The organism is Streptomyces sp. NPDC048111, assembly GCF_043202815.1.
In the GTDB taxonomy this organism is placed as follows: domain Bacteria; phylum Actinomycetota; class Actinomycetes; order Streptomycetales; family Streptomycetaceae; genus Streptomyces.
In genome coordinates this window covers 511,497-567,932 of record NZ_JBIDBD010000002.1, presented here as the reverse complement: position 1 = coordinate 567,932, position 56,436 = coordinate 511,497, and the positions used below count along the sequence as shown (strand labels likewise).

The window sequence follows — 56,436 nt, the reverse complement described above, 5'->3', positions numbered from 1 at the left end:
GCCCCGGTGAAAGACCGTCACCTCGTGGCCGCGCTCCTGCGCCGCCACGGTCACGGCCCTGCCGACGAACTCCGTCCCGCCCAGCATCAGCACTCTCATGTCCGCAACCCTGCCCCAGGGATCCGCCGCCGGGAACCTGTGCTTGCTGTGGGCGTAATCCGTGGGCCGGCGGTCAGTTCCCGTGCGGCCAGGGATCGCCCGCGATGCGGGCGTGGAGGTGTTCGTCGTGCCAGCCGTCGGCGTGCAGCAGCGCACTGCGCATAGTGCCTTCGAGGGCGAATCCGGCGCGCTCGGCCACCCGGCAGGACGCCGGGTTGTCGACCGAGTGCGTGATCCGCAGCCGGTGCAGACCGAGTTCGTCGAGCGCCCAGCGGCTGACCCGCACGGTGGCGTCGAGTGCGGCGCCGTCACCACGGCCGGACGGCAGCAGCCAGTACAGGAGCTCCGCGCTGCCGCCCGCCAGGTCGAAGTCGGCGAGACCCATCAGGCCCACGGCCCGGTCGTCCTCGCGCCGCGCGATCGCCCAGATCGCCGCGGCCTCCTCGGTCCAGCGCTGCCCCCAGCGGGCGATCTTCTCGCGGGCCGTCTCCCGGGTCAGCCGCTCGACGCGGTTCCAGTGCACGATCGCCGGGTCCCGGCCCGCCGCCAGCAGTATGTCCGCGTCGCTCTCCCGCCAGGGGCGCAGTTCACGCCCCCCGGGCAGGACGAAGGACGGCTGCTGCCGCCGGGCCATGCGGCCGGCCGGCACCACGGGAGGTATCGGAGTGATCATCCCCGCATCATGGCAGGCGCCGCCCGGCGGCTGCCGGGAATCCGGGCGTCCGGATCGGTGTTGCCCCGGTACGGCACCCGGGGCGTCGCACGAGGACCCGCACGATCCGGTCGCCGAGCGGACCTCCCCGCTCCGGTACGGCCGCGACAGCCGCTCATAATGGAAAGACCCCGAGCCCCTGGAGGTGCCGTGACCGGCGCTGGTTCTCTGCTTCCCCTTCGCTCCAGACTCCGCGCGCTGCGCTCCGAGGCCTTCGGCGCCGATCCGGCGGGGGAGCGGATGGCCCGCATCCGCCGCTCGCCGAACTTCGCGGACGGCGTGTTCCAGAACCCGGAGGGCGCGCGGACCAGGCCCTCCGGCTCGACCCTGGAGTTCGCGAAGCAGTTCTTCACCAAGGAGCAGCGCGTACGGCGCGCCCCGACCGGCACCATCCCGGTCCACCCCACCACCCTCGCGGACATCGCCCGGCCGCCGGCCACCGGCCTGCGGCTCACCTGGATGGGGCACTCCAGCGTGCTGGCCGAGATCGACGGGCACCGGGTGCTGTTCGACCCGGTCTGGGGCGAGCGCTGCTCCCCCTTCGCCTTCGCCGGGCCCAAGCGGCTGCACCCCGTCCCGCTGCCGCTCGCGGCCCTCGGCCCGGTCGACGTCGTCGTCATCTCGCACGACCACTACGACCACCTGGACCTGCCCACCATCCGCGCGCTCGCGGGCACGGACACGGTGTTCGCGGTGCCGCTCGGCGTGGGCGCCCACCTGGAGCACTGGGGCGTGCCCCTGGACCGCATCCACGAGCTGGACTGGAACGAGTCGGCGAAGGTCGGGGGCCTCGGCCTCACCGCGACCCCGGCCCGCCACTTCTGCGGCCGCGGGCTGCGCAACCAGCAGCACACGCTCTGGGCGTCCTGGGTGGTGACCGGGCCCGAGCACCGGATCTACCACAGCGGCGACACGGGCTACTTCGGCGGCTTCCGCGACATCGGGGCGGAGCACGGGCCGTTCGACGCGACGATGATCCAGATCGGTGCGTACAGCGCATTCTGGCCGGACATCCACATGACGCCGGCCGAGGGCCTGCGCGCCCACCTCGACCTCCAGGGCGGCGCCCCGCACGGCGTGCTCGTCCCGATCCACTGGGGCACCTTCAACCTCGCCCCGCACGCCTGGGCCGAGCCCGGCGAGTGGACGCTGGACGCTGCCGGGGCGGCGGCGCAGACCGCTGCCTTCCCGCGTCCCGGCGAGCCCTTCGAACCCGCGGGCGCCGTTCCCGCGGAGCCGTGGTGGCGACCGCTGTCCGCGCCCCTCGACCATCCCTGGCGCACCCCCGCGAGCGCGCAGGCGGAGCCCGTGCCCGTGGCCGAACTCGACCTGGCGGGGGAGCGGTGAGCCGCTCCCGTGCCGCGTAGGAGGGACATGCGCAGCCGGCCCGTCCTCGTCTACGACGGGGACTGCGCGTTCTGCAGCTCGTGCGTGGCCTTCGTCGAGCGCCGTATCCGGCCCCGCTGCGACACCACGCCGTGGCAGTTCGCGGACCTCGCCGCGCTCGGGGTGGTCCAACAGCGCGCCGCGTACGAGGTGTTGTGGGTCACTCCGGACGGGAGGGTCCGCGGCGGGGCGCAGGCCGTCGCCAGGCTGCTCCTGAACGCGGGCGGCGTCTGGGCGGTCCCCGGCGCGCTGCTCACCCTGCCCCCGCTGCGCTGGATCGCGCACGGGCTCTACCGGCTGGTCGCCGACCACCGCGACCGGATGCCGGGCGGCACCCCGGCCTGCGCGCTCCCGGCGGCCCGCCCCCCGGGCCCGCCCGGCGGGAGCTGACCGCCGGGCGCCGGGGCCGGAACCCGAACGCCGAGTGCCGGAAGCGACCCGGGGGTCGGGCGACGGCCGGCCGGTTGCCGCCGCGCCCGCCCCAGGGGCATCAGTTGGGGGCGGTCACCGTGACCTGGTCCTCCTCCGGGTGCGGCAGGGCCGCGCCGCCCGAGGCCACCACCAAGGACGAACGGCGGCGCGGGCGCAGATACAGATGGCGCTGCACGTGCTGCTCCTCGTGGATGTCGACGCGACGTGCGTGCAGGAGCTGACGCAGACTCACCAGGCCCTCCACGCGCGGCTGTTGGTCCCGGCTGACGACCAGGATGCGGGTGATGTCGTGCTCGGCCATGCGGTTGGCCAGGGTGCGCAGCGTCTCGTCGTCGTGGGCGGTCACCGCGGGCCGGGCGAGGTCGCCGAGGGTGGTGGTGTCGTCATCGTCGCCGTGGACCAGCTGGTGCCGGGTGACGACACCGGACAGGGTGTCCCCGTCGAGCACCGGGTAGAGCCGCTGGGCCAGCACCTTGTCCGGGTCGCCCGCCGCGTAGGCGCTGTGCAGCAGGGCGGCGGCCTCGCCCAGCGTCTGGCCGGCCCGGAAGGTGAGGCGGATCGGCGTCTCCAGCTGCCGTACGAGATGGACCTCCAGCGGGTCCACCGAGTACTCGCGGGTCAGGTGCATGCCGCGCCGGGCGAGCTTCTCGGTCAGCACCGAGCGCTTGAGCGCGATGACCGACAGCAGGTACGCGGCCGACGCGGTGATGACCATCGGGATCAGCGCGTTCATCTCATGGGTGAGTTCCAGGCAGAAGACGATGCCGGTGAGCGGCGACCGCATCACCCCGCCGAGGACGCCCGCCAGCGAGACCAGCGCCCAGAACCCGGGGCTGACCTGGGGAAAGACGAGCCCTTCCGCGGCGCCCAGGGCTCCGCCGATCATGAACATCGGGGCGAGCACACCGCCCGAGGTGCCCGAGCCGAGCGACAGGCCCCAGATGAGGGTCTTGACCACCAGGATGCCGATGATCAGGCCGGTGGTGGCGCGCCCGGTGAGCAGCTGGTCGATGACGTCGTAGCCGACGCCGAGGGCACGCGGCTCGAAGAGGCCGCCGACGCCGATGATCGCACCGCCGATCGCGGGCCACCACATCCAGTGGAAGGGCAGCTTGGCGAAGAGGTCCTCGGAGAGGTAGACCAGCGACGTCGCGCCCAGCGCGAGGAGTCCGGCGGCCAGGCCCGCGACGACGCACAGTCCGTACGCGGACGTCGGCAGATGTGCGGGGACGTGGGCGCCGCCGAAGAGCGGGGCGGTGCCGAGCAGCGGACCGCGTACCAGGGTCGCGGTCGCGGCGGCCACGGCGACCGGCAGGTAGGAGCGCGGACGCCATTCGAAGAGCAGCAGCTCGACGGCGAGCAGGATGGCGGCCAGCGGCGCGTTGAACGTCGCCGCCATGCCGGCCGCGGAGCCGGCGACGAGCAGGGCCTTGCGCTCGTCGGTGGTCACGCGCAGGTGCTGGGAGATGAGCGAGCCGACCGCGCCGCCGGTCATGATGATGGGGCCCTCGGCGCCGAACGGGCCGCCGGTGCCGATGGATATCGCGGCCGACAGCGGCTTGAGCGCCGCCACCCGGGGCTGGACGCGGCTGCCGCCGATCAGGATCGACTCGATCGCCTCGGGCATGCCGTGCCCGCGGATCTTCTCCGATCCGTAGCGCGCCATCACACCGATGACCAGGCCGCCGACGATGGGCATGACCACCAGGAGCCAGCGGTGCGGGGTGCCGTGCGGGGCCGTCGTGGAAAAGGCGAACCGGCCGTAGAAGCAGAGGTTGGTGAACAGCGCGATCAGCTTGAGGAGCGCGACCGCGACCAGCGCCGCCGCCGCTCCGATCGGGATGGCGAGCACGGTGATCGCGGCAACGCGCGGCGGCACGTGGAAGTCGCCGAGGTGCGGGATCTTCACCCCGTGCCGGGGTGCGGGGGGATGGGGGTGGGCGGCGCTTGGGAACGGCATGGCAGGTCTCCGTACGGCGAGGGTGGGCAGGCGTCACCGGCCCGGGCACGACGACGTGCGGGCAGGGCGGCGACGCTCGACGGGCTGCACTGCCCGTCGGAGCGGAAGGGGCGAGCGGGGGACGGCGGGCCGGCACGGGAAGCCGCGCCGCGCGCGGTCCCCGCGCGTGCCCGGGGGCGCGGCGTGCTCCTTCGGACGCCGTGCCCCCGGGTCCCGCCGGGTCAGTCGAAGAGCGGGCGGGCCGCGGCGACGCGGCCGGAGCGCAGGACGCGGATCGTGGTGCGGTGGCAGATCCGGCAGGTGTTCTGGGTCAGCGGAGAGGGCTGCCGCATGCCGCGGACGTAGTAGTCCGAGCGCGTCGTGCCGTTCGCGTCGATCGAGTGCTGTATCTCGTACGAGCCTTCCCAGGCGTGCCCGCAGTGCAGACACACGAACGAATAGGCTTCGCGTATCGGCTCCACCGTCATCGTCAATCACTCCTTGCTGACCGATCCTGTCGCGCCCGCGCAGGTCCGGTCGATCCGAACACAGGCTAACATTGCAGACTGCAATGATTACAAGGGCCGCCTGCCCGTCTTGAGTCAGCCTTGAACAAATGGGGTGAATCGATCTCCATGGCGCACGACGAAGCCGCACCGCGGCAGGTGCGGAAACCTTCCGGCAGTGCCGCCGGCCACGCGCCGCCCGACCGGTCGGCGCTGGACCTGGAGGCCGAGGAGGTGGCCGTCGCCGTGATGGCGGCCTCGCGGCTCCTGGTCGCCGTCTCGGCCCGGGCGCTGTCCTCGATCGACGACACCATGACGCTGCCGCAGTTGCGTGCCCTGGTGGTCCTGGAGAGCTGCGAGCCGCTGAAGCTCGCCGCGATGGCGGCCACCCTCGGCGTCAACCCGTCCACCGCCATGCGCATGGTCGACCGTCTGGAGGCGGCCGGACTCGTGGACCGCAGGACCAACCCGGCGAGCCGGCGCGAGGTCGTCCTGAACCTCACGGACGCGGGCCGCGATCTGGTGGGCCGCGTCATGGCGCACCGGCAGACCGAGGTCAGCGCGCTCGTCGCCCGGGTGCCCGCGGAGGAGCGGGCCGGGCTCGTGCCCGCGCTGCGCGCCCTGACCCGCGCGGCCGGCGAACTCGGCGTCGACCCCTTCGACGAGGTGCGCCGCATCGGCGGCCTGGTGGACGACCCGCTCGCGCGGGGACGCTGAGAGCCCGGAGGGGGCGTACGCCATGGTGGTGCTGGTGGCCGGGGCGACCGGATACGTGGGCAGCCGGATAGTGCGCGAACTCGCGGCGCGCGGACACCGGGTGCGGGCGCTCGTACGCGATCCCGCCAAACTGGCGCCGGTCCGCCATCTGGTGGCCGAGGTGCACCGGGCCGACGCCACCGACGCCCGCGCGCTCGCCGGGTGCTGCGACGGCGTCGACGTGGTGGTCAGCTCGGTCGGCCTGGTCGGCCGCGGGGCCGGCAGGCTTACTTGCTGGGACGTCGACCACGGCGCGAACCACAACCTGCTCGCCGAGGCCCGCCGGGCCGGGGTGGGCCGGTTCGTGTATGTGTCGGTGGTCCGGGCGCCCGGCCTGGAACGGGTCCAACTCGTGCGCGCCAAGCGGGCGTTCGAGGCCGAACTCAGGACCTCCGGGACGGCGTACACCATCGTGTACCCGAACGGGTTCTTCTCCGACATGGACGAGTACCTGACGATGGCCCGCAGGGGCCGTGCCGTCGTCTTCGGCCGGGGCGCCTTTCGCATCAATCCCGTCGACGGCGCGGACGTGGCGGGCGCGGTGGCCGGCGCCGTCGAGGGCGGCCCCGAGGACATCGAGATCGGCGGCCCCGAGGTGCTCACCCACGAGGCCGTCGCACGCGAGGCCTTCCGCGCCCTGGGGCGGCCCCCGCGCATCACGCGGGTCCCCGCCGGGGTGCTCAGGGCCGCCCTCGCCGTACTGCGCCGGACCACGCCGCTGCGGGTGTACGGCGCCGTCGAATTCCCGCTGACCGTGCTCACCCAGGACGTCATCGCCCCCACCACCGGCCACCGCCGCCTCGCCGACCACTTCCGGCGGGCGGCGGAAGAGGGCGGGGCGGCGGGCTGAGTCCCCGCCCCGCCGCTCAGCGGGGCAGGGCCCGCTTCCGGCCTCCGCCGCGCCCGCCGGTCCCGCCGCCGACCCCGGCCGCGGGATGGCGGTACGGGGTCGCCCGGGCCCGCGAGCGGTAGACGACGTACGGCCGGACCAGATAGCCCACCGGCGCGGTGAAGGCGTGCACGAGACGGCTGAACGGCCAGGCCGCGAACAGCGTCATGGCGAGCAGCGCGTGCAGCCGGTACACCAGCGGGGCGTGCGCCATGGCGTCCACGTCCGGGTCGAGGGCGAACAGGCTGCGGAACCACACGGACACGCCGAGCCGGTAGTCGTAGGGGTTGGTGACGCTGCTGGCGGTGGCCGTCAGGCCCGCGAGCAGCACCAGGACGAGCAGGGGGTAGACGGCGCGGTCGCTGCGGCTGGTCGCGCCGCGCACCGCGGGGACGCGCAGCCGGCGCACCAGCAGGATCCCGAGACCGGCCACCGCGGCGACGCCCGCGAGGCCGCCCATCGCCAGCGCGGACGCGTGGTACATCTCCTCGCTCACCCGCAGCCGCTGGGTCACCGCCTCGGGCACGAGCAGGCCCATCACATGGCCGCCGATGACCAGGAACAGCGCGTAGTGGAACAGCGGCCCGCCCACCTTCAGGAGCCGGGACTCGTGGAGCTGGCTCGAACGGGTGGTGAAGCCGAAGCGGTCGTAGCGGTAGCGCCACGCGGTCCCGGCGACCAGGACGGTGAGGGCGAGGTAGGGCAGGACGCCCCACAGGGCGATGTGGAGATGCTTCACCTGCGGACTCCTTCGGTGGGCCGGGAACCCCGGGGCGGGAAGGGGGCGAGCCCGACCGTCTCGGTGGGCGGGCCGTTGCGGGCCAGGCGCACGGCCGCCGCGTGATCGGCGGGCCCGGGCCCGGGCAGGGTGCGGCAGACCGCGCGTACGACATCGGCGTACGGGCTGCGGAACTTCTCCAGCGCGTGGCCCAGCAGTTCCAGGGCCGCCCGGTGTTCCACGAGCAGGGCGAGGCCCGGCGCGGGGCAGCGGGCCGCGAACTCCAGGACGGCGGGCAGGAAGTCGGGCAGCTCCCGGTCGCCCTGCTCCCAGCCGTGCTCCCGGAACAGCCCCTTGAGGCGGGCGAGCGAAGCGCCCCTGCGGCGGGTGTCGCCGTCGGTGTAGTACGTCAGATGCAGGGCGCGGCGGCGGCTGCGGTCGAAGGTGGCGACATAGCGCGCGGCGAGCTCCAGCTGCGCCACGCCGTCGACCGCGGAACAGAAGCGGAGCAGCAACGCGGTCTCCCCGGGCGGGAGTTGCTCCAGCGCGGCGCGGACGGTGCGCAGCCGGACGGGCCAGTCGGTGTCCGGGTAGCCGAGCAGCAGCGAGGCCGCCTGGTGGACGGCGGGGCGGGTCATCGCTCCCCCTCCTCGCGGCGGCGCGGGAAGAGCCCGCGGGCGGCGCTGCGGCCGTCCCAGTTCAGCAGGTTCACCCGGCCGCGCAGGCCCGGCTCCGCCTCTCCGTCCGGCCCCCCGCCCGTGGCGGCCGGCACGGGCGGGGCGTGGAAGGCGTCCATGCCGGGCAGCCCCGCCTCGTACATCCCGGGCCCTCCGTCGCCGTCCAGGCTGCAGCCGCCGTCAGCCGGATCGCTCGGCACCGATCCGGTGTAGCTGGTCGGCACGACGTAGCGGTCCTCGTACTTGGCGACCGCGAGCAGCCGGTACATCTCCTCGATGCGCCGCTCGTCCAGACCGACGCCGCGCGCGATTGCCGGGTCGCGCTCATCGCCGAGGTTGATGCGGCGCATGTGGGCGCGCATCGCCGCCAGCCGGCACAGGGCCGCCTCCACCGGACCGGTGTCCCCGGCGGTGAACAGGCCCGCCAGGTACTCCAGGGGAATGCGCAACGAGTCGATGGCGCCGAAGAGTTGGGCGGGGTCCTCGCCGTCGTGCCCGGAGCGGGTCAGCGAGTCCACGATGGGGGACAGCGGCGGCACGTACCAGACCATCGGCATCGTGCGGTACTCCGGATGCAGCGGCAGCGCGACGCGGTAGTCGGTGATCAGGGCGCGGACCGGGGAGCGGCGTGCCGCGGTGATCCAGTCGTGCGGGATCCCCGACTCCTCGGCGGCGCGGGCGACTTCGGGGTCGTCGGGGTCGAGGAAGCAATCCAACTGCGCCTCGTACAGGTCCTTCTCGTCGGCTACCGAGGCCGCCTCGCCGACCCGGTCGGCGTCGTACAGCATCACGCCGAGATAGCGCAGCCGGCCCACGCAGGTCTCCGAGCACACGGTGGGCTCGCCCGCCTCGATGCGCGGGTAGCAGAACGTGCACTTCTCGGCCTTGCCGCTCTGGTGGTTGAAGTAGATCTTCTTGTACGGGCAGCCGGACACGCACATCCGCCAGCCCCGGCACCGGTCCTGGTCGACCAGCACGATGCCGTCCTCGATGCGCTTGTACAGCGCGCCCGAGGGGCACACGGCCACGCACGACGGGTTCAGGCAGTGCTCGCAGATCCGTGGCAGATAGAACATGAACGCCTGCTCGTACTCCAGGCGCACCGCCTCGTTCATCCCGCGCAGGACCGGGTCGGCGGCGAGCTGGGCGGGGCCGCCGCCGAGGTCGTCGTCCCAGTTGGGGCCCCAGGTCACCTCGGCCGGCCTGCCGTCGATCAGCGAGCGGGGCCGCGCGGTGGGCACGTCGTCGCCGAGCGGGGCGGTGGTGAGCGTCTCGTAGTCGTAGGTCCAGGGCTCGTAGTAATCCGCGAGCGAGGGCAGGTCGGGGTTGGCGAACAGGGTCGCGAGGCGGCGTGCACGGCCTCCGGCGCGCGGCACCAGGCGGCCGTTCTTGAGCCGCCAGCCGCCCTTCCACCTGTCCTGGTCCTCGTGGCCGCGGGGATAGCCCTGGCCGGGCCGGGTCTCGACGTTGTTGAACCAGGCGTACTCCGTGCCGCTCCGGTTGGTCCACGTCTGCTTGCAGGTGACCGAACAGGTGTGGCAGCCGATGCACTTGTCGAGGTTCATGACCATGGCGACCTGCGCCATGACCCGTCCGATGGTCGCTGAGCGAGGGGGCATGCTCTCAGTACTCCACGTTCTGCGCACGGCGGCGGATCACGGTGACGGCGTCGCGCTGGTTTCCGGTGGGCCCGTAGTAGTTGGGCGCGAACGACAACTGGCCGTATCCGCCGATGAGATGGGTCGGTTTGATGAGGACCTTGGTGAGCGCGTTGTGGACGCCGCCGCGCCGCCCGGTGGTCTCGGACCTGGGGACGTTCACCAGGCGTTCCTGGACGTGGTACATGAAGACGGTCCCGGCCGGCATCCGGTGCGAGACCACGGCCCGCGCCACGACCACGCCGTTGGGGTTGACCGCCTCGATCCAGTCGTTGTCCGCCACCTCGATGGCCTCGGCGTCCTCGACGCTCATCCAGATGACGGGCCCGCCGCGCGCCAGGGTCTGCATCAGGAGGTTCTCCTGGTACTCGGAGTGGATCGACCACTTCGAGTGGGGGGTGACGTAGCGGACCGCCACCGAGCGCGCCCCGCTGTCGTCGGTACGGGTCTGCTCGCCGAGCGCGGCCAGGTCCAACGGCGGGCGGTAGAGCGGAAGTTGCTCGCCCAACTCGGCCATCCAGTCGTGGTCGAGGTAGAAGTGCTGGCGGCCGGTGAGGGTGTGCCAGGGCTTGCGGTGCTCGGTGTTGATGGTGAACGGCGAGTACCGGCGGTCGGGTGCCTCCTTGCCCGACCACTCGAAGCTCGCGCCGACCTGGACGGGGCCGCGCTGGGTGTCGGAGAACACCACGCGCCGCTCGGCGACCGTCTCGGCGAGTGTGGCGAGCCCGCTCTCCGGGCCGCAGCGCAGTGCGAGCTGCTCGAACCCCTCGGCCGCCAGACGTCCGTTGGTGGTGCCCGAGAGCGCGAGGATCGCCTCGCACAGCTTCACATCGGTGTCCAGGAGCGGCCGGCCGCCCGCCGGTCCGCTCGCCGCCGTCCCGCAGCGGGCGGCGAGCCGGCGCACCTCGGGGCCGGGGTGCACGGTCACGCCCTTGACCGTCATGCCGTGCTGCTCGGCCAGCGGACCGAGCGCCGCGAGCCGGTCGGCGACGGCGGTGTAGTCCCGCTCCACCAGGGTCAGTTGGGGCATGTTGTATCCGGGTACGGGGCCCGGGCCCGTCTGCCAGTCGGGAGTGATGCCGCCGGGCTGGGCGAGTTCACCGGGGGTGTCGTGCTGGAGCGCGGTCGCCACGAGGTCGTGCCGGGTGCCCAGGTGTCCGGCGGCGAGCTCGCTGAGCCGGGCGGCCAGGCCGTGGAAGATCTCGAAGTCGGTACGGGCCTGCCACGGCGGGTCGATGGCCGGCGAGAACGCGTGCACATAGGGGTGCATGTCCGTGCTGGACAGGTCGTGCTTCTCGTACCAGGTGGCGGCCGGCAGCACCAGGTCGGCCATCAGCGTCGTGGACGTCATGCGGAAGTCGAGGGCCAGCAGCAGGTCGAGCTTGCCGCGCGGGGCCTCCTCGTGCCAGCGCACGTCACGGGGCCGCTCGCCCGGCCCGGCCTCCTCGGCGCTCGCGTTGTCGCCGGTGCCCAGCAGATGACGCAGGAAGAACTCGTTGCCCTTGGCGGACGAGCCGATGAGGTTCGCCCGCCAGACGGTCAGCACCCGGGGCCAGTTGGCGGAAGCGTCCGGGTCCTCGCCCGCGAACTTCAGCCTGCCCGCGGCCAGTTCGGCCGCCGTCCACTCCCCGGGCTCGTGACCGCTGGCCCGGACGCGGGCGCCGAGGTCCAGGGGGTTGTCCGTGAAGGTGGGGTAGGACGGCATCCAGCCGAGCCGGGCGGACTGGGCCACCAGATCGGCGGTGTGCCGGCCGGCGAACAGGCCCTGCCCCACCGGGGAGGACAGCGCGTCGGCCCCGTACCGCTCGTAGCGCCACTGGTCGGTGTGCAGGTACCAGAACGGCGTCCCGGCCATCTGGCGCGAGGGCCGCACCCAGTCCGCGGCGGACTGCACCTGCTGCCAGCCCGCGTACGGCCTGACCTTCTCCTGTCCGACGTAGTGCGCCCAGCCGCCGCCGTTCACTCCCTGACAGCCCGTCAGGAGCAGGAGGGAGAGGAACGAGCGGTAGATGGTGTCCGAGTGGAACCAGTGGTTGGTGCCGGCCCCCATGACGATCATGCAGCGGCCGCGGGTCTTCTCCGCGGTGTGCGCGAACTCCCGGGCCGCGCGCACCACCGCGCCTGCGGGCACCGAGGTGATGGTCTCCTGCCAGGCGGGGGTGCACGGCTGCGTGGCGTCCTCGTAGTCGACGGGCCACTGACCCGTGAGCCCCTCGCGCCACACTCCGTACTGGGCGAGCAGCAGGTCGAAGACCGTGGTCACCCGGCGCCCGCCGATCTCCCGCACCGGCACCGCGCGCCGCATCGTGCCGCTGCGGTCGAAGCGCGGCAGGAGCACTTCGGCGCTCGCGGTGCCGGCGGCGCGGTGGAAGGTCAGCCGGGGCACGACATCGCCGAGGTCCAGGTTCCAGCGCCCTTCGCCCTGCTTGGACCAGCGGTCGCCGATGGTGCCGTTCGGCGCGACCGGCAACTCCGACACCTCGTCGACCAGGACCGGCCGGAACCGGTTCGCCTCCGTGTCCGACGGGTCGCCGAGCCCGAGGTCGGCGGCGGTCACGAACTTCCCGGCCACCGCACTGCCGTCCGCCCGCCGCGTGACCTCGACCAGGAAGGGCAGGTCGGTGAACTTCCTTACGTAGTCGAGGAAATAGGGCACCTGGCGTTTGACGAAGAACTCGCTCAGGATCACGTGCCCCATGGCCATCGCGAGCGCGCCGTCGGTGCCCGGATGCGGGTGCAGCCACTCGTCGGCGAACTTCGTGGCGTCCGCGTAGTCGGGGGAGACCACCACCACCTTCTGGCCCCGGTAGCGGGCCTCGGCCATCCAGTGCGCGTCGGGGGTGCGGGTGACCGGCACGTTCGAGCCCCACAGCATCAGATACGCCGCGTCCCACCAGTCACCCGACTCGGGCACGTCGGTCTGGTCGCCGAAGACCTGCGGGGAGGCGATCGGCAGGTCCGCGTACCAGTCGTAGAACGACAGCATCGGGGCCCCGATGAGCGAGTGGTAGCGGGCCCCCACCGCGTGCGAGGCCATCGACATCGCGGGGATCGGCGAGAACCCGGCCACCCGGTCGGGCCCGTACTCCTTGATGGTGTGCACCTGGGCGGCGGCCGCGATCTCCAGCGCCTCCTCCCAGCCCACCCGCACCAGACCGCCCTTGCCGCGCGCCTTCTGGTAGCGCCCGCGCCGCTCGGGGTCGCCCTGGATGTCGGCCCAGGCGGCCACCGGATCCCCCAGGCGCGCCTTCGCCTCCCGGTACATCTCCACCAGGACGCCGCGGGCCAGCGGGTGGCGCACCCGCGTCGGCGAGTAGGTGTACCAGGAGAACGAGGCTCCGCGCGGGCAGCCCCGCGGCTCGTACTCCGGCCGGTCGGGGCCCACCGAGGGGTAGTCCGTCTCCTGGGTCTCCCAGGTGATCAGGCCGTCCTTGACGTACACCTTCCAGGAGCAGGACCCCGTGCAGTTCACCCCGTGCGTGGAGCGGACCACCTTGTCGTGGGCCCAACGCTCGCGGTAGGGCTCGTCGTTGACCTTCTGGTCCGCGCGGTAGACCGCCCGCAGATCCGGGGTGGTCGTGGTCCGCCGCAGTATGCGGCCGGCTCGCAGAAGCTGTTCCGTGGCGTTCGCCGCCACTCGCTCCGCTTCCTCGCGCGCACCACGCCGTACCGACACCGTCGCTCCTTTCGGGCTGCCCCGGAGCACCGGACTCCCGTGCGCTGGCTTACGGTTGCCGGTGTTCCGCTTCACCTCAGACTGCATCGGTGATGCGGTGCGTGACGGGGCGACTCCGCAGAGTTGATGCGAGCTATACGCTTTTTGTCTTGCTCTTTGCAATACTTGCAATGGGCACGCGTATGGGGGATCGACGGGGCGGGCGCCGAGATGACCTTTGCGGACAGTGGGACGGTGAGCCGGAGATGGAACAGCAGGGCGCGCGGGTGGTGGCCGACCTCGGCAGGGAGCTCGCGGCGGCGGCCGCCGACCGGGGCGGTGCGCTGTGGCGGCTCGCCGAGGGCGGACGCGGTCTGGACGCCAACCTGTTGCGACTGCCGCCCGGCCGCGTCATCGAGGAGCACACGGACCTGCGGCTCGACGTGCTGCTCGTCGTGCTCGAAGGCGGCGGTGAACTCCGTACGGAGTCGGGCGCCCAGGCGCTGCGGCCCGTCACCGCGCTCTGGCTGCCCAAGGGTTCGCGCCGCTCGCTCGCCGCCGGCCCGGACGGCATGGGATACCTCTCCGTCCACACCCGCAGGCCGGGTCTCGCCATCGGCGCGCCCCCGGGCGCGGAGGGCGGCGAGGGCGCCTGTCTGCTCGGCCAGGTCTGTCCCGCGTGCGGACGGCTGGCCTCCGAGCGGACCGCGCGGTTCTGCTGGAGTTGCGGCTCGGCGCTCGACGCCTGAGGCGCCTGAGGCGGTGGAGGCGGTGGTGGCCGAGGGCGCGGTGGCACAGCCCGGGGCCGCAGTGCCGGCAACTCGCGGGACCTTTCACGCCAACGGGTGAATCAGGGAATGGGCGTCCGGGCCGCCCGGCTCCGATGCGCTGTCCTGGTACGTGCCGTGCCGTGACGGACCGTGGGGGAGTGCATGGGTGTCTTCGTGCTGTGCGCCTGGCTGGTGACCGCCGCTCTCGGCGGCTACCTCGCCGCCGTGTGGATCCGCCACGGCGGCCTGCGCCAGCGCGCCCCCGGGGTGACGCGGCTGCCGCTGTGGCTGATCGGCGGCCATGTCGTGGTCGCGCTCGCCGGGCTCGTGGCCTGGGGCGGCTACCTCATGGGGGACCTCGCGGGCCTGGCCTGGGCGGCGTGCGCCGGCGTCCTCGTCGTGGCGGCGTTCGGAGCCGCGATGCTGCTGCGCTGGCTGCCCAGCTCCGGCCGCCACTCCCAGCACGGCACCACGGCCGAACGGCACTTTCCCGTCACGGCCGTCGTCGCCCACGGGATGAGCGCGGGGGCGACCGTACTGCTCGTGGTACTCGTCGTGGTCCGCCGGCTCTGAGCCCGGCCGGTCGGCGCAACTATGGTTCACGGTAAGGAAGTTGCGGCGCAGCGCTGCGGTCCAGGACGCGCCGCAGCCAGCGCGTTCGGGCCTGTCGGGCCTCCCGGCTGATCGCCGCCCGGGGCGCGAGGGTGTCGAAGCCGTGGCAGGCGCCGGGCCACACGTGCAGTTCGGCTTCGCCGCCGTCCCGCCAGATCGCCCGGGCGTAGGCCACGTCCTCGTCCCGGAGCGTCTCGGCCGAGCCGACCTCGATGTACGCTGCGGGCAGCCCCGACAGATCCTCCGCGCGGGCCGGGGCGGCGTACGGCGAAACGCGCGGGGTGCCGCACAGATCGCCCAACAGGGCCTGCCAGCCGGTGGAGTTGGAGATCCGGTCCCAGGGGTCGAGGTCCGCCATCTGCCGGCCGGAAAAGGACTCGCCCCGGTCGTCGAGCATCGGGGACAGCAGCAGCTGACCGATCGGTGCGGGCCCGCCCCGGTCGCGGGCGAGCAGTGCGAGGGCCGCCGCCAGGCCCCCGCCCGCGCTCTTGCCGCCGATGACCACGCGCTCGGCGTCGAGGCCCAACTCGGCCGCGTGGCCCGTCACATGGACGAGCCCCGCGTAGGCGGCCTCGACCGGGACCGGGTGGCGAGCCCGCGGCGCCAGCGGATAGTCGACCGAGACGATCGCGAGTCCGAGGTCGAGCGCCCACTCCCGCAGCAGCCGGGGCAGCACCGACCAGGCGTTGCCCATCACCATCCCACCGCCGTGCAGGTAGTACAGGACGGGCAGCGGCCCCGCCCGGCGGGCCGGTCCGGCCAACACCAGGGTCACGTCCGGACCCCGGGCGGGACGCGGCACGGACAGCTCGGTCACCTCGAAGCGGCCGTCGGCCCGAAGGTCCTCCAGCGTCGGCCTCGGCCGGTCCGAGACGTCGCGCCGCCGGCGCTCCGCGAGGTTCTCCGGGGTGAGCGGGACCCTCGCCCGTGGCCCCAACGCGGCCAGCACGCGGGCCAGTTCGGGGTCCAGGGGCAGCGCCGTACGCGTCCGGGGCCGGGCGCCGGGAGCCTGTGCGTGATCCATACGGACCAGTCAACCAGGCCTACGTCCCGGCCCGGAGCGGCCCGACAGGCCCTAGCCGTCGTGCACGGGGTCGCCGGGCTTCCACCGCGCGTCCGACCAGGTCGGCTTGGGCGCCGGGCGCGGGGGAGCGGGCACGGGGTGGGAGCCCCGGTTCGGGTTCTGAGGGATGCTCCCGCTGCTCCCGTCGTCCGAGCCCGTCGTGGTGGAACGCCCGCCGCCGGACGCACGGCCCGTCCGCTCCGGCTTCGCCGCGGGGGCCCGGGAAGTCCGGGACTTCGCCCCGGGGTCGGCGGAGCGGGGTGCCGTCGCCGGGGTGTGTCCGGACGGTGCCGAGGGGCCGGCCGGTGAGGCGGACGGGGATGCGATGGCGCTCGGGGACGCGGCGGCCGACGGCGGGGCAGCCGGGCCGCTCGCCGCCGGGCCCGGTGACGACGCGGACGGCCGCGCGGTGGCGCCGCCCGAGCAGGCGGTGACGCCGAGTGCCAGGGCGAGCAGTGGCACGGCGCCGAGCAGGGCGCGCGAGGGGTGGTTCACGGTCTTCTCTCCTTGGATGCCGGAGAAGTAGATCACGCCTGGTCAGGGGGTTTACCGGCGGGCGTCGCGGCCATGACCGGGCGCGGGCGCGACGGGAGGCCGGCGGGCCCGGAGCGGGCGGCCGGAATCGTCCGGGGCGGACAGGCGCCCGGCATGATTCATAGGTCCGCTGCGTATGTTTCCGCGTATGTCCTCCACGCGCCCCCGCCCGCCCGGCTCCCTGTTCATCCGCCTGCTCCGGTTCCTCGGAGTCAGCGTTCTGGCGGGCGCCCTCGCCGCGGGGATCGCCCTGCCGGTCGCGGGGGCGCTGGGGGCCGGGGCCAAGTCGGCGGCGGAGAGCTTCAACAGCCTGCCCGACGTCTTCAAGACGCCCCCGCTCTCGCAGGCGTCCCAGATCTACGACGCCGACGGCGGCCTCATCGCCACCGTCTACGACCGGGACCGCACCGTCATACCCGGAGACCGGATGGCGCCCGTCATGCGCCAGGCGCTGGTCGACATCGAGGACAACCGCTTCTACCAGCACGGGGCGGTCGACCTCCAGGGCGTGCTGCGCGCCCTCAACAAGAACGCGGCCACCGGCGCCGTCGCCCAGGGCGCCTCCACGCTCACCCAGCAGTACGTCAAGAACGTCTTCGTCGAGCAGGCGGGCAGCGACCAGAAGGCCGTGCTCGAAGCCCAGCGCCAGACCATAGGGCGCAAGATCCAGGAGCTGCGCTACGCGATCGAGCTGGAGCAGACCCTGCCCAAGGACCAGATCCTCACCAACTATCTGAACATCACCTTCTTCGGTGAGCAGGCCTACGGCGTCGAGGCCGCCGCCGAGCGCTACTTCAGCGTCCACGCCAAGGACCTCTCCCTCCCGCAGGCCGCCCTGCTCGCCGGCCTCGTGCAGTCGCCGTCCATGTACGACCCGGTCACCAACCCCTCCCTGGCCAAGCAGCGCCGCGACACCGTGCTCACCAAGATGGCCCAGTACGGCGCGGTCACCGAGGCCCAGGCGCGGCAGGCCATCGGCACACCCATCAGGCTCAGGATCAGCGCGCCCCGCCAGGGCTGCATCACCGCCCACCAGGGCGAGGGCTTCTTCTGCGACTACGTGCACCGCATCGTCCTGACCGACCCCGCGTTCGGCCGGACCGCGACCGAGCGGCGGGCCCTGTGGAGCAGGGGCGGGCTGCGGATCCGCACGACCCTGTCGCCCAAGGCGCAGAAGGCGCTCCAGGATTCGGTCACCTCGCACGCCTACACCACGGACGACGCGGCGGCCGTGATGAGCCTCGTCCAGCCCGGCACCGGCAAGATCCTCGCCATGGGGCAGAGCCGCGACTACGGCTTGGGCGCCCACCAGACGGAGATCAACCTCAACGTCGGCACGAAGATGGGCGGCGGGCTCGGGTTCCCCACCGGCTCCACGTTCAAGCCCGTCGTGGCGGCCGCCGCCCTGGAGCAGGGGACGAGCCCCGGTCAGCAGTATCCGGCGCCGTACTCGATGCCCTGGCCCGCCATGTCCGACTGCGCCGGCAACACCTACCCGGAGAACGGCGAGGTCCACAACGACAGCCACTCCCTGGTCGGCCCGTTCGACATGCCCGACGCCATGGCCCAGTCCGTCAACACCTACTTCGCCCAACTGGAGGCCGACACCGGCCTGTGCGAGGTGTCGAGGATGGCCAACGCGCTCGGCATCACCGCCCAGGCGGGCGGCACCAAACTCCAGGTGGTCCCCTCGCTCACGCTGGGCAGCAACGACCTGACCCCGCTGGAGATGGCCAATGTGTACGCCACGTTCGCCGCGCACGGCACCTACTGCACCCCGGTGGCGATCACTTCGGTGACCAAGCCGGACGGCGGCGACGTCGCGGTGCCGGGCGCCGACTGCCACCCGGTGATGTCCGCGCAGACCGCCGACACGGTCACCACCATGCTGCTCGGCGTCGTCCAGGACGGCACCGGCAAACCCGCCGGACTCACCGACCGCGACAGCGCGGGCAAGACGGGGACCACCGACGAGAGCAAGCAGGTCTGGTTCGCCGGCTACACCCCCGAACTGGCCGGCGCGGCCGTCGTCAGCGACACCCGCAGGCCGCGCGACCTCGACGGCCAGAGCATCGGCGGCACCACCGTCGGGGAGGCCTTCGGCGGCACCCTCGCCGGGCCCGTCTGGCGCGATTCCATCGAGGGGGCCCTGGCGGGGCAGCCCGCCGGGACGCTCACCACGACCACCCTGCCCGGGGGCGAGCAGTGAGCGAACGGAGCGCGGCTCAGGCGTTGTTGAGGTAGGTGAGCACGGCGAGGACCCGGCGGTTGCCGCTCTGGTCGTCGCCGATGCCGAGCTTGCCGAACAAGGACGTCGTGTACTTGCTGATCGCACTCTCACTGAGGAAGAGCCGCCCGCCGATGGCCTGGTTGGACAGGCCCTCGGCCATCAGTGCGAGCACGGCGTGCTCGCGCTCGGTGAGCGCCGCGAGCAGACGGTTGGACGGGCCGGCGGCGAACAGCTTGGCGATGACGGCCGGATCCATCGCGGTGCCGCCCGCGGCGACCCGCTCCAGGGCGTCCATGAACTGGTCGCCGTCGAACACGCTCTCCTTGAGGAAGTAGCCGATGCCGCCGGCCCCGTCGGCCAACAGCTCGCGCGCATAGAGCTGTTCGACGTGCTGGGACAGGATCAGGACGGGCAGGCCCGGCACCTCGCGCCGGGCGGCGAGGGACGCGCGCAGCCCCTCGTCGGACTGGGCGGGCGGCATGCGGACGTCGACCACGGCCACATCGGGCCGCCATGTCACCAGCGCCTCCAGGGTCTCGGGCCCGGTGGTCGCGGTGGCCACCACCTCGTGTCCGTACGCCTCGATGAGGCGCACCAGGCCGTCCCGCAGGAGATAGAGGTCTTCGGCTACAACGATGCGCATGCCACCATCATCCTCACCAGGGTCGGGCCGCCCTCGGGGCTGCTGATCTCCACGCCGCCGTCGAAGACGGCGAGGCGGCGGCCGAGCCCCGCCAGGCCACCGCCCTCCCGGGCCTTCGCGCCGCCCCGCCCGTCGTCCTCGACCTCGACGACGACACCGGTGGCGTCCTGCGCGAGGGAGATCCGCGCGCGCGAGGCGTGCGCGTGCTTGACCGCGTTGGTGACCAGTTCGGCGATGCCGAAGTACAGGGCGGACTCGATCGGCGGGTCGAGGCGGAACTCGCCGTCGGCGGTGACCCGCACCTCCAGCGGACTGTCCAGGGCGAAGGCCCGTACCGCGTCCACCAGGCCCCGCTCGCCCAGGACCGGCGGATGGATGCCGTGCACCAGCTCGCGCAGTTCGGACAGGGAGGTGGTGGCACCGGCCCGCGCCTCCCGCATCAGCGCCCTGGCCCGCTCGGGGTCCTTGTCCATCAGCTTCTCCGCCGTGGCGAGCGAGAGCCCGAGCGCGACCAGGCGCGCCTGGGCCCCGTCGTGCAGGTCCCGTTCGATCCGGCGGATCTCGGCGGCCTGCGCCACCGTGGTGTCGGCGCGCTGCGCGGTCAATTCGTCCACCCGCTCGGCGAGCGCCATCGCCGCCGACGGACGCAGGAACCGTACGGCCACCGGCCGCAGGAGCCGCCAGGCGTACGGGCCCGATCCCACGGCCACCGCCAGGGCCCCGGCCCCGAGGAGAACCGCGGACGGCCCCGGCCGGACGCCACAGACGGCCATCGTGACCAGGGCGGCGGGCGGCACGGCCGCGACCGGGGCCGCGGTGAGCGCCAGGACCGCGGTGAACCGCAGGTCCCGCGCGTTGGCCCGGTCCCCGAGGCGCAGCCGCATCCGCTGGTCGAGCACCGCGTCACGGCTGCTGCGCTCGTAGCCGAAGCCGTTCCACCAGTACCCGGTGGACAGCCGGGTCACCGGCCCCGGCCGGCGGTATCCCGAGGGGATGACGGTGCCGCTCCACCGGGCGACGAGGAAACGGACCGCGCGGCACACCGGGCGCGCCAGTGCGAAGGTGCCCACGCCCACCAGCACCAGCGGCGCGAGCCACGACCACGGGTTCGACGCACCCCACGCCACGCCCAGCGCGACGGCCGCTGCCCAGACGGCCGGGATCAGCAGGCCGACCGCCGCCACCGCGCAGGCCCGCACCCACCCCACACCCACGTCCGCCACCCACGACCACATCCGTCGCATCGTCCCCGCCTCCCGTTCGCGCACCCGGCCGTCACACCGGTGACCCCTGCGCCGCGCCCCTGGTCGGCGCGGCCCGACGATCACCACTGTGCACCGTCGTCCGCCCCCCGGAGCCCCTCCGGACCCAGAAGTGGGCCTGGCCCCACCCGCCCGTGCGTCCAGACCCCGGCCGTGGCCACCTGGCGAACACATGTCGGAGCGGACGCGCACGGGGTCGGTCTGCCGTACGAGGCGTCATACCAGAGCGGGACGCCGTACGGGGAAGTTTCCCAACTGAGCACCGAGGGTGATGGATTGAACACTACGGTGAGTGGCCGACGATCAAAGTGGGCCCTACAGCAGCCGAGTCGGGCCTGCCAGAGTGATCCATGGGACCCCACGCACCGAGGACGCCGATGTCTCATCTCCGCGCACCCGCAGCGCGGCCGGACCGCCGCGAAGGCGGGCGGCACGGCCGCAACGCCACCCGGCCGCAGCCGCCCGCCCCCGGCGCCGAACGCCCCGCTCCCGCGGGCCGGACGCCGACGCCTCCCGGGCCGCGCCCGTCGCCCGAGTCCCGCATACGCCCGCAGCTGCTGCGCGCCGCCGTGCTGCCCGCCACCGTGGCGGTGCTGTGCGGTGCGGCCGCCGTCGCCTTCACCCTGCACTCCACCGGCCGGCACCCCTCCATCGGTCTTTGGGCCGCGCTCGCGGGCTTCGCCGTGCTCGCGCTGGCCGCCCTCGTCGCCGCGGGCATTGGCGCCGACCGGGTGGCCAAGACGGTGCTCGGCCGTGCCAACGGGCTGCGCAGGGGCAGCGCCCGCTCCGCCGCCGACCTCCGTACGGTGGTCGAGGCGCTCCGGCGCGGCGAAGGCCCGCCCGCGCGGCAGACGCCGGCCCAACTGCCCCCCGGGGCCGATGAGTTCGAGCTGCTGGCGCACGAGCTGAACCGGTCCCACGACGCGGCCGTGGTCGCCGTGGTGCAGGCCTCCCAGCTCTCCAGCAGCGTCGGCAACGAGCAGAAGGTCGAGGTCTTCGTCAACCTCGCCCGCAGGCTGCAGTCCCTGGTCCACCGGGAGATCCAGCTCCTGGACGAGCTGGAGAACGAGGTCGAGGACCCCGAGCTGCTCAAGGGCCTCTTCCACGTCGACCACCTCGCCACCCGCATCCGCCGGCACGCCGAGAACCTCGCCGTCCTCGGCGGCGCCATCTCGCGACGCCAGTGGTCGCACCCGGTCACCATGACCGAGGTCCTGCGCTCGTCCATCGCCGAGGTGGAGCAGTACCCCCGGGTGAAACTGGTCCCGCCGATCGACGGGACGCTGCGTGGCCACGCGGTGGCCGACGTCATCCACCTGCTCGCCGAACTCGTCGAGAACGCCACGGTGTTCTCGGCCCCGCACACCCAAGTCCTGCTGCGCGCGCAGTTCGTGACGGCCGGCCTGGCCGTCGAGGTCGAGGACCGCGGGCTCGGCATGCCGGTCACCGAGCAGAACAAGATGAACGCACTGCTCTCCGACCCCGACCAGGTGAACGTCGCCCATCTCCTCCAGGACGGCCGCATCGGCCTGTTCGTGGTCTCCGCGCTCGCGCGCCGGCACGGTATCGCCGTGCGGTTGCAGACCAACATCTACGGCGGTGTGCAGGCCGTACTGGTGCTGCCCCAGGGCCTGTTGGGCGCCGACAGCGAGGGCCTCAGCCAACAGGGCGACGCCCAGCAGGAGTCCGCGCAGAGCGCCGGGCGGGACGGCTCGGGCCCCGGCCCGGGCGCCGATGTGCTCGCCCGGCCGGCCGAGACACCCCGCGTCGCCGCCGCGGCCCCCGCGCCGGCCCTGGCCCCCGCCGAGCCCGCCGCCCGTCCCGAGCCCGTGCACACGGAACCCCGACACGCGGAACCCCGGCACGCGGAGCCTCTGCACGCGGAGCCTCTGCACGCGGAACCCCTGCACCGGGACCCGCTGCTCGCTGGGCCCGTAGGCACGCAGTCCGTACGCCCGGAGCCCGCGCCCCGCACCCCTCCGCATCAGGAGCCCCTGCTCCAGGAACCCCTGCGGCCGGAGCCCGCGTTCCAGGCCGGGCCCGCCGTCGACCTGCTGCCCCCGCCCCGGACGCAGCTGACCGAGCCGACCACCAACGGACGCGGCAACGGCCCGTTGCCGGTGCGCGGGGCCGACGAGGAGCGGCCCAACCCGGCCGCCGCCGTGCCGGGCAGCCGGCACGGCAGCGCGCCCGAATACGCCGAGCCCCGGCTGGTCGCCGCGCCCAGGACCCAGAACGGAGCCGTGCGCGGCACCATGGGCCGCCCCGACCTGCCCCGGCGCCGCAGCCAGGAGCACCTCGTGCCCCAGCTGCGCGACGCTCCCGCACCGCGCCGGAGCGACGAACAGGCGCTGCACGACCCGGGGTTGATGGCCGCCTTCCAGCGCGGCATCGGCCTTGCGGAGGCTCAGCAGAACCACCCGGCACAGTCGACCCATCAGTCACCCCAGGCGCTCCAGTCGGAAACTGACGCCGAACACTCCAAGGAGTAGATGCACCATGGCGAGCGATGCGCCGACCGGACACGTCTCGGACCTCGACTGGCTGCTGAGCGGACTGGTCCAGCGGGTGCCCTACACCCGCAATGCGGTTCTGCTCTCCTCCGACGGTCTGGTGAAATCCGTCCACGGCCTCGACACCGACAGCGCCGACCACATGGCGGCCCTCGCCTCCGGGCTCTACTCGCTCGGCCGCAGCGCGGGCGCGCGTTTCGGGGACGGTGGCGAGGTCCGCCAGGTCGTGGTGGAGCTCGACTCCACGCTGCTCTTCGTCTCCACGGCCGGCTCCGGCACCTGTCTCGCCGTCCTGGCCGGCCGGGAGGCCGACGCGGCGGTGCTCGGCTACGAGATGGCGATGCTCGTCAAGAGCGTACGGCCCTACCTCGTGACCCCGGCCCGGCAGGGCGCGGGGGCACCCAGCGGTCTGAGGGGCTGACCATGGCGGCCCCGCAGGACGGGCCGTGGCTCGACGACGCGGCCGGGCGGCTGATCCGCCCCTACACGGTGAGCAACGGCCGCACCCGGCCCACCGCGACCCTGGACCTGCTCTCCCAGGTCATGGCCACCGGCACCGCGCCCCAGACACATCTGGGCCCCGAACACTCCCAGGCGCTCGGCATGTGCAAGGGGCCCACCTCGGTGGCGGAGATCTCGGCGCACCTACGGCTGCCGGCCGTCGTCACCAAGGTGCTCGTCTCCGACCTGGTGGACTGCGGGGCGGTGACCGCACGGGCCCCCCACTACGCCCACACGCCCACTGACCGATCTCTGCTGGAGGCAGTGCTCGATGGCCTACGACGACGGCTTTGACACCCTGCCCGGCAGGGACGCCGGAGACCCGTTCCCGACCGCGCTGAAGATCCTCGTCGCGGGCGGGTTCGGGGTCGGCAAGACGACCTTTGTCGGAGCGGTCAGCGAGATCGAACCGCTCTCCACCGAAGAACTCCTCACCACGGTCAGCGCCGCCCACGACAGCCTCGAAGGGATCGAGTCCAAGACGACCACCACGGTCGCCATGGACTTCGGCCGCATCACCCTGGACGACCGCCACGTGCTCTATCTGTTCGGCACCCCCGGGCAGGAACGCTTCTGGTTCATGTGGGACGAGCTGTCCGAGGGGGCGCTCGGCGCGGTGATCCTGGCCGACACCCGGCGGCTCGACGAATGCTTCTCCGCCGTCGACTTCTTCGAGCGCCGGGGCATCGGATTCCTCGTCGCCGTCAACGAGTTCGACGGCTCCTACCGCTACGACCCGGAGGAGGTGCGGGCCGCCATAGACCTCAAGCCCGAGGTCCCCGTCGTGCTCTGCGACGCCCGCATCGGCAGCTCCGGCATCCGCACGCTGGTCACCCTGGTCCAGCACCTGCTCGCCACCATCCCGGCAGCCACCAGCCATGGAGCCTGACTATGACGTACGACCCGACCGGACATCTGCTGCTCACCCCCGTCGACCGGGAGGCGCCGGTGCGCGTCCAGCGACTGCGTCAACTCGGCATGGGGGAACGGCCCGACGCCGCCTTCGACGACTTCGCCCGCAAGCTCGCCGAGGTGACCGGCGCGCCCTTCTCGATGGTCAACTTCATCGATGAGAACCGGCAGTTCTTCGCCGGCCTGCACACCCCGAACGGCACGCACAACGGCTCGGACCTCAACGCGGCGGCCGCGGCCGGCGGGGTGAGCCGGATCATGGCCCGCGACCACGGGTACTGCCCGCACGTCGTGGTCCGGCGCAAGGCGCTGGTCCTGGAGGACGTGTGCGACTACCCGCGCTTCGCGGGCAACCCGGTGGTGGACGAGATCGGCATCCGCTCCTATCTCGGGGCGCCGCTCATCGACCGTACCGGCATCGCGCTCGGCACGATCTGTGTGGTGGACACCGAGCCCCGGCCCTGGGGCAGGGCCGGGCTCGAAACGATCAAAACGATGGCCGCCGAGCTGATCGAGCAGATCCACCGGCGCGAGGACGGCCATTTCTGAGCCGTCCCCGCGGCGCGCCCGCGCTCAGTGGGCCGAGGCCGGCTCCGGCATCCGCACGACGTCGGACAGCCGCTGAGACCACTGCCCCTTCGCCTTGCCGAGCGCCACCTCGGCCAGCCGGAGCAGCTGGACGTCCGAGGTGCCGGCGGGCGCGAAGATGTGATGGGCGTCGCGCAGATACCGCTCGATGGGGCGGTCGGTGAACAGACCGGCCGCCGCATGGATCTCCATGGCGGTACGGGCCGAGTCCAGGGCCGACTCCACGTTGACCACCTTGGCGTTCATGAGCTCCGCGTCGCACGGCAGCCCCCGGTCGAGCAGCCCCACCGCGTGATAGGCGACCAGGCGCGCCGTCATGACCCGGGACTGGAGCTGCCCCAACTTGATTTTGATGTTGGGCAGTTCGTACAGCGGTTTGCCGTAGCGGATGCGCTCGGCGCAGAACCGGGTGGTCTCCTCCAGGATCGCCTGGTGGATGCCGAGCGAGACCGCGGTGAGGTTGGCCCGCCCGTACAGCACGCTCGACGAGTACGCCACGGCCAGCCCGTCCCCCTCCTCACCGAGCCGGTTCGAGGCGGGGACACGGCAGTTGTCGAAGCGGACCTCGCCGAAGCTGAAGCCGTGCAGCCCCATCGCCTCGCGGTGCTCGCCCAGCGAGAAGCCGGGGCGGTCGGACTCCACGAGGAAGGCCGAGAGCCCCGAGGAGCCGGGTCCGGTCCGCAGGATCACCCCGTGCAGATCGCCCACGTGGCTGTTGCCCACGTACACCTTGCGGCCGTTGAGCACGTAGTCGTCGCCGTCGCGCACCGCGCTCGCCGCCATGCCGAGCACATGCCCGCCCGACTCGGGCTCGGTGACCGCGATCGTCGGCAGGCACTCGCCCGCGGCGACGGCCGGCAGCCAGGTCTTCTTCTGCTCCTCGTCCCCGAAGTGCACGATCTTGGCCACACCGAGCTGCGAGGCCTGCACCATCGCCCCCATGGCGCCGCTGACCCGCGACAGCTCCTCGATGATGATGGTCTTGCCGAGGTGCCCCACGCCCATCCCGCCGTACGCGGGACTGACGGTGGCGCCTATCCAGCCCTGCCGCGCGATGAGCCGCGACAGCTCGTGCTGCACGGTGCGCGCGGCCTCCATCTCGGCTATCCGCGGCCGTACCTCGCGTTCCGCGAAGTGCCGTACGTCCTCCCTCAGTTGCTGGTGAAGCCGGCTGGTGAAGTATCCGTCCATCCCGCGAGCCCTCCTCCGCGAAACGCCTGCCACGGGAGGCCCCGGCAGGTGGTGCATCGGCAGTGGTCCCGTCCCGAAGAGGCCGACCTCCTCATGCTGTGAACCGCCTTCGTCTCCCACACCATCCTTCGTCAACTTTGGCCAGAACAAGGCCTGTTGACCGATGGATGACGATCCGTTGTGTGCGCCCCGGCCTGTTCGGTCCCAGTCGATTGCATCCCCTTCACACAACTTCCTGCCACATGACGACGGCAAAGGTTTCGTGGGCAAGTGGCACTGAGGGTCAGAAAACGGAAGGGGACGGGCACGGACGTGACATCCCGAGGCATTTGCAGAACCGATTCGGCTTCGACATCGCCGAATTCGGGCGCCCGTTCACGCGTGCGGGTGAACGATCGGAGCCCGCGCCACCCCGCCGACCAGCGCTTTGTGCCGTCTGGGGTGGCGTCGGGTGGCGGATCGTAGGGTGGCGCGGCGGCAAGCGGTGCGGAACCCGCCGGCCACCGCGCGGCCGGGCTCCCGCGCCCCGCGCCTGCGGAACCCGTCCCGACCTGCGGTTTGTCGCTCCCGCGCCGGGTCGGCGGACCTCGGCCGCGCCGCGTACCGGGGTGCCCTCGGGGGGTGGCGCGCCGGACGCGGGACCGCCTCGGTCGCCCGGCCCGGGCCGCGACGGGCCGGGCGACCCACGGGCGGTGATCCCCAACGACCCCTGTCCGTAAGGGAGTCAAGCCCTCCGGTAAGGGGCGCCGGGCTCCTTTCGGCGGCGCGCCGGTGGCACCGGAGGAGAGCGCGTTGGCGTGCGGACCGGCGCGAACGGTGCGTCGGGGTGGCGGAGAGCGCCTGGCGGAGCGCGCGATACGGAACCGCGCGCCGGTCCCGCCCGGGCCCCGCGGCGGCACTCCGGCCCGGCCCGGCATCGACGTCATCCGGACACGGGGACGGGGGTGGGGCCTCGGGGGGCGGTGTGCCGCACGGACCGGGTGTGCCGTGGTGGGGCCCGGGGTGTGGGGAAGTGGTGAGGAATCCGGCCACGGGGGCCGGGCCCGGGGCGGCCCTTCCCGTGACCGGCCCCGGCAGGTCCGCGGCCGGGGCCGATCGGCCCGGGCCGGGCGGGCCTCGTGGGGGCCGCGGTGGCCGGCGGCGCGCCCCGGCCGCGGCGGACCGGTCCGCTCGCCGTGCGGTGGTGTGTGCTGGAGTGGCCGTGGTGGGCCCGTCCCGGCCCGGGGTGTGCCGGGCGGGCTGCCGGGAGTGCGGGGGGAGTGCCGGCCTCCGCGGTGTCGTGCGCCGCGGGAACCGGCCGGCCCGCCGCCACCCCGCCCGCCCCAACACCCCCCGACGTGAAGGAAGTTGACATGAACGACCTCCGTATCGGCGTGATCGGATACGGCATGCGCGGCACCCTCGCGCGCACCGCGCACCGGCCCGGTCGCGGCTGCGTCGTCGCCGCCGTCGCGGACCCCGACCCCCGGGCCCGCGCGGCGGCGCTCGCCGCCTTCCCGGACGCCCTCGTGACCGCCGACCACCACAAGATGGTCGAGGCGCCCGACCTGGACGCCGTCCTGGTCCTCACCCCCGACCACACCCACGCCGACGTGAGCGTCGCCGCGCTGCGCGCCGGCAAGCCGGTCTTCGTCGAGAAGCCCCTGGACATCACGGTCGAGCGCTGCGACGAGATCCTGCGCACGGCGCACGAAACGGGCACCCGGCTGTACGTCGGCCACAACATGCGGCACATGCCCGTGATCCGGATGATGCGCGACCTGATCGCCCGCGGCGCCATCGGCACGGTTAAGACGGTCTGGGTGCGCCACTTCGTGGGCTATGGCGGCGACTGGTACTTCAAGGACTGGCACGCCGAGCGCGGCAACACCACCGGCCTCCTGCTCCAGAAGGCCGCGCACGACATCGACGTCGTCCACTGGCTGTCGGGCGCCTACACCCGGGACGTCCAGGCGATGGGCGACCTCATGGTGTACGGGGACAACCCGCACCGCCGGGCACCCGGGGAGCCCAAGACCGACGACTGGTACACCGAGGACGGCCACTGGCCGCCGCACACCCAGCGCGCGCTCAATCCGGTGATCGACATCGAGGACGTCTCGCTCGTGAACATGCGCCTGGACAACGGTGTCCTCGCCTCGTACCAGCAGTGCCACTTCACCCCCGACTACTGGCGCAACTACACGGTCATCGGGGACGCGGGCCGCCTGGAGAACTTCGGCGACGGCCCGGGCGGCCAGGTGAAGGTCTGGAACTCCCACCGCTCCGGGTACCGCGCGGTGCCGGACGAGACGTACGACATCCCGGACGCCCCGGACGACGACGCCGGGCACGCGGGGGCCGATCCGCTGATCATGGACGAGTTCCTGCGCTTCGTGCGCGACGGCGGCGTCACCGACACCTCGCCCGTGGCCGCCCGCATGGCGGTCGCCGCCGGCTACGAGGCCACGGCCTCCCTCAGGTCCGGCGGCACCGCACGCCGGGTGCCGGACCTCGACGCGGAACTGGTGGCGTACTTCGAGCAGGGACAGCGATAGGGGTCAGGGACAGGAGGGGGGCGCCGGGCGGCCGAGCCGGCGCGGGGCGGCACGGGAAAGGGGTTCGTGACCACCCCGGGAAGTGCGGTATTGTTCTCATGCACGAACGGCCGGGGGAAACCCCAGGTCAGACGGGCATCGGGACGTGGCGCAGCTTGGTAGCGCACTTGACTGGGGGTCAAGGGGTCGCAGGTTCAAATCCTGTCGTCCCGACTCGAAAGAGTCGCAGATCAGGGCCGGTGTCGGAGAAATCCGACACCGGCCCTGATCGCTTTTCGGCGGCCTCCGCGGGGGCCGCCCCCGCCCCTGGGCCGGCCCGGTTCAGCCGGTGCGCCCAGGCGACAAAAGGGGCTAATGGGTAGAATTCACCGCATGGGAGAGTGGCGGCCCAGTGCGGTGAGCCCGCCCGAGCTCGTCCTGGAGACGGACACCGGATCCACGGTGATGAGCCCGAGCCGGGACTACCACGTGGGGCGCGACCCCTTGAGCGACATCGTCTTCGACGACGCCCGCGTCTCCTGGCACCACGCCGTCCTCCACGCCGAGCTGGACCACTGGACGATCGAGGACGAGCACAGCACCAACGGCACCTACGCCGACGGGCGGCGCGTGCAGGCGGGGGACATCGGGCCGGGCAGTGTCATCCGCTTCGGCAACGTCACGGACGGGCCCCGCGCAGTGCTCGTCGGCCGCGCTCCTCCCGAGCCGGTCCGCGCCGAGCGCCCCTCCGCCGTGAGCATGCCCTCGGCCACGGGCACCTTCCGCCGCCCGACGACCGTGCGTCCCCTGCCCGCCCGTACGGTCCGCATCGGCCGCGCCGACGACAACGACGTGGTCATCGACGACCTGGTCGTCTCCCGCAGGCACGCCGAACTGCGGCACCTGGCGGACGGAACGTACGAGATCGTCGACGTCGGCAGCCACAACGGCACCTATCTCAACGGCCAGCCGGTCGCCCGCGCCCCGGTCGCGCCGGGGGACATCGTGGGCATCGGCCACCGCGCGTACTGCCTCGTGGGCGACGAGCTCCAGGAGTACGTGGACACGGGCGAGGTGTCGCTCGACGTCCAGGGGCTGACGGTCACCGTCGACCGGGGCCGCAAGACCCTTCTCGACCAGGTCTCCTTCCCGGTCGGCGAGAAGTGCCTGCTGGCCGTCGTCGGACCCAGCGGCGCCGGCAAGTCCACCCTGCTCAACGCCCTCACCGGGCTGCGCCCCGCGGACGGCGGCACCGTCCTCTACGACGGCCGCGACCTCTACCGCGACTACGCGGAGCTGCGCCAGCGCATCGGCCTCGTACCGCAGGACGACATCCTGCACGCCCAGTTGACCGTGCGCCGCGCGCTCGGATACGCCGCCGAGCTGCGCTTCCCCCAGGACACCGAGAAGGCGGAGCGCCGGGCCCGGGTCGACGAGGTCATCCGCGAACTCGGCCTGGAACAGCGCGTCGACCAGCCCATCCACAGCCTCTCCGGCGGCCAGCGCAAGCGCGTCAGCGTCGCTCTCGAACTGCTGACCAAACCCTCACTGCTCTTCCTGGACGAGCCGACGTCCGGACTCGACCCCGGCATGGACCGCTCGGTCATGCACATGCTGCGCGGCCTCGCCGACGACGGCCGCACGGTCATCGTCGTCACGCACAGCGTGCTCAGCCTCGACGTGTGCGACCGGCTCCTGGTGCTCGCCGCGGGCGGCCGGATCGCCTACTACGGACCGCCCAAGGACGCGCTCCCCTTCTTCGGCTTCACGCAGTGGCCCGAGGCGTTCGAGGCCTTCGAGGCCGACCGGGACCGGGACTGGGCCCAGGAGTACCGGGCATCGGCGCTCCACCAGCAGTACATCGCCAACGCCTCCGCCCAGCCGTTCCCCGGGCCCCTCGCGCCGGCCGGCGCGGCCGTGCCCGCCTCCTTCGCGCCGCCGCCGAAACCGCAGAGCTGGGGCTCCCAACTCCGCACCCTGGTACGGCGTTACGCCGCCGCGCTCGGCGCGGACCGGACGTTCCTCGCGATCATGATCGCGCTGCCGTTCGTGATGGGCGCCATGGCCCGCGCCCTCGCGGGGAGCAGGCTGACGCAGGAGACGGCGATGAACGCGCTGCTCATCCTCTGCGTCGGCGGAGTCCTGACCGGCGCCGCCAACGCCGTCCGGGAGTTGGTCAAGGAGCGCGTCATCTACCGGCGGGAACGGGCGGTCGGGCTCTCCAGATCGGCGTACCTGATGTCCAAGGTCGTCGTCCTGGGGACGATCACCGTGCTGCAGGCCGTCGTCCTGACCCTGGTGGCCCTGCTGGGTGTCGACCTCAACGCGCCCGGCGGCAAGGGGGTTCTCCTGCCACCCCTGGTGGAGGTCACTCTGGCGGTGGCCCTGCTGGCCTTCACCGCCATGATGCTGGGGCTCCTCGTCTCGGCGCTGGTGCGCAAGGAGGAGGTGACGATGCCGCTGCTCGTGCTCCTCGCCATCGTCCAGGTGGTGTTCTGCGGCGCCCTCCTCAAACTGAACGGGGTGCCCGGCGTCGAGCAGCTCGCGTGGCTCGTGCCGTCGCGCTGGGCGCTGGGCGCCATGGCGGGGACCATCGGACTCGGCAGGATCGTGCCGGGGGACCTGACCGCCGACCCGCTCTTCCAGCACTCCGCGGGTGTCTGGCTGCTCAACCTGGGCATGCTGGCCGTCCTTTCGGCCGTGTTCGGTTACGCGGTCGCGAGGCTGCTGCGGCGCCACGAACCCGCCGTCATGCGGAAGTAGGAGCACCTGGATGACCACCGCCGACTTCCGCCCCACACATGTCGTCCCCCAGGACGGGCTGCCCGCCTGGGAGGCGCCGGACGTGGACCGCCCGACGCTGCCGCTCGACGCGCTGCTGCCCGTGCAACTGGTCGACCGGCTCGGCGACTGGGGCCGGATCGTCTGCGCCAATGGCTGGTCGGCGTGGGTCGACGCCCGGCTCCTGCTCGCGGTGCCGCGGGATCCGCCGGGCGCGAGCGGCCCGCTGACCCGGACGGCCGACCCGCGCCCGCTTCTGGCCAGGACCGAGGAGGCCGTCGCCGCTTACCGGCGGGCGGCCGAGGACCTGGCGGGCGGCAGCACCGACGGGGAGTCCTTCCGGCGCCGGACGCGCGGACTGCGGGTGGGGGTGGTCGTGGACGGCGAATCGGTATGGCTGTACGACGCGGAGCACGAGCGATGGGTGTACTGCGACGGGGCGCGGCTCAGTACGTACGCGGCCGAGGGCGGGCCGAGCGTCGAGGGGCGTGGGGACGGGGACGGGGCGGAACCTTCGCGGGATGCCCGGGATGCCCGGGATGCGCGGGGTGCGGGGGATGCGCGAGATGCGAGGGATGCACGGGACGCGGAGGAGAGGGGTGCTGGTGGTGGGGCGGGGCCGGTAAGGCGGCCGGAACCGACGCGGGTGGTCGGGGCTGTGGCCCCTGTGCCGGATGCGGAACCGACCGCGGTTGTCCCGGCGGTCCCGGACGCGTCCGACGGAGCTGGGGGCGGGGTCGGGGACGCGCAGGCCGTGCCGCCGGAAAAGGCCGTGGACGGAGCTGAGGCAACGCAGGTCGTGCTCCCGGTTCGGCCGGGGGGCGGGGCCGGGGAGACGCAGGTCGTGCCGCCAATTCAGGCCGGGGGCGGGGCCGGGGCAACGCAGGTCGTGCCGCCGGTTCGGCCCGGTGAGCGCTGATGGCGCGGGCGGCGGGGGAACCCGGCCCGAGCCCGCACTCCGGGCGGCCCTCCGAGCTGGTCGGGCAGCAGATCGCGGGATACCGGGTCGAGGGGGAGATCGGCCGGGGCGGCATGGCCGTCGTCTACCGCGCCAAGGACCTGCGCCTCGACCGGACCGTCGCCCTCAAGCTCCTCGCCCCCGAACTCGCCCGCAACGACACCTTCCGGCAGCGCTTCACGCACGAGTCACGTGTGGCCGCCGCGATCGAGCACCCGCACATCGTGCCCGTCTTCGAGGCGGGGGAGACGGACGGGGTCCTCTACATCGCCATGCGGTACGTCCCCGGGCGCGATCTGCGCCACCTGCTCGACCACGCGGGCCCGCTCTCCGTCGAAGCCGCCCTCCGCATCGCCACCCAGGTCGCGTCGGCGCTCGACGCCGCACACGACCACGGCCTGGTCCACCGCGACGTCAAGCCGGGCAACATCCTCGTGGCGAAGGGCACGGACAGCGACCACCCGGAGCACGCCTACCTCACGGACTTCGGGCTCACGAAGAAGTCGCTGTCGCTGACCGGATTCACGACCGTCGGCCAGTTCGTCGGCACCCTCGACTACGTGGCCCCGGAGCAGATTTCGGGCCGCCCGGTGGACGGCCGGTGCGATGTCTACAGCCTCGCCTGCGTCGTCTACGAGACCTTGGCGGGCGGGCCGCCCTTCCAGCGCGACGACGACATCGCCCTGCTCTGGGCCCATCAGTACGACGAGCCGCCCCGCCTGTCCGAGAAGCGGCCCGGTGTCGCCGCCGCCCTGGACGCGGTCCTCGCGCGGGCGTTGGCCAAACGTCCCGACGAGCGGTACGGATCCTGCCTCGCGTTCGCCGCCGCGCTGCGGACCGCGGCCACCGGGGGCACTGCGCCGGACCACCCTCCGACGCGGGTGGACCGCCCCGTCGCGGGCGTGCCGAGCGGAGCGGGCGCGCCTCCGGGGCCGCCGAGCTGGGCCCGCCCCGTCTTCCGGGACCTGACCGGCTGAGCCGGGGCCTGGCCGGCCGACCCGTGCCCGGCTCAGGCGGGGTCGGTCTCGACCGCTCCGCGCCGGTGGACCCGCCGCGCCAGCAGCCCGCCGATGAACCCCGAGACCAGCCCCCAGGCCACGGCCAGGAGCAGGGCCCGCCACAGCTGGGGCCGCAGTTCCACCAGGCCCGACAGGCCGCCGCCGAGGTCCCCGATGCCGAGGAGGGAGAGCCCGTAATGGGCGGACACGCCGGCGAGGAGGCAGACGGCCAGCACCGTCAGGGTCAGCGCCACCGCCATGTGCACGGCGTGCTGCCAGACCCGCATCCGTACGGGGGACCGGGCCGCCATCAGGAACGCGGCGCCCAGCACCAGGACGGCGGCGACGACGAGCAGCCACCACACCCGCCCGTCGTGATCGGCGAGCGTGCTGAGGCTGAGCGTGGTGTCGTCCGGTGTGCGCAGCACGTCGTTCAGGACCCGGGGCATGGGCAGCCCGAACGGCCCGTCCACCCGGCCCTCCCAGGACGCGCCGAGGCCGAGCGTGAAGGCGAGCCAGAGGAGGTTGGGCAGTCCGAGCAGCAGGACCGCGAGCGTCTCGGCGGCATGTCCGCGCGTCACCGCCACGACGACGCCGATGACGAACCCCAGGGCGACGTACGCCAGCAGCAGGACCACCATCGCGTGGGCGGCGGGGCGCACCGACTCCTGGAAGCGCAACAGGCGGGCGGGGAGCGGCGCCCCGCGCGAGACGAGCAGGGCCAGCACGAGGACGCCGGCGAGCCACAGCACTCCGAAGATGAGGGTCAGCGGCACATCGGCCGCGAACCCGACCCTGGGCGAGGAGTCGAGGACGTCACCGATGGCATCGGCGGGGCCGCCAAGGGCGATCGTGAAGCGGTGCCGGGCCAACAGGCCGAGGCCGACCAGGAACACAAGCCACAGCACCGCGATCCGCGCGGCCCAGCCGGCCAGTTCCCTGACGTCGGCGACCGCACGGTGGCGCAGCGGGCGGAGGAATCCGGCGGCCATCGTCAGGGCCCCGGCGAGGGTGACGGAGAGCGGAAGCACGGAGAGCCCGGCCTGCGTGTCGGCGATCACCCCGGCGTCACCGGAGAGCCCCACCGAACCCCCGACCGCCATGACGACCACGGCCGCCACCACGCTCGGGAACGCCCCGCCGGGCAGGTCGGTCGCGCCGGCGGCCCAGAGGCCGAGCGCGGCGACGACGGCCATGACCGCCAAGGAGGCGATCACGGCCAGCAGGGCGTGGGGCCAGCCATGAGGGGCCGGCCGGCCCTGCTCCGCGCGTCGCGCCGCTGTCCGCCGGGGCGGTGTCTGCTCGCTCACGGTGTCACGCTAAGCAGCGCCGGACCGCCTCGCCCGTCGGGAGGGCCGACCGCGTCAGCTTGCGGGCTCCCCGGAGCCGATGCACACAATGGGCGCGTAAGGGACAAATCGCCCGAGGTGGCAGGGGTGCCGAGCCGGTCCCCTGCCGGGCGCCAGGCACTCCCGCACCCGCCGGACCCCGCACACGCCTCACCCGCATACGCCAAGACCCACTTACGCCGGATCACCCTACGCAGGGAAGAAGAGTTCGTGAGCGTCGAGCCGCCGTCCTCAGGACGCCCCACAGGACCGCCTTCGGGCCCGCTCTCGGGCCCCTCGCAGCCGACCCCCTCCGGGCCGGGCGACACCCAGGCGGGCGCGACCCGCGCCGGGTCGGCACCGCCACCGGGAGCCGGGCGACCGTCGGGCCCGCCGGGCGGCGGCCCGCCGAACGGTCCGGGCGGCGGCGGGCACGGCGACGGGCCCGGCGGGCCGGGCTCGGGATCCGGTCCGGGATCCGGTCCGTCCCGTCCGTGGTGGAAGTCGGCGCCCCGCGTCGCGGCGATCTCCGCGGTCGTGGTGGCCGCGGTGGTGCTGGCCGTCGTCCTGACGCGCCCCGGCGGCTCGTCGCACGGCACGTCGGCGGCGGGCGGCGGCGAGGTGCTGCTCCAGCCCGCGGGGAAGGCGGGGCCCGACCCGTTCACCGGGTCGACGGCCCGCGGTGACTCCGCGCCGTCCTCTCCGGTCGCGCTGCCGAGTGCGTCGGCCTCGGCCAATGTGACGCGCGGTGTCGACGGGGCGGCCCCCGGCCTCTACGGAGGGACACGGAACGTCGGCAGCTGCGACGTGGAGAAACAGGTCGCCGCACTCCAGGACGAGCCGGCCAAGAACAAGGCGTTCGCCTCCGTTCTCGGCATCGGACCGTCCGCCGTGCCCGACTATCTGCGCGCGCTCACGCCCGTACGGCTGCGGCTGGACACCCGCGTGACCAACCACGGCTACCGCGACGGCGCGGCCACCAGCTACCAGGCCGTGCTGCAGGCCGGTACCGCGGTACTCGTCGACGACCGCGGTGTGCCGAGGGTGCGCTGCGCCTGCGGCAACCCGCTCCTTCCGCCCGTCGCCCAGAAGGGCACACCGAAGCGGACGGGGGAGGCGTGGCCCGGGTACCAGCCCGCGAACGTCGTCGTCGTGGCGCCCGCGGTCAAGGTGGTGAACAAGTTCGTCGTGTACGACCCGGACAGCGGTGCCTGGTTCGAGCGGCACAAGGGCGACACGGGGACCGGTGACAGGAAGACGAACCCGCCGGTGACCCCTCCCTCCTCGTCACCGTCCGACTCGCCGTCCGTCAGTGAGTCGCCGTCGACGTCCAGCCCTTCGCCGTGCGAGTCGCTCTCCGGTGGCCCGTCCAAGGCCTGCCCGCACACATCCGGCCCCTCGTCCGCGCCGCCCTCGCCCCCCTCGTCGCCCGCCACGCAGCCCCCTTCCTCGCCCGCGACGCAGCCTCCCTCCTCGGCCTCGCAGGGGTCGCCCGTGTCGTCCCAGCCCGCGCCGCCGTCGTCCTCCGGGGCGGACGGCGGGGCGTGAGCCGGTGCGTGCCTGACGGGTGGCCCCCCGGGTCAGCCGGGCCCCCGAATCAGCCGGGCCGGCCGGGCCGGCCGGGTCCGGCGGCGTTGGTCGCCGGGCCGTACAGGGCGGCGAGTTCGGCGGCCAGTGAGGCCAGGCGCTCCCGGGCCCGCGGGGGCGCCACGACCTCGACGCGCCGGCCGAGACCCGCCAGTTGCGCGGCGACGATCTCGGCCGAGGGGCCGTCCACCTCGATGTCCAGGCGGCCGTCGGGGAGCGTACGCACGATGCGCAGACGGCCCGCGAACAAGCCGTGCAGGAGGGGCTCGACGTCGGCCGCGGCGCGGGCGGTGACCGTGGCCGCGAGCATGCGCTCCTCTATGCGGGCCGCGAGCGTCCGCCAGGCCTCCGCGAGGTCGAAACCGGGCGGGCGCACGACGGGAGCCCCGGTCGGGGTGACCTGGGTGATGCGGCTCAACCGGTAGACGCGCAGCCCGCGTTCGGTGCCGGCGACCAGGTACTCGTTGCCCGCCTTGGAGGCGAGGCCCAGCGGATGGACCGTCCGCTCGTCGGCGGGGCTGCCGGGCCTGGCGTATCCGAGCCGTACCTGCACGCCGTCCACGACGGCGTGCCGCAGCGCGTCGAGGTGTGCGCTCGGCGCGGTGACGGGGGAGCGCGACCAGTCGAGGCCGTCGGTGACCTGGGCCCGCGCCGCCGCCTCGGCGTCGGCCCGCAGCGTGGACGGCAGCGCCCGCACCAGTTTGCGCAGCGCCGTTCGCGAGGCGGGCGTGGTCGAGAGCGGGCCCGTGACGAGGAACAGCGCGCGGATCTCGTCGGCCGTCAGACCCGTGAGGTCGGTCCGCGCGCCGCCGACCAGGGACCAGCCGCCGCCGCGCCCCCGCTGCGAGTAGACGGGCACGCCGGAGGCGGCGAGGGCCTCCAGGTCGCGCCGGGCGGTGCGCTCGGACGTCTCCAGCTCCGCGGCCAGTTCGGCGACGGTCACCCGGCCCCGGGTCTGAAGGAACAGCAGGGTCGCCACCAGGCGGTCGGCTCTCATACGATCGATTCTCACCGTAAAACTGGCCAGGAGATGGCCAGTTGAGGCCCGAAGCTGGAGTCATGACCAACACCGCACAGCACGACGGGGCCCCGGCCACCGCGTCCGCCACCGATACGCGCGCCGACTTCCACCGGGCCATCGCCCTTGCGGGCCACACGATCTCCGCCCTGCGGCCCGAGCACTACGACGCGCCCACGCCCTGCCCCGACTACACGGTGCGCGATGTCGCGAACCATCAACTCGCCGTCCTGCGGCGGCTCGTGGTGCTGGGCCGGGGCGAAGACCCCTTCGCGCTGCCCGTCCTCGCCGAGGACGTGTCCGACGGCGCGTGGTCGGCGCCGTGGGACGCGGCGGCCCGCGACATGGCCGAGGTGTGGGACCGGCCCGGGGTGCTGGCCAAGGAATTCACGCTGCCGTTCGGCACGCTGACCGGTGCCGCGATCCTCGGCGTCTACGTCACCGAGTTCTCCGTGCACACCTGGGACCTGGCCGTCGCGACCGGCCTGCGCCCCGCCTGGGACGACGCCCTGCTGGAGCGGGCGCTCGCGGCCATGCGGACCGCTCTCTCGGCCGAACGGCGCGGCGAGGGCGTGCCGTTCGGACCGGTCGTGGAGATCGCGCCGGACGCCCCGGCCGCCGACCGGCTCGCGGCCTGGTCCGGCCATGCGCGACCGGCCGGTGACGCTCTGTGAGCGGGCTCACGCCGAGGTAGGGCCGGGGCGGGGCGGGGGTGGAACACCGTGGCCGGGTGAGCGATTACGATCCGGGCTCATGAGCACCTCGGATCAGGAACAAGCGGTGGGCGCGGCCCCGGAAGCAGTTGACGCGTCCAGCCCGGCGGAGGCGACGATACCGGGCCAGGCCTCGAAGCGGCCTGGTGAGGCGGAGGGCAGGGCCGGCGCCGCCGAGGATGCGAGAACCCCCCGACCCCCGTCCGCCCCACCCAAGTCGGCCGGCCCGCCCCCCACCACTTCGGCGGACCCCGACTCCGCGACGCCGCACGACCCGGCCCCGGCCACCCCGGCTGCCACCGCCGAACCGGACCCGGCTGCGCCCGACGCGGGGGAGGGCGCCGGGTCCGCCACGCCGGACGCCTCGGCCCCCTCGATGCGGGCGGGGTCCGCTTCCGCGACCCCGGACGACCCCGGCACCCCTGCCGAGCCCGCAGCACCGACCGCCCCCGCATCGACGGCAGACCGTAACGCCCGCCCCGGTCAACTCGCCCCGCAGGCAACGCGGTTGGCGGACCTGGACGCCGAGTCCCCGACCGCTTCGGACGCCCAGGACGAGCCCCGGCGCGGCATGGCGCCATGGATGGCTCGACGGGTCCGGATGGTCGCGGCCGGGGTGCTCATGGCGGCGATGGCCGTCATCCTCGTCGTACGGCTGGCGACCCGGTCCTCGGTGCTCGTGGTCGGCGTGTACGGGATCGCCCTCATCCTGTGCGGCGTCGTGATCGAGCTCAGCCGCAACGGCCGTACGCGGCTCGGTTCCTGGCTGCTGGTCGTGGGCCTGCTGGCCGCGTTCGGCATGGACTGGTTCGTCCTCCCGTAACCGCCCACGCCCCGCCCCGGGTTGGCCCCCCGGCCACCGCACGCCGACCCCGCGCAGCCCGCGCGCCGCCCGGGGCCGGGGTGCCTACAGTTGCCCTGCGCGGCCGGTGCGTTCCCCGGGTCGGCGTGCCGGCAACTGCCCTGCGCGGCCGGTGCGTTACCCCGAGATCGGCGTGCCGACCCGCCGCCCTGCGCAGCCTGCGCGTCCCCCCGGGGCGGCCTGCCCGGCAGCTGTCATCCCGCGCAGCCCGCGCCCCTCCGGGTCAACGCACGCGCCCATAACCACCCGTGGGCCGCACCCGACTCGGCACGCCCGGCACCCCACCACCCTCCTCAGGGCAGCCCGGGCCGTCAGCCGCATGCCCTAGCCGGCGCGGGGGCGGGGCCCCCCACGGGCACCCCCCCACGGGCACCCCCCCACAAGCACCCCGCACCTTTCCCAGCGTTCACCCCCAAACCCCCCCACCCCGCACCCCGCTTCACCCTGCCCCCCGCCGCAAGCGTTGACATGTACCCAACGCACAGTGAATCTTGATGCTCGAAACTCCACGGTTCCAAGCATGAACGCGCACGCCACGCCCGGCTGTTGCTCGGTACGAACGGAGAACGAACCCTTGCGGACCCCCTGGCACGGCTCCCACCCGCCGCGACGGCCGGCCCTCGCCGTCTTCTCGGCGCTGACGCTCGCGCTCACCGCCCTGGCCGTTCCGGCCGCCCACGCCGAGGCCGCAGCGCCCCCCGGAGGCGTCCTGGACGGCACGGCCACGTCGCTGACCTGGCAGAGCCCGGTGTACGAGAAGGGCACCGTCGACTCGCCCGACAAGTGCCCGCCGCCCGCGCAGGACCCGGAGGGCGCCGTGTGCGCCCGCTTCGATCTGACCGTGAAGCCGCCCGCCGGTCAGTGGGACGACAACCCGGAGGGCGGCGTGCCGGTCTCCGTCCAATGGGCCACCCCCACCGACGACTTCGACATGTACGTCTACGACGACGCGGGCAAGCAGGTCGCCTCCAGTGCCGGCACCGCCGACCCCGAGTCGACCGTCATCCCGAAGGCGTCGGGGACGTACCACGTGGTCGTCGTCCCCTACGACGTGCACCACAACTCGTTCACCGGCACGGCCTACCTGCCGCAGCCGACCGACGCGGGGAACCTCACCGCCTTCGGCGGCAAGGAGGGCACGTACGACATCGCGGCGGGCACCCTGAAGGCCCGCGCGGACTTCCTCGCCGACGACACGCTGCGGCTGCGCGCGGCCCCGGACGGGACGTTCACCGACCCGCCCGGCAGCCACATGATCCAGACCCCGCCGGAGCCGCAGAAGCACACCAACTCCTTTGACGCGGGCGCCTATTACGGCATCCGCGCCAAGGACGTCGTCCTGCGCGTCTACAAGAGGCCGCTGCGCTTCGCGCTCTACAAGGGCGACAACAGGACGGTGATCTGGTCCGAGGCCGACCCGCTGCGTTGGACCTCGGGCGGCATGCGCCAGAGCCTGACCCGCGGCGCCGGCGAGCAGTTCTTCGGCGGCGGCGAGCAGAACGGCAGCTTCTCGCACCGCGACCAGGTCATGAACGTGGGCAACAACACCAACTGGAACGAGGGCGGCTGGAACAACTCCCAGCCCTTCTACATCTCGTCCGCCGGATACGGGGTGTTCCGCAACACCCTCACCCCCGGCGTCTACGACTTCGGCCCGCGCGTGCGCACCGGGCAGCAGGAACGGCGCCTGGACGCCTACTACTTCACCGGGGACGTGAAGGGCGTCATCGGCAAGTACACCTCCCTGGTGGGCAAGCCGTTCATGCCGCCGGTGTACGGGCTGGAACCGGGCGACTCCGACTGCTACCTGCACAACGCCAACCGGGGCGAGCGGCACACCCTGGACGCGCTCAGGGTGGCCGACGGCTACACCCAGAACCAGATGCCCCTCGGCTGGATGCTCGTCAACGACGGCTACGGGTGCGGGTACGAGAACCTCGCCGAGACAGGCAAGGGGCTCCAGGCCCACAACGCCCAACTCGGCCTGTGGACCCAGGACGGCCTCGACAAGCTCGCCGAGCAGGTCAAGGCGGGCCAGCGGGTGGCCAAACTGGACGTCGCCTGGGTGGGCAACGGGTACGGCTTCGCGCTGGACGCCTGCGACCGGGCGAAGGCCGGCATCGAGGACAACAGCGACGCGCGCGGCTTCGTGTGGCTGCCCGTCTCCTGGGCCGGCGCTCAGCGCTGCGGCGTTCTGTGGAGCGGCGACCAGAAGCTCAGCTGGGACTATCTGCGCTGGCAGATCCCCACCTATGCCGGGGCCACCCTGTCCGGCATCGCGTACAACACCGGCGACGTCGGCAGCATCTTCGGCCACGACCCCAGGATGTACACCCGCGACCTGCAGTGGAAGGCGTTCCTGCCCGCCATCATGACGATGGACGGCTGGGCCAAGGACCTCACCACCGGCAAGGCCGCCGACCAGCAGCCCTGGCTGGACGGCGAGCCGTACGCCTCCATCAACCGCAAGTACCTCCAGCTCAAGGAGCGGCTCATTCCGTACATGTACGGGCTCTCCAAGGAGGCGACCCGCACCGGCGTCGGCGCCGTGCGCCCGCTGTCCCTGGAGTATCCGGACGACCCCAACACCCTGGGGCCAGACGCGAAGTACGAGTTCCTGGCCGGCCCCGACTTCCTGGTCGCACCCGTCTACAGCGACACCAGTGTCCGCGACGGCATCTATCTGCCCAAGGGCACCTGGACCGACTACTGGACGGGCAGGACCTATCAGGGCCCCACGACCATCGACCACTACGCCGCCCCGCTCGACACCCTTCCGCTGTTCGTGAAGGGCGGATCCATCGTGCCGATGTGGCCCAAGGGCACCACGTCCTGGCAGACGCGGGACAAGGGCGAACTGGACTACGACATCTATCCGCGGCCGGGCACCTCGTCCTACACGCTGTACGAGGACGACGGCGTCACCCGGCAGTTCGCCAAGGGCGCGTCGGCCACCCAGCGCGTGCAGGTGACGTCGGCGGGGCGGGCCTCGGTGGTCACCATCGGTGCCAGTGTCGGCGGTTACCGGGGCAAGCCGTCAACTCGGGCCTACCATGTGACCGTTCACACGAAGGCGGCACCCGGCGTCGTCGCGCTCGGCGGCCTGCGGCTGCACCGCTTCGGCTCGGCGGCGGAGCTGGCCGCCGCGGGCACCGGCTGGTTCTTCGATCCCGCGACCGGAGTGACGGAGGTGCGGACGCCGTCGCAGTCGACCGGGCACGGCTTCTCCGTCCGGATCGCGTGACCTGACACCCGCCACCAGGTCGGGGGCCGTACCGTGAGCCGTCCGGTACGGCCCCTCCGCACGTCCGGGGGAGGATGTCCGGGGAGGCCGACGGGCCCCGGCGGAGCGTTGGCGCCGGGCGTACGGGGGCCGAGGCCGCGGGGCACCCTCAGGCGGTGATCCGTACCACGGGCTCCGGGGCGGGCAGGTCCGCGATGCGCACGGCGGGCTCCACGGGCGCCACGTCCGCCGGAGCGTGTCCGGCGCCGGTCAGCATGAGCACGCCGCGGGCCGCGACGCCCGCCGAGGCGGCCCCGGCCAGCCAGCCGAGCGGCCCGCCGTGGAAGGTCTCGCCGAGCAGCGCGACCCCGATGACCGCGGCGGCCGCCGGGTTGGCCAGGTTCACCACCGCCAGGGGGGCCGCGAGACCGCCGCGGAACGCGGCCTGCGAGAGCAGCAGCCCGCCCACCGCGAAGGTCGCCATGAGCGCCGCGAGCAGCGCGGTCTGCCACCAGGCGAGCGGGCCGCCGGGCAGCTCGCGGGCCAGGGAGGCGGTCACGGTCTGGGTCAGCGCGGAGGCCACGCCCGAGGCGATCCCGGACGCGGTCGCGTGGCCGAGGCCGGTGCCGCGCGCGGAGTGCGCCCCGGCCCGTACGAGGAAGGCGAGCAGCAGCGCGGTGGCCGCCGCGATGGCGAGGGCCTCGCGCAGGCTGAGCGCGTCACCGGGGCTTGCGGGACCGGTGACCGCGATCAGGCCGGTGAGCCCGAGGAGCGTCCAGGCCGCGCCGCGCCACTCGCGTCGGCCGACCCGGCGGCGCTCGTAGTACGCCGACAGCGGCAGCGCGGCCACCAGGGTGAGCGCGCCGAGCGGCTGGACCAGCGTGAGCGGCCCGTAGTGCAGCGCCGCCACGTGCATGAGGGCGCCCGCCGCGTTGAGGCCGACCGCCCACCACCACAGGGGCCGGGCGAGCAGCCGGCCGATTCCGCCGCCGCCCTGGGCGGCGAGCCGGGACTGGCCGACGGCGGCCAGCGCGTAGCCGGCGGCCGAGGCGAGGGAGAGCAGGATGGCGAGCAGCGCGGATGCGTTCATCGCACGGCCTCGGAGAGCTGGGGCGCGGGGGAGCGCGGGGGAGCGGGTGTCCGGTGGGACACGGGCGTGGAGTCGTTCGGCGGGGTCTGCGCGGGCACCGTGGGTCCGGTGTGCGCGGGCACCGTGGGTCCGCCCTGCGGGGACCGCGTGCGCTCGGCCGCCGCAACGGGGCGCGGTACGGAGCCCTGGCGCCTCCGCTTGGATGCCGCAGGCAACTGTGTGAGCGGCCGGGGCGCCGGCACGAAGTACAGCACGGCCCCCAGGAGCGCGGCGGCCACGATCGCGTCCAGCCAGTAGTGGTTGGCCGTGCCGACCACCACGAGCAGGGTGAGCAGCGGGTGGAGCAGCCACAGCCCGCGCCAGCGGCTGCGGGTCGCGCCGATCAGCCCGATCGCGACCATCAGCGCCCAGCCGAAGTGCAGCGAGGGCATCGCGGCGAACTGGTTGGCCATGGTGTCGGTGTCCGGCGTGGCCGCGTAGACCGAGGGGCCGTACACCTGGGCGGTGTCGACCAGGCCCGCCGTGGTCAGCATGCGCGGCGGCGCCAGCGGGACGGTGATGTGCAGCACGAGCGCGGCGGCCGTGAGCCCCGCGAGCACCCGGCGCGACCACAGGTAGTGGGCCGGGCGGCGCAGATAGAGGAAGACCAGGAAGGCCACGGTGGCCGGGAAGTGCACGGTCGCGTAGAAGGTGTTGGCCGCCTTCACGAGGGTGTCGCCGTGCAGCAGCAGGCCCTGCACCGAGCCCTCGCCGGGCAGGTGCAGCGCACGCTCCCAGCTCCACACCCGGTCGGCGTTGTCGTAGGCGCTCGCCTCGTGCCCGTTCGCCAGCTGACGGCCGAACTTGTACACGAGGAAGAGCGCGGTCACGAGCAGCAGCTCGCGCACCAGGGGCGGCCGGGAAGCGGTCGTCTCCGGTCCGGCGGGACGGGTCTGACGACGCGCCCCCGTGGTTATACCGGCAAACATTCTCCGGCCCCTTTGAACCTGGATCGATACGAGGAAGAAACACAAGCAAACGTAGGAAGGCTAGATCGAAACTCATCGAGACGCAAACGTCTCGATACGTTTGCGTCTCGAACGAGCGGAGCCTACTCTCGTACGTGCAGGAGTGCCCCTTGTTTTTCGCCGGAGGGAACGATGTCGACGCAGGCCGCCACGGCCGCTGCCCGCCGCAGCAAGATCAGCCCCGAGCGGGAGCTCGAGCTGTACGACGCGGTGCTCGACCTGCTCAGAGAGGGCGGCTACGACTCCGTGACCATGGAGGGCGTGGCCGCGCGCACCAAGTGCGGCAAGGCCACCCTGTACCGGCAGTGGAAGAGCAAGCCGCTGCTCGTCACGGCCGCGCTCGGCCGCAGCCGCTGCTCCTTCTTCTCCGGCATCGACACCGGCACGCTCGCCGGAGACCTGCGCGAGGCGGCCCGGGCGGTCGGCCGTCGTGACGGGCCCGACACCGCCCTGATGGAGGCCGTCGGGCAGGCCTACATCAAGCATCCGGATCTGCGCGAGGCCCTGCGCGAGACCGTCCTGAACCCCGAGATCGCCGCGCTCGACGCGATGCTGGGGCGCGGGGTGGAGCGCGGTGAGATCGCGGCGGACAACCCCGCGATCGGCTACGTCGCCCCGATGATCATGGGCATGCTGCGCGTGGAACGCCTCTTCGAGGACCGCTTCCAGGGCGAGGACAGGTTCCTCGGACTCCTCGAATCGGTGGTCTTCCCGGCCCTGCGCATCAGTTGAGGCCGTCGCTCAGACCGCGATGACCGTGACCCCGGCCTCGGTGAAGCGGGCGGCCGTCTCGTCCGGCACCGCCGTGTCCGTCACCAGGGTGCCCACCTGGTCCGTCGCGCAGATGCGGGCGAATGTGCGCCGGCCGAGCTTCGTGGAGTCCGCCGCGACGACGACCCGCTCCGCCCGCTCGCACAGGAGGCGGTTGATGCCGGCCTCGTCCTCGTCGTGCGCCGAGGCGCCGTGCACCACGTCGAAGGCGCCGACGCCGAGCACCGCCACGTCCATCGTGATCTGGTTGAGCACACCGCCGGCGAGCGGGCCCGTGAGCTCGTAGGACTGGGGGCGGGCCACGCCGCCCGTGAGCACGATCTTGAACTGGGGCCGCACCGCCAGCTCGTTGGCGATGTTGAGCGCGTTCGTCACAATGGTCAACGCCGGTGATCCACCGGCCAGTTCGGGACGTACGGCAAGCGCGCGGGCCACCTCCGTCGTCGTGGTGCCGCCGGTGAGGCCGACCGCCTCGCCCGGCGCGACCAGATCGGCCACCGCCTTCGCGATGCGCTGCTTCTCGGAGGCCTGGCGCGCCGTCTTGTAGCGCAGGGGCAGCTCGTAGGAGACGCCGTGCACGAGGGCGCCGCCCCGGGTGCGCACCAGCATCTGCTGTTCGGCGAGCTGGTCGAAGTCGCGGCGGATCGTCGCGGCCGACACCCCGAGGGCCGTCGCCGCCTCGTCGACATCGAGGCGGCCCTGCTCCACCAGGAGTTCGAGGAGTGCCTGCCAGCGGGCGTCGCGCGACATCCGCGCCCTCCGTTCTTCGTACCGGTAACCGTCCGTAGTGACCTTAGCGCACGCGCATATGCTTGATTGTGCTCGTTACCGAGCTATATTTTGCAGAAACACGCATGGAACCGCATCACGTCCAGAGGGTGGGAGCCCGGCATGAGCCATGTCGAGAACGAACTGAGCAGTCAGCCCGAATGCTGGAAGCGGGCGGCCGAACTGGCCCTCCAGCACAAGGACGCGCTGCCGGCCGCGGGCGAGCGCGTCGCCGTCGTCGGATGCGGCACCTCCTTCTTCATGGCGCAGGCCGTCGCGGCGCTGCGCGAGAGCGCCGGCCTCGGCGAGACCGACGCGTTCGCGGCGTCCGAGTTCCCCGCCACCCGCACCTATGACCGGGTCGTCGCGCTCACCCGTTCCGGCACCACCACCGAGGTGCTCGACCTGCTGGCCCAGGTGCGCGGGCGCATCCGTACCACCGCCGTCACGGCCGACCCCACCACTCCGGTGATGGAGGTGGCCGACGACCTCGTGGTGCTCGACTTCGCCGACGAGGAGTCGGTCGTCCAGACCCGCTTCGCCACCACCGCCTTCACGCTCCTGCGTGCCCACCTCGGGCTGCACACCGAGCAGGCCGTCGCCGACGCCCGCACCGCGCTGGCCGAGCCGCTGCCCGAAGGCCTGGTCGAAGCAACGCAGTTCAGCTTCCTCGGCCGCGGCTGGACCAACGGGCTCGCCCAGGAGGCCGCGCTCAAGATGCGCGAGGCGTCGCTGTCCTGGACCGAGGCCTACCCGGCGATGGAGTACCGCCACGGCCCCATCAGCATCTCCACCACCAGCACGGCCACCTGGATGTTCGGCGAGGCCCCCGACGGCCTGGCCGAGCAGGTGGCCGCCACCGGCGCGCTGTGGATCGAGGGCCGGCTCGACCCGCTGGCCGAACTCGTCCGCGCCCAGCGCCTCGCCGTCGCCGTAGCCGCCGCCCGCGGCCTCGACCCGGACCGCCCGCGCCACCTCACCCGCTCGGTCATCCTCGACGGTGCCTGAGCGGACCCGGCGCGGGGTGGCACCGCCCCGCGCGACACCGCCCACTGCGACACCGCCCTATGCGACATCGAACGACGTACGTGTCACGGCCGACCACGTGACACAGGTGAAGGGGAAGCACTGATGCCACTCGCCAGGACCGGCACGCTCGTCGCCGAGGCCGCCGCCAAACGCCGGGCCGTCGCGGCCTTCAACATCATCACCCTGGAGCACGCCGAGGCCGTCATCGCCGGCGCCGAGGCGGCCAAGTCGCCGGTGATCCTCCAAGTCAGCGAGAACGCGGTCAAGTTCCGCTACGGCCGGGTCCTGCCGCTCGCCCGTGCCGCCGTCGCGGCGGCCGAGGCCGCGGCCGTACCGGTGGCGCTCCACCTCGACCACGTCAAGCAGGACGACCTCCTGCGCCAGGCGGCGGACGCCGGGTTCAGCTCCGCCATGTACGACGCGGCGCACCTGCCGTACGAGGAGAACCTGGCGGCCACGCGCGCCGCCGCCGATTGGGCACACACCCAAGGCCTGTGGATCGAGGCCGAGTTGGGCGAGGTCGGCGGCAAGGACGGCAGGGCCCCGCTGGACGCCCACGCGCCCGGGGCGCGCACCGACCCCGCCGAGGCGCGGCAGTTCGTCGCCGAGTCGGGCGTCGACGCGCTCGCCGTCGCCATCGGCTCCACCCACGCCATGACGTCCCGCACCGCCGAACTCGACCACGCCCTGCTCGGCCGGCTCGACGACGTCCTGCGGGTGCCGCTGGTGCTGCACGGCTCCTCCGGCGTACCCGACGCGGCGCTCTCGGCGGCGGTGGCCGGCGGCATCGCCAAGGTCAACATCGGCACGGCCCTGAACATCGCCATGACCGACGCGATCCGCGCCTACCTCGCCGCCCATCCCGAGGCGGTGGACGCCCGCACCTATCTGACCGTCGGCCGCCAGGCGATGGCCGCGACCGTCACCCGGCTCATCACCGTCCTCGACCCGAGCGCCTGACATCGAGCGCCGCCGGGGCCCCACCGGGGCGCCGGCGGCGAAAACGCCACGTTCTGCCCCTCCGGCACTCTTCCGATGTGACCGGACGTCGTAGACGATGAGCCTGTGGACCGGCATGAGCACGCTCGGCTCGACGCGCTGCAGCGCGACCCCTATCCGCACTATGCGCGGGCCCGGGCCGCCGAAGGCCTGACCTTCGTGCCGGAGCTCGACGCGTGGCTGGTGGCGCGGGACGCCGATGTGCGGGAAGTCCTGCGCCGCCCCGAGGCGTTCTCCTCCGCCAACGCGCTGCGCCCCGACGTCCTGCCGGGCCCCACGGTGCTCGCCGAGATGGGCCGCGGCTTCGGCGGGCGCCCCGTCGTGGTCAGCTCGGACGGCGCCCTGCACCAGCGTCTGCGCGCGCCCATCGTGCACGGCCTCTCGCCGTCCCGCGTCGCCGCGGTCGTACCGTACGCGGCCCGGCGCGCGAGCGACCTCGTCGACGCCTTCGCGGACCGCGGCTCGGCCGACCTCATGGCGGAGTTCGCCCTCCGGCTGCCCGGCCAGGTGATCGGCCGGCTCATCGGCCTCGACCCGGCCGACGTGCCGCTCGCCGTGCACGGCGGGTACCGGGCCGAACAACTGCTGTTCCGGCCGATGGACGAGGCGGACCAACTCGCCGCCGCCCGCGACGTCGTGGCGATGCAGCACCTCCTGGACCGGTACGTACGCGAGCGCCACGCCCGCCCCGAGGACGACCTGTGCAGCGCACTGATCGCGGCGCTCGCGTCCGGCGGCGACCTGCCCGCGGCCGAGCTGACCCTCGACGAGCGCCACGAGATGGTCGCCCACCTGCAGAACTTCCTGCTCGCCGGACACCTCACCACGAGCGCCCTGATCGGCTCCATGCTGCTGCATCTGATGCACCACCGCGCCCAGTGGGAACTGCTCTGCCAGAAACCGGAGTTGATCCCCGCCGCCGTCGAGGAGGCCGCCCGCTACGACAGCCCGATCCAGGGCTTCCGGCGCATCACCACCCGCCCCGTCGTCCTGTCCGGCACCGAACTGCCCGTCGGCGCCGTGGTGTTCGTCGCCTTCGGCTCGGCCAACCGGGATCCCAGCCGCCACGAAAGACCCGACGTCTTCGACATCACCCGGCCTCCGGCGCGCCATCTCGCCTTCGGGTACGGGGTGCACGGCTGTCCGGGTTCGACGCTGGCCCGCGAGCAGCTCCGGGTGACCCTGGAGCTCCTGACCACACGCCTGCCGGGTCTGCGCCTCGCGCCCGACAGACCGGTGGTCATGCGGCCCACGATGATCCACCGCTCGCCGGAAGAGCTGCCCCTGGTGTGGTGAACGGCCGCACGTGGTGGTCCTGTCGCGGGCCTCGCGCTCGGCATATCCTCCGACCATGCGAGTTGCGCTCTTCGCCACCTGCGTCAACGACGCGCTCTACCCGGCCACCGCCGTCGCCACGGTCAGGCTCCTGGAACGGCTGGGTGTCGAGGTCGACTTCCCGGCCGGACAGACGTGCTGCGGGCAGCCCCAGTTCAACACCGGCTACCGGCACGAGACCGAACCCCTGGTGCGCCGCATGGGCCGGGTCTTCGACAGCTACGACCATGTGGTCACCCCCTCCGGCTCCTGCGTGGCGATGATCCGCGACAACTACCCGCGCATCGCGGACCGGGCCGCGGCCGAAGGGCGGGACGCGGGCCTGGGCGCCGTCGCGACGTCCCTGGTGCCCCGTGTGTACGAGCTGACGGAGTTCCTCGTCGACGTCCTCGGCGTGACCGACGTCGGCGCGTACTTCCCGCACACCGTCACCTACCACCCCTCCTGCCACGGCCTGCGCCTGCTGGGGCTCGGCGACCGGCCGCGCAGGCTGCTCGCCGCCGTCAGGGGGCTCGAACTGCGGGAGCTGCCGGGCGCCGAGGAGTGCTGCGGCTTCGGCGGCACCTTCGCGGTGAAGAACCCGGACGTCTCCGCCGCGATGGGCACGGACAAGGTGCGCAACGCCGCCGCGACCGGTGCCCGGGTGCTGTGCGGCGCCGACAACTCCTGCCTGATGCACATCGGCGGCATCCTCCACCGCCAGGACGCCCCGATGCGGGCCCTGCACATCGCCGAGATCCTCCTCAGCACGGAAGCGGAGCCCCACGTATGAGCGGCACCTTCGTCGGTATGCCCGCGTTCCCGAAGGCCGCGCGCGAGGCCGTGCACGACGCCACCCTGCGCGGCAACCTCCGGCACGCCACCCACACCATCCGCGACAAGCGCGCCAGGGCGGTCGCCGAACTCGCCGACTGGCAGGAGCTGCGCGAGGCTGGCCGGCGCATCAAGGACCACACCCTGCGCCATCTCGACCGCCATCTGGTCCAGTTGGAGGAGTCGGTCACCGCGGCCGGCGGCACCGTGCACTGGGCCGCCGACGCCGACGAGGCCAACCGCATCGTGGCCGGTCTGGTCAGGGCGACGGGGGAGAGCGAGGTGGTGAAGGTCAAGTCGATGGCCACGCAGGAGATCGGCCTCAACGAGGCGCTCGCCGCCGAGGGCATCCACGCCTACGAGACCGACCTGGCCGAACTCATCGTTCAGCTCGGCGACGACCGCCCCTCGCACATCCTCGTCCCCGCGATCCACCGCAACAGGCGCGAGATCCGCGACATCTTCCGTGCGCAGATGGGCAGTTGGGGCAGGCCGGCCCCGGAAGGCCTCGGTGACACGCCGGCCGAACTCGCCGAGGCGGCCCGGCTGCATCTGCGCGAGAAGTTCCTGCGCGCGAAGGTCGGCGTCTCGGGCGCCAACTTCATGGTCGCCGAGACGGGCACCCTGGTCGTCTTCGAGTCCGAGGGCAACGGCCGCATGTGCCTGACCCTGCCGGAGACCCTGATCTCCGTCGTCGGCATCGAGAAGGTCGTCCCCACCTGGCAGGACCTGGAGGTCTTCCTCCAGACCCTGCCGCGCTCCTCGACCGCCGAGCGCATGAACCCGTACACCAGCATGTGGACCGGTACCGCCGACGACGACGGCCCGTCCGCCTTCCACCTCGTCCTGCTCGACAACGGCCGCACCGACGCCCTGGCCGACGACGTCGGCCGCCAGGCGCTGCGCTGCATCCGCTGCTCGGCCTGCCTCAACGTCTGCCCGGTCTACGAACGGGCCGGCGGCCACGCGTACGGCTCGGTCTATCCGGGCCCCATCGGAGCCGTCCTCACTCCCCAGCTCCGGGGCACCACGAGCGAGATCGACGCGTCCCTGCCGTACGCGTCCACGCTGTGCGGCGCCTGCTACGAGGTGTGCCCGGTCGCCATCGACATCCCCGAGGTCCTGGTTCACCTCCGGGAACGGGTCGTCGAGGGGGGCGGCCCGGGGCACCGCCTGGAGAGGGCGGCGATGAAGGCCGCCGGTTGGGCCATGGACCATCCCCGGGCCATGGCGGCGGGGGAGCGGGCCGCCGCGCGCACCCGTGCCCTGCACCCCCGGCGCCCGCCCGGAGCCGGGGCCTGGACCGACAGCCGCGACCTGCCCCAACTGCCCGCAGAACCCTTCCGCGACTGGTGGAGGAAGAACCGCGCATGAGCTCACGCGACCGCATCCTGGCCCGCGTCCGGGCCGCCGTGGCCGGCGCCCCCGAGGCCCCCGCCGCCGTCCGCGACTACCTCACGAGCCACACCTCCGACGACCCCGCGACCGTGCTCGACCTGCTGCACGAGAACCTCGCCGACTACCGCGCGCTCGTGCACCGCACGGACCCCGACGGGCTCGCCCCGCTCGTCGCCCGGCTGCTCGCCGCGCGGGGCGCGACGAGCGTGCTGGTCCCGCCGGGCCTGCCCGCGGCCTGGCTCGCGGACACCCCGGTGCCGCACGTGACGGACACCCCGGGGACCACGGCGGCCCAACTCGACGCCGTGGACAGCGTGATCACGGGCTGCGCCCTCGCCATCGCCGAGACCGGCACGATCGTCCTGGACGCGGGACCCGACCAGGGCCGCCGCCGCGCCACGCTCGTACCGGATCACCACATCTGTGTCGTCCGCGCCCCCGGCCAGGTCGTCGCATCGGTCCCGCAGGCGATGCCCCGCCTTGACCCGACCCGTCCCCTGACCTGGATCTCGGGCCCGTCCGCGACGAGCGACATCGAACTCGACCGCGTGGAGGGCGTCCACGGGCCGCGCACCCTGGAAGTGATCCTGCTGAGCGGCTGAGCCGGCCGATCCGTGCGGGTCCGGCCGGCGGCCCCGGGGGGAGGGGCGCCCGTGCTCAGCCGGTGAGCCGGGGCGCCTCGGTGGCCGCGTCCACCGGCGCCGGCAGCCGGGCGGACAGCTCCCGCGCCCAGACGGCGAGCCCGTCCAGATCGATCCCGTACGTGGGTACGCCCTCGCGCGCCGCGTACCGGGCCAGCGAGCCGGTGCCGCGCTCCAGGAGCGAGGCCCCGCCCCTGGAGTTGCCCCGCGCGGCATGGGTGAGCCCGACCGCGAGCTGGGCCAACCCCCGCCACAGCGGCTCCTCCTGGGCCGGGCCCGCCTTCCAGGCGTCCTCGAACACCTCGTGCGCGTGGAACGGCATCCCGGCGTCCAGCAGCCGCTGCGCCTCGCGCAGGGTCTCCGCGGGAACCCGCTGCACGCCCTCCGGCTGCCGTGCCACGCCCTCGGCGCCGTACGGCAGCGGCCGCCCGAGCCCGTCCCTCGGCCGGGCGTTGCGGGCCCGCCCCTCGGCATCACGATCGCGGCGCGCGGAAGTCTCCATGCCCCGATTGTCCCCCGTTCCTGCCGCGGTGCCAGAGTGCGGTATGGTTCTCGTGCACGAACGGCCGGGGGAAACCCCAGGTCAGACGGCATCGGGACGTGGCGCAGCTTGGTAGCGCACTTGACTGGGGGTCAAGGGGTCGCAGGTTCAAATCCTGTCGTCCCGACTTGTGAGAGTCGAGGTCAGGGCCGGTTTCGGAGAAATCCGAAACCGGCCCTCGATCGTTTCCGGGAACCTGCGCGGGCGCACGGCACAGTGGTACCACCACCGTGTCCGAGGGAGGAAGCCGTGCTCGGTCTGGAGCTCGTCGTGTTGTTGGGGGTCGCCGTGCTGGTCGGCTCCGCCCTCGGCGACCGGCTGCGCGTCGCGCCGCCCGTGGTGCTCATGGTCATGGGCGTCCTGATCGGCCTGGTCCCCGCGCTGAGCAAGGTGGAACTGCCCTCCGAAGTCGTGCTGTTGCTCTTCCTGCCGGCGCTGCTCGCGTGGGAGAGCCTCAATACGTCCCTGCGCGAGATCCGCCGCCACCTCACCGATGTGGCGCTGGCCGCCACCGTGCTGGTCATCGCCTCGGCCGCGGCCGTGGCCTGTGTCGCGCACGGGCTCGGGATCGGCTGGGGCCCGGCCTGGGTACTGGGCGCCGCCGTCGCGCCCACCGACGCGACCGCGGTCGGCGTCGTGGCCCGGCTCCTGCCGCGCCGGGACATCACCCTGCTGCGTGCCGAGAGCCTCCTCAACGACGGTACGGCGCTGGTCGTCTACGGCATCGCGGTCGGCGTGACCGTCGGCACGGAGCACATCACCGCCCCGCACGTCGGGTGGCTGTTCGTCCTCGGGTACGGCGGCGGGGCGCTGATCGGGAGCGTCACCGGCACGGTCGTGCAGTGGCTGCGGGCCAGGACGGTGACGGGGGACGCGCTGCGCGGCCAAGTGCTCCTGCTGCTGGCCCCGTTCACGGCGTATCTGCTCGCGGAGGACATCGACGCTTCGGGCGTCGTCGCCGTCGTGGTGTGCGGCCTCATGCTCAGCCGGAGCGGACCGCGCACCGTACGGGCGGAGGTGCGGGTCCAGGCGCAGAACTTCTGGACGGTCGCCACCTACCTCCTCAACGGTTCCCTGTTCGTCCTCATCGGCGTCGAACTCGACTACTCGGTACGCACGATGGGCGACGTCGAGATCCCGCGCGCCCTCGCCACCGGGTTCGCCGCGGCCGGCACGCTCGTGGCCGTCCGCTTCGCCTACTACTTCGGCGTCGCCGGCTTCTTCCGCGTCGTCCGACGGGGCACCGCCCGCGCCTCCGGGACGACGTACTCGCACCGGCGGCTGACCGTGAGCGCCCTGTCCGGGTTCCGCGGATCGATCTCACTGGCCGCCGTGCTCGGTGTCCCCGCCCGCCTCGAGGACGGTGCGGCCTTCCCGTCCCGTCAGCTCATCGTCTTCGTCACCGGCGTGGTGATCGTCGTGACGATGGCGCAGGCGCTGATCCTGCCCTGGGTGGTGCGCTGGGCGCGGATCCCGCACGACCGGGACGCGGCCCGGGAGGAGTGGCTCGCCGAATCGGCGGCGCTGGCCTCCGCGCTCGCGGCCCTGCCGCGCCTCGCGACCCGTCTGGAGACGGCGCCCAGCGTGCGCGAGGCGGTCCTGCGCTCCCACCGGCTGCGCGCGGACGCGGTGGCGCAGCGCTGCGCCGTGGTCCCGGACGATCCCGAGGAGCTCGCGGTCCATCCGGTGCGCCTCACCGACGACCACACCGCCCTCAGTCTGGCCCTCCTCGCCGAGCGCCGGGCCGTCGTCATCCGGCTGCGGGACGACGGCGACATCGACGACACGGTGCTGCGCCGCCTCCAGGGACGGCTGGACACCGAGGAACTCCACCTGCTCGAACACATCCCGGCGGCGGACTGAGGGACAGGAGTCGGCGTGCGCTCGGCGGCATAAACCCTTCGGGAGAGTGACCCACATCACGTTACCGCCGGTATCTGAAACGCCGTGTCGCAGGTAAATTGCCAGAAGGCGCACGGGAGTCACCACGAGCACGGGCAGGCGTCGGCGCCCCGAGCGGCAGCGGCCCCACGCCCCTGCCGCGCTCACGTGCCCACGAGCGAGAGCGAGGGTCTGCGCGATGGAGCAGCAGCACGTCGACGTCCTGGTCATCGGCGCCGGGATATCCGGTATCAGCGCCGCCCGCCACGTCCTGCGGGACAATCCCGGCGCCTCGGTCGTCGTGCTGGAGCGGCGGGCCCGCGTCGGCGGCACCTGGGACCTGTTCCGCTATCCCGGCATCCGCTCGGACTCCGACATGGCCACCTTCGGATTCGGCTTCCGCCCCTGGCGCCAGGCCCGCGTCCTCGCCGGCGGCGCGGACATCCGGCAGTACGTCGAGGACGCCGCCGCCGAGGCGGGGGTCCTCCAGCGCATCCGCTTCGGCCGCCGTGCGACCGGCGCCGACTTCTCGCACACCGACGGACGCTGGACGGTCGAGGTCGAGAACGAGGGCACCGGCGAGCGCGAGAGCTACAGCGCGGGCTACCTCGTCGGCGCGACCGGCTACTACGACTACGACGAGCCCTACCGCCCCGAATTCCCCGGCGAGGCGGACTACCGGGGCGAGGTCGTCCACCCCCAGCACTGGCCCGAGGACCTCGACCACACGGGCAGGCGCGTGGTCGTCATCGGCTCCGGCGCCACCGCCATCACCCTGCTCCCCGCGCTGGCCGACGGCGCCGCGGGCGTCACCATGCTCCAGCGCTCGCCCACGTACATCCTCGCGCTGCCCGAGATCGACCCGGTCACCGCCGTCCTGCAGAAGCTGCGCGCCCCCGCCCGGCTGGTCCACACCATCGCCCGCACCCGCAACATCGCGCTCCAGCGCGCGAGTTACGCCTTCTGCCGCGCCCACCCCCGGCTCGCCCGCAAGGTGCTGCTCGGCCTCGTGCGGGCCAGGGCCGGCAAGGGGGTCGACATGCGCCACTTCACCCCGCGCTACCAGCCCTGGGACCAGCGCCTGTGCGTGGTCCCCGGCGGCGACCTGTTCAAGGTGCTCAAGAGCGGCCGGGCGGACATCGTCACCGACCGCATCGAGACGTTCACCGCCGACGGCATCCGGCTGGAGTCCGGCAAGGAACTGAAGGCCGACATCGTCGTCACCGCCACCGGACTGAACGTCCGGCTCCTGGGCGGCATGGCGCTCAGCGTCGACGGCGACCCGGTGGACGTCACGAACCGGGTGCTCTACAAGGCCGTCCTGCTCGAAGGCGTGCCCAACATGTCCCTCGTCATCGGCTACACCAACGCCTCGTGGACCCTGAAGGCCGACCTGGCGGCCGGCTACACCGCCCGCCTGCTGGCACACATGCGGCGTCACGGGCACGACATCGCCACCCCGGTGGCCGGCGACGGCGACCGCTCGGAGTTCTCGGTCATGGGCGAGGCGCTGACCTCCGGCTACATCGCGCGGGCCGACCGGGCCATGCCGCGCCAGGGCACCCGCGACCCGTGGCGGCTGTGGAACAACTACTACCGGGACCGCGCCCTGTTGCAGGACGCCCCCATCGAGGACGCACCGCTGCGCTTCGCCACCGCCGGCCCGTCCGGCGCGGACACCGCGGCCGGCGCCGAGGAATCCACCCGCGCCGCCTGACCGCAGGGGCGGCCCACCAGACAAGCGAGGACGACGATGACCGCGCACCTGACCAGGAAGGCCTACGACGAGCGCCTGCGGACCCTGTCCGAGGGCTCCGTCAACGTCCACTTCAACGCCTTCACCGACATAGCGTGGGACGACCCGGAGTTCGCCGTCGACCCGCACGACCCGCGCTGGGTCCTCACCTCGGCGGACGCCCTCGGCGCCCACCCG

At 73.3% G+C, this 56,436-nt stretch carries 48 protein-coding genes, 2 tRNA genes and 1 pseudogene (2 of these 51 running past the window's edge); 33 read left to right on the top strand and 18 right to left on the bottom strand.

All coding sequences use genetic code 11. From position 1 onward, the window contains the following. Together ACGF3I_RS07285 and ACGF3I_RS07280 are read right to left on the bottom strand one after the other, a co-directional pair. A protein-coding gene (locus tag ACGF3I_RS07285; protein WP_393129610.1) for an NAD-dependent epimerase/dehydratase family protein crosses the window boundary here: on the bottom strand, positions 1–99 show its beginning. Its footprint begins 891 nt before the window's first position; the window shows 99 of its 990 coding nt (coding positions 1–99); its start codon is at positions 97–99; its stop codon lies beyond the left edge, outside the window. Positions 100–172: 73 nt separating this feature from the next. After that, positions 173–772 (bottom strand): GNAT family N-acetyltransferase, encoded by a 600-nt coding sequence (locus tag ACGF3I_RS07280; RefSeq protein WP_393129609.1) that lies wholly within the window; start codon positions 770–772, stop codon positions 173–175. A 189-nt stretch (positions 773–961) separates the two neighbouring features. Between ACGF3I_RS07280 and ACGF3I_RS07275 the strand changes: the two genes are divergently transcribed. Both ACGF3I_RS07275 and ACGF3I_RS07270 read left to right on the top strand, forming a co-directional pair. Further along, on the top strand, positions 962–2,158 hold the full coding sequence (locus ACGF3I_RS07275) for an MBL fold metallo-hydrolase (protein WP_393129608.1): 1,197 nt from the start codon (positions 962–964) through the stop codon (positions 2,156–2,158). Positions 2,159–2,185: 27 nt separating this feature from the next. After that, positions 2,186–2,587, top strand: coding sequence for a thiol-disulfide oxidoreductase DCC family protein (locus tag ACGF3I_RS07270; RefSeq protein ID WP_393129607.1), 402 nt, complete (start codon positions 2,186–2,188; stop codon positions 2,585–2,587). Between the two features lie 100 nt (positions 2,588–2,687). On the opposite strand, the gene ACGF3I_RS07265 is transcribed toward ACGF3I_RS07270, so the two are convergent. Together ACGF3I_RS07265 and ACGF3I_RS07260 are read right to left on the bottom strand one after the other, a co-directional pair. Beyond that, complete coding sequence (locus tag ACGF3I_RS07265; protein ID WP_393129606.1) at positions 2,688–4,589, bottom strand: chloride channel protein; 1,902 nt, start codon at positions 4,587–4,589, stop codon at positions 2,688–2,690. Between the two features lie 221 nt (positions 4,590–4,810). Further along, positions 4,811–5,056, bottom strand: a complete 246-nt coding sequence (locus ACGF3I_RS07260; protein WP_393129605.1) for a hypothetical protein — start codon at positions 5,054–5,056, stop codon at positions 4,811–4,813. Positions 5,057–5,203: 147 nt separating this feature from the next. On the opposite strand from ACGF3I_RS07260, the gene ACGF3I_RS07255 reads away from it, so the two are divergent. Continuing rightward, positions 5,204–5,791 (top strand): MarR family winged helix-turn-helix transcriptional regulator, encoded by a 588-nt coding sequence (locus ACGF3I_RS07255; protein ID WP_393129604.1) that lies wholly within the window; start codon positions 5,204–5,206, stop codon positions 5,789–5,791. Positions 5,792–5,813: 22 nt separating this feature from the next. Continuing rightward, positions 5,814–6,680, top strand: a complete 867-nt coding sequence (locus ACGF3I_RS07250; RefSeq protein WP_393129603.1) for an SDR family oxidoreductase — start codon at positions 5,814–5,816, stop codon at positions 6,678–6,680. Positions 6,681–6,696: 16 nt separating this feature from the next. Here ACGF3I_RS07250 and narI read toward each other — a convergent pair whose 3' ends face one another. From narI to ACGF3I_RS07230, 4 genes are read right to left on the bottom strand one after another with little or no spacing between them, the layout of a single operon-like run. After that, the gene (narI, locus tag ACGF3I_RS07245) at positions 6,697–7,458 is read right to left on the bottom strand and encodes a respiratory nitrate reductase subunit gamma (RefSeq protein ID WP_393129602.1); all 762 of its coding nucleotides are present in this window, start codon (positions 7,456–7,458) and stop codon (positions 6,697–6,699) included. Further along, a complete protein-coding gene (narJ, locus tag ACGF3I_RS07240; protein WP_393129601.1) occupies positions 7,455–8,075 on the bottom strand; it encodes a nitrate reductase molybdenum cofactor assembly chaperone in 621 nt (206 codons plus the stop codon). The genes narI and narJ overlap by 4 nt, the downstream gene beginning before the upstream one ends. Beyond that, positions 8,072–9,733 (bottom strand): nitrate reductase subunit beta, encoded by a 1,662-nt coding sequence (narH, locus tag ACGF3I_RS07235; RefSeq protein WP_393129600.1) that lies wholly within the window; start codon positions 9,731–9,733, stop codon positions 8,072–8,074. Before narH ends, narJ begins: the two co-directional genes overlap by 4 nt. A gap of 4 nt (positions 9,734–9,737) precedes the next feature. Next, on the bottom strand, positions 9,738–13,409 hold the full coding sequence (locus ACGF3I_RS07230) for a nitrate reductase subunit alpha (RefSeq protein WP_393129726.1): 3,672 nt from the start codon (positions 13,407–13,409) through the stop codon (positions 9,738–9,740). A 284-nt stretch (positions 13,410–13,693) separates the two neighbouring features. On the opposite strand from ACGF3I_RS07230, the gene ACGF3I_RS07225 reads away from it, so the two are divergent. Continuing rightward, on the top strand, positions 13,694–14,176 hold the full coding sequence (locus ACGF3I_RS07225) for a hypothetical protein (protein WP_393129599.1): 483 nt from the start codon (positions 13,694–13,696) through the stop codon (positions 14,174–14,176). Positions 14,177–14,359: 183 nt separating this feature from the next. Next, positions 14,360–14,770, top strand: coding sequence for a hypothetical protein (locus ACGF3I_RS07220; protein ID WP_393129598.1), 411 nt, complete (start codon positions 14,360–14,362; stop codon positions 14,768–14,770). 19 nt (positions 14,771–14,789) lie between these two features. Here ACGF3I_RS07220 and ACGF3I_RS07215 read toward each other — a convergent pair whose 3' ends face one another. Then, on the bottom strand, positions 14,790–15,833 hold the full coding sequence (locus ACGF3I_RS07215) for an alpha/beta hydrolase (RefSeq protein ID WP_393129597.1): 1,044 nt from the start codon (positions 15,831–15,833) through the stop codon (positions 14,790–14,792). Between the two features lie 166 nt (positions 15,834–15,999). On the opposite strand from ACGF3I_RS07215, the gene ACGF3I_RS07210 reads away from it, so the two are divergent. Further along, the gene (locus tag ACGF3I_RS07210) at positions 16,000–16,398 is read left to right on the top strand and encodes a hypothetical protein (protein WP_393129596.1); all 399 of its coding nucleotides are present in this window, start codon (positions 16,000–16,002) and stop codon (positions 16,396–16,398) included. 156 nt (positions 16,399–16,554) lie between these two features. Beyond that, the gene (locus ACGF3I_RS07205) at positions 16,555–18,615 is read left to right on the top strand and encodes a transglycosylase domain-containing protein (protein ID WP_393129595.1); all 2,061 of its coding nucleotides are present in this window, start codon (positions 16,555–16,557) and stop codon (positions 18,613–18,615) included. Between the two features lie 16 nt (positions 18,616–18,631). Here the strand turns inward: ACGF3I_RS07205 and ACGF3I_RS07200 are convergent, their stop codons facing one another. Both ACGF3I_RS07200 and ACGF3I_RS07195 read right to left on the bottom strand, forming a co-directional pair. Beyond that, complete coding sequence (locus tag ACGF3I_RS07200) at positions 18,632–19,279, bottom strand: response regulator (protein ID WP_393129594.1); 648 nt, start codon at positions 19,277–19,279, stop codon at positions 18,632–18,634. Beyond that, complete coding sequence (locus ACGF3I_RS07195) at positions 19,264–20,523, bottom strand: sensor histidine kinase (RefSeq protein ID WP_393129593.1); 1,260 nt, start codon at positions 20,521–20,523, stop codon at positions 19,264–19,266. The genes ACGF3I_RS07200 and ACGF3I_RS07195 overlap by 16 nt, the downstream gene beginning before the upstream one ends. A gap of 395 nt (positions 20,524–20,918) precedes the next feature. Between ACGF3I_RS07195 and ACGF3I_RS07190 the strand changes: the two genes are divergently transcribed. The 5 genes from ACGF3I_RS07190 to ACGF3I_RS07170 are packed head-to-tail and all read left to right on the top strand — an operon-like array spanning position 20,919 to position 25,016. Beyond that, positions 20,919–23,033 carry an ATP-binding protein gene (locus ACGF3I_RS07190; protein WP_393129592.1) on the top strand — a complete coding sequence of 705 codons (2,115 nt, stop codon included), beginning with the start codon at positions 20,919–20,921 and terminating at the stop codon, positions 23,031–23,033. Between the two features lie 7 nt (positions 23,034–23,040). Then, positions 23,041–23,475 carry a roadblock/LC7 domain-containing protein gene (locus ACGF3I_RS07185; protein WP_393129591.1) on the top strand — a complete coding sequence of 145 codons (435 nt, stop codon included), beginning with the start codon at positions 23,041–23,043 and terminating at the stop codon, positions 23,473–23,475. Positions 23,476–23,477: 2 nt separating this feature from the next. Further along, complete coding sequence (locus ACGF3I_RS07180; RefSeq protein ID WP_393129590.1) at positions 23,478–23,849, top strand: DUF742 domain-containing protein; 372 nt, start codon at positions 23,478–23,480, stop codon at positions 23,847–23,849. Then, a complete protein-coding gene (locus ACGF3I_RS07175; protein WP_393129589.1) occupies positions 23,827–24,444 on the top strand; it encodes an ATP/GTP-binding protein in 618 nt (205 codons plus the stop codon). Before ACGF3I_RS07180 ends, ACGF3I_RS07175 begins: the two co-directional genes overlap by 23 nt. 2 nt (positions 24,445–24,446) lie before the next feature. After that, entirely contained in the window at positions 24,447–25,016 is a 570-nt protein-coding gene (locus ACGF3I_RS07170) for a GAF domain-containing protein (protein ID WP_393129588.1), read from the top strand. A 24-nt stretch (positions 25,017–25,040) separates the two neighbouring features. On the opposite strand, the gene ACGF3I_RS07165 is transcribed toward ACGF3I_RS07170, so the two are convergent. Then, entirely contained in the window at positions 25,041–26,246 is a 1,206-nt protein-coding gene (locus ACGF3I_RS07165) for an acyl-CoA dehydrogenase family protein (protein ID WP_393129587.1), read from the bottom strand. A gap of 1,352 nt (positions 26,247–27,598) precedes the next feature. Here ACGF3I_RS07165 and ACGF3I_RS07160 point away from each other — a divergent pair. From ACGF3I_RS07160 to ACGF3I_RS07140, 5 genes and pseudogenes are all read left to right on the top strand, one after another. Then, on the top strand, positions 27,599–28,783 hold the full coding sequence (locus ACGF3I_RS07160) for a Gfo/Idh/MocA family protein (protein WP_393129586.1): 1,185 nt from the start codon (positions 27,599–27,601) through the stop codon (positions 28,781–28,783). Between the two features lie 139 nt (positions 28,784–28,922). Then, positions 28,923–28,996: transfer RNA gene (locus ACGF3I_RS07155), tRNA-Pro, on the top strand. A 159-nt stretch (positions 28,997–29,155) separates the two neighbouring features. Further along, complete coding sequence (locus ACGF3I_RS07150; protein ID WP_393129585.1) at positions 29,156–31,525, top strand: FHA domain-containing protein; 2,370 nt, start codon at positions 29,156–29,158, stop codon at positions 31,523–31,525. Positions 31,526–31,535: 10 nt separating this feature from the next. Then, a pseudogene (locus tag ACGF3I_RS07145) lies at positions 31,536–32,252 on the top strand (hypothetical protein); the annotation flags it as partial. Positions 32,253–32,461: 209 nt separating this feature from the next. Next, complete coding sequence (locus tag ACGF3I_RS07140) at positions 32,462–33,478, top strand: serine/threonine-protein kinase (RefSeq protein WP_393129584.1); 1,017 nt, start codon at positions 32,462–32,464, stop codon at positions 33,476–33,478. Positions 33,479–33,510: 32 nt separating this feature from the next. Here the strand turns inward: ACGF3I_RS07140 and ACGF3I_RS07135 are convergent, their stop codons facing one another. Further along, positions 33,511–34,809, bottom strand: a complete 1,299-nt coding sequence (locus ACGF3I_RS07135; RefSeq protein WP_393129583.1) for a streptophobe family protein — start codon at positions 34,807–34,809, stop codon at positions 33,511–33,513. 249 nt (positions 34,810–35,058) lie between these two features. Between ACGF3I_RS07135 and ACGF3I_RS07130 the strand changes: the two genes are divergently transcribed. Next, positions 35,059–36,375, top strand: coding sequence for a DUF6777 domain-containing protein (locus tag ACGF3I_RS07130; protein ID WP_393129582.1), 1,317 nt, complete (start codon positions 35,059–35,061; stop codon positions 36,373–36,375). 49 nt (positions 36,376–36,424) lie between these two features. Here the strand turns inward: ACGF3I_RS07130 and ACGF3I_RS07125 are convergent, their stop codons facing one another. Next, positions 36,425–37,411 (bottom strand): helix-turn-helix transcriptional regulator, encoded by a 987-nt coding sequence (locus tag ACGF3I_RS07125; protein WP_393129581.1) that lies wholly within the window; start codon positions 37,409–37,411, stop codon positions 36,425–36,427. Positions 37,412–37,473: 62 nt separating this feature from the next. Here ACGF3I_RS07125 and ACGF3I_RS07120 point away from each other — a divergent pair, with 62 nt between their 5' ends. From ACGF3I_RS07120 to ACGF3I_RS07110, 3 genes are all read left to right on the top strand, one after another. Further along, positions 37,474–38,106, top strand: coding sequence for a TIGR03086 family metal-binding protein (locus tag ACGF3I_RS07120; RefSeq protein ID WP_393129580.1), 633 nt, complete (start codon positions 37,474–37,476; stop codon positions 38,104–38,106). Between the two features lie 79 nt (positions 38,107–38,185). Beyond that, the gene (locus tag ACGF3I_RS07115; protein WP_393129579.1) at positions 38,186–38,968 is read left to right on the top strand and encodes a hypothetical protein; all 783 of its coding nucleotides are present in this window, start codon (positions 38,186–38,188) and stop codon (positions 38,966–38,968) included. A gap of 613 nt (positions 38,969–39,581) precedes the next feature. Beyond that, the gene (locus ACGF3I_RS07110) at positions 39,582–42,251 is read left to right on the top strand and encodes a TIM-barrel domain-containing protein (protein WP_393129578.1); all 2,670 of its coding nucleotides are present in this window, start codon (positions 39,582–39,584) and stop codon (positions 42,249–42,251) included. A 148-nt stretch (positions 42,252–42,399) separates the two neighbouring features. Here ACGF3I_RS07110 and ACGF3I_RS07105 read toward each other — a convergent pair whose 3' ends face one another. Together ACGF3I_RS07105 and ACGF3I_RS07100 are read right to left on the bottom strand one after the other, a co-directional pair. Continuing rightward, positions 42,400–43,320, bottom strand: a complete 921-nt coding sequence (locus ACGF3I_RS07105; RefSeq protein ID WP_393129577.1) for a DMT family transporter — start codon at positions 43,318–43,320, stop codon at positions 42,400–42,402. Continuing rightward, a complete protein-coding gene (locus ACGF3I_RS07100) occupies positions 43,317–44,288 on the bottom strand; it encodes a phosphatase PAP2 family protein (RefSeq protein ID WP_393129576.1) in 972 nt (323 codons plus the stop codon). Before ACGF3I_RS07100 ends, ACGF3I_RS07105 begins: the two co-directional genes overlap by 4 nt. Before the next feature lie 171 nt (positions 44,289–44,459). Between ACGF3I_RS07100 and ACGF3I_RS07095 the strand changes: the two genes are divergently transcribed. Then, positions 44,460–45,059, top strand: coding sequence for a TetR/AcrR family transcriptional regulator (locus ACGF3I_RS07095; RefSeq protein ID WP_393129575.1), 600 nt, complete (start codon positions 44,460–44,462; stop codon positions 45,057–45,059). Between the two features lie 9 nt (positions 45,060–45,068). Here ACGF3I_RS07095 and ACGF3I_RS07090 read toward each other — a convergent pair whose 3' ends face one another. Beyond that, on the bottom strand, positions 45,069–45,848 hold the full coding sequence (locus tag ACGF3I_RS07090) for a DeoR/GlpR family DNA-binding transcription regulator (RefSeq protein WP_393129574.1): 780 nt from the start codon (positions 45,846–45,848) through the stop codon (positions 45,069–45,071). A 141-nt stretch (positions 45,849–45,989) separates the two neighbouring features. Here ACGF3I_RS07090 and ACGF3I_RS07085 point away from each other — a divergent pair, with 141 nt between their 5' ends. The 6 genes from ACGF3I_RS07085 (at position 45,990) to ACGF3I_RS07060 (ending at position 52,042) form a co-directional block, all read left to right on the top strand. Then, positions 45,990–46,874: an SIS domain-containing protein gene (locus tag ACGF3I_RS07085; protein WP_393129573.1), complete on the top strand. Its 885-nt coding sequence runs from the start codon at positions 45,990–45,992 to the stop codon at positions 46,872–46,874. A gap of 123 nt (positions 46,875–46,997) precedes the next feature. Beyond that, a complete protein-coding gene (locus ACGF3I_RS07080) occupies positions 46,998–47,855 on the top strand; it encodes a ketose-bisphosphate aldolase (RefSeq protein WP_393129572.1) in 858 nt (285 codons plus the stop codon). Between the two features lie 105 nt (positions 47,856–47,960). Beyond that, positions 47,961–49,190, top strand: a complete 1,230-nt coding sequence (locus ACGF3I_RS07075; RefSeq protein WP_393129571.1) for a cytochrome P450 — start codon at positions 47,961–47,963, stop codon at positions 49,188–49,190. A gap of 55 nt (positions 49,191–49,245) precedes the next feature. After that, entirely contained in the window at positions 49,246–50,001 is a 756-nt protein-coding gene (locus tag ACGF3I_RS07070) for a (Fe-S)-binding protein (RefSeq protein ID WP_393129570.1), read from the top strand. Further along, positions 49,998–51,416, top strand: a complete 1,419-nt coding sequence (locus tag ACGF3I_RS07065; RefSeq protein WP_393129569.1) for a lactate utilization protein B — start codon at positions 49,998–50,000, stop codon at positions 51,414–51,416. Before ACGF3I_RS07070 ends, ACGF3I_RS07065 begins: the two co-directional genes overlap by 4 nt. Then, positions 51,413–52,042 carry a lactate utilization protein C gene (locus ACGF3I_RS07060; RefSeq protein ID WP_393129568.1) on the top strand — a complete coding sequence of 210 codons (630 nt, stop codon included), beginning with the start codon at positions 51,413–51,415 and terminating at the stop codon, positions 52,040–52,042. Before ACGF3I_RS07065 ends, ACGF3I_RS07060 begins: the two co-directional genes overlap by 4 nt. 55 nt (positions 52,043–52,097) lie before the next feature. On the opposite strand, the gene ACGF3I_RS07055 is transcribed toward ACGF3I_RS07060, so the two are convergent. Next, entirely contained in the window at positions 52,098–52,583 is a 486-nt protein-coding gene (locus ACGF3I_RS07055) for a DUF309 domain-containing protein (RefSeq protein ID WP_393129567.1), read from the bottom strand. A gap of 92 nt (positions 52,584–52,675) precedes the next feature. Between ACGF3I_RS07055 and ACGF3I_RS07050 the strand changes: the two genes are divergently transcribed. From ACGF3I_RS07050 to ACGF3I_RS07035, 4 genes are all read left to right on the top strand, one after another. After that, positions 52,676–52,749: transfer RNA gene (locus ACGF3I_RS07050), tRNA-Pro, on the top strand. 122 nt (positions 52,750–52,871) lie between these two features. Beyond that, positions 52,872–54,485 carry a Na+/H+ antiporter gene (locus tag ACGF3I_RS07045; RefSeq protein ID WP_393129566.1) on the top strand — a complete coding sequence of 538 codons (1,614 nt, stop codon included), beginning with the start codon at positions 52,872–52,874 and terminating at the stop codon, positions 54,483–54,485. Between the two features lie 217 nt (positions 54,486–54,702). Beyond that, a complete protein-coding gene (locus ACGF3I_RS07040) occupies positions 54,703–56,220 on the top strand; it encodes a flavin-containing monooxygenase (protein ID WP_393129565.1) in 1,518 nt (505 codons plus the stop codon). A gap of 36 nt (positions 56,221–56,256) precedes the next feature. Then, positions 56,257–56,436 carry the start of a diiron oxygenase gene (locus ACGF3I_RS07035; protein ID WP_393129564.1) on the top strand. The gene runs 789 nt beyond the window's last position, so the window shows 180 of its 969 coding nt (coding positions 1–180); its start codon is at positions 56,257–56,259; the stop codon falls past the right edge of the window.

What these genes read in the sequence shown, in the direction of transcription:
- ACGF3I_RS07175 (WP_393129589.1), top strand. Translation starts at nt 23,827, where the DNA reads ATGGCCTACGACGACGGCTTTGACACCCTGCCCGGCAGGGACGCCGGA.
- ACGF3I_RS07140 (WP_393129584.1), top strand. Translation starts at nt 32,462, where the DNA reads ATGGCGCGGGCGGCGGGGGAACCCGGCCCGAGCCCGCACTCCGGGCGG.
- ACGF3I_RS07105 (WP_393129577.1), bottom strand. Translation starts at nt 43,320, where the DNA reads ATGAACGCATCCGCGCTGCTCGCCATCCTGCTCTCCCTCGCCTCGGCC.
- ACGF3I_RS07265 (WP_393129606.1), bottom strand. Translation starts at nt 4,589, where the DNA reads ATGCCGTTCCCAAGCGCCGCCCACCCCCATCCCCCCGCACCCCGGCAC.
- ACGF3I_RS07070 (WP_393129570.1), top strand. Translation starts at nt 49,246, where the DNA reads ATGCGAGTTGCGCTCTTCGCCACCTGCGTCAACGACGCGCTCTACCCG.
- ACGF3I_RS07160 (WP_393129586.1), top strand. Translation starts at nt 27,599, where the DNA reads ATGAACGACCTCCGTATCGGCGTGATCGGATACGGCATGCGCGGCACC.
- ACGF3I_RS07125 (WP_393129581.1), bottom strand. Translation starts at nt 37,411, where the DNA reads ATGAGAGCCGACCGCCTGGTGGCGACCCTGCTGTTCCTTCAGACCCGG.
- ACGF3I_RS07205 (WP_393129595.1), top strand. Translation starts at nt 16,555, where the DNA reads ATGTCCTCCACGCGCCCCCGCCCGCCCGGCTCCCTGTTCATCCGCCTG.
- ACGF3I_RS07165 (WP_393129587.1), bottom strand. Translation starts at nt 26,246, where the DNA reads ATGGACGGATACTTCACCAGCCGGCTTCACCAGCAACTGAGGGAGGAC.
- ACGF3I_RS07195 (WP_393129593.1), bottom strand. Translation starts at nt 20,523, where the DNA reads ATGCGACGGATGTGGTCGTGGGTGGCGGACGTGGGTGTGGGGTGGGTG.
- ACGF3I_RS07085 (WP_393129573.1), top strand. Translation starts at nt 45,990, where the DNA reads ATGAGCCATGTCGAGAACGAACTGAGCAGTCAGCCCGAATGCTGGAAG.
- ACGF3I_RS07170 (WP_393129588.1), top strand. Translation starts at nt 24,447, where the DNA reads ATGACGTACGACCCGACCGGACATCTGCTGCTCACCCCCGTCGACCGG.
- ACGF3I_RS07210 (WP_393129596.1), top strand. Translation starts at nt 16,000, where the DNA reads ATGCTCCCGCTGCTCCCGTCGTCCGAGCCCGTCGTGGTGGAACGCCCG.
- ACGF3I_RS07225 (WP_393129599.1), top strand. Translation starts at nt 13,694, where the DNA reads ATGGAACAGCAGGGCGCGCGGGTGGTGGCCGACCTCGGCAGGGAGCTC.
- ACGF3I_RS07120 (WP_393129580.1), top strand. Translation starts at nt 37,474, where the DNA reads ATGACCAACACCGCACAGCACGACGGGGCCCCGGCCACCGCGTCCGCC.
- ACGF3I_RS07060 (WP_393129568.1), top strand. Translation starts at nt 51,413, where the DNA reads ATGAGCTCACGCGACCGCATCCTGGCCCGCGTCCGGGCCGCCGTGGCC.
- ACGF3I_RS07255 (WP_393129604.1), top strand. Translation starts at nt 5,204, where the DNA reads ATGGCGCACGACGAAGCCGCACCGCGGCAGGTGCGGAAACCTTCCGGC.
- narH (WP_393129600.1), bottom strand. Translation starts at nt 9,733, where the DNA reads ATGCCCCCTCGCTCAGCGACCATCGGACGGGTCATGGCGCAGGTCGCC.
- narJ (WP_393129601.1), bottom strand. Translation starts at nt 8,075, where the DNA reads ATGACCCGCCCCGCCGTCCACCAGGCGGCCTCGCTGCTGCTCGGCTAC.
- ACGF3I_RS07065 (WP_393129569.1), top strand. Translation starts at nt 49,998, where the DNA reads ATGAGCGGCACCTTCGTCGGTATGCCCGCGTTCCCGAAGGCCGCGCGC.
- ACGF3I_RS07115 (WP_393129579.1), top strand. Translation starts at nt 38,186, where the DNA reads ATGAGCACCTCGGATCAGGAACAAGCGGTGGGCGCGGCCCCGGAAGCA.
- ACGF3I_RS07090 (WP_393129574.1), bottom strand. Translation starts at nt 45,848, where the DNA reads ATGTCGCGCGACGCCCGCTGGCAGGCACTCCTCGAACTCCTGGTGGAG.
- ACGF3I_RS07185 (WP_393129591.1), top strand. Translation starts at nt 23,041, where the DNA reads ATGGCGAGCGATGCGCCGACCGGACACGTCTCGGACCTCGACTGGCTG.
- ACGF3I_RS07200 (WP_393129594.1), bottom strand. Translation starts at nt 19,279, where the DNA reads ATGCGCATCGTTGTAGCCGAAGACCTCTATCTCCTGCGGGACGGCCTG.
- ACGF3I_RS07080 (WP_393129572.1), top strand. Translation starts at nt 46,998, where the DNA reads ATGCCACTCGCCAGGACCGGCACGCTCGTCGCCGAGGCCGCCGCCAAA.
- ACGF3I_RS07270 (WP_393129607.1), top strand. Translation starts at nt 2,186, where the DNA reads ATGCGCAGCCGGCCCGTCCTCGTCTACGACGGGGACTGCGCGTTCTGC.
- ACGF3I_RS07100 (WP_393129576.1), bottom strand. Translation starts at nt 44,288, where the DNA reads ATGTTTGCCGGTATAACCACGGGGGCGCGTCGTCAGACCCGTCCCGCC.
- ACGF3I_RS07180 (WP_393129590.1), top strand. Translation starts at nt 23,478, where the DNA reads ATGGCGGCCCCGCAGGACGGGCCGTGGCTCGACGACGCGGCCGGGCGG.
- ACGF3I_RS07280 (WP_393129609.1), bottom strand. Translation starts at nt 772, where the DNA reads ATGATCACTCCGATACCTCCCGTGGTGCCGGCCGGCCGCATGGCCCGG.
- ACGF3I_RS07215 (WP_393129597.1), bottom strand. Translation starts at nt 15,833, where the DNA reads ATGGATCACGCACAGGCTCCCGGCGCCCGGCCCCGGACGCGTACGGCG.
- ACGF3I_RS07190 (WP_393129592.1), top strand. Translation starts at nt 20,919, where the DNA reads ATGTCTCATCTCCGCGCACCCGCAGCGCGGCCGGACCGCCGCGAAGGC.
- ACGF3I_RS07055 (WP_393129567.1), bottom strand. Translation starts at nt 52,583, where the DNA reads ATGGAGACTTCCGCGCGCCGCGATCGTGATGCCGAGGGGCGGGCCCGC.
- ACGF3I_RS07220 (WP_393129598.1), top strand. Translation starts at nt 14,360, where the DNA reads ATGGGTGTCTTCGTGCTGTGCGCCTGGCTGGTGACCGCCGCTCTCGGC.
- ACGF3I_RS07040 (WP_393129565.1), top strand. Translation starts at nt 54,703, where the DNA reads ATGGAGCAGCAGCACGTCGACGTCCTGGTCATCGGCGCCGGGATATCC.
- ACGF3I_RS07150 (WP_393129585.1), top strand. Translation starts at nt 29,156, where the DNA reads ATGGGAGAGTGGCGGCCCAGTGCGGTGAGCCCGCCCGAGCTCGTCCTG.
- ACGF3I_RS07260 (WP_393129605.1), bottom strand. Translation starts at nt 5,056, where the DNA reads ATGACGGTGGAGCCGATACGCGAAGCCTATTCGTTCGTGTGTCTGCAC.
- ACGF3I_RS07095 (WP_393129575.1), top strand. Translation starts at nt 44,460, where the DNA reads ATGTCGACGCAGGCCGCCACGGCCGCTGCCCGCCGCAGCAAGATCAGC.
- ACGF3I_RS07250 (WP_393129603.1), top strand. Translation starts at nt 5,814, where the DNA reads ATGGTGGTGCTGGTGGCCGGGGCGACCGGATACGTGGGCAGCCGGATA.